The organism is Nocardia sp. CC227C (genome assembly GCF_030767025.1).
Taxonomy (GTDB): Bacteria; Actinomycetota; Actinomycetes; order Mycobacteriales; family Mycobacteriaceae; genus Nocardia.
This window is the reverse complement of sequence record NZ_JASITE010000011.1, coordinates 228,660-269,871: the sequence shown is the minus strand read 5'-3', so window position 1 is coordinate 269,871 and position 41,212 is coordinate 228,660. Positions and strand designations below refer to the sequence as shown.

The 41,212-nt window shown below is 68.2% G+C and carries 37 protein-coding genes and 2 tRNA genes (1 of these 39 running past the window's edge); 19 read left to right on the top strand and 20 right to left on the bottom strand.

Features of this window, described 5'->3' with window-relative positions; translation table 11 throughout:
* Nucleotides 1-79 precede the first annotated feature (79 nt).
* The 5 genes from QMO76_RS23250 to QMO76_RS23230 all read right to left on the bottom strand — a co-directional run bounded on the left by QMO76_RS23250 (nt 80) and on the right by QMO76_RS23230 (nt 3,574).
* Nucleotides 80-322: a hypothetical protein gene (locus tag QMO76_RS23250; RefSeq protein ID WP_306363434.1), complete on the bottom strand. Its 243-nt coding sequence runs from the start codon at nt 320-322 to the stop codon at nt 80-82.
* Between the two features lie 69 nt (nt 323-391).
* Entirely contained in the window at nt 392-1,576 is a 1,185-nt protein-coding gene (locus QMO76_RS23245; RefSeq protein ID WP_306363433.1) for a sulfate/molybdate ABC transporter ATP-binding protein, read from the bottom strand.
* Nucleotides 1,573-2,400 carry an ABC transporter permease gene (locus tag QMO76_RS23240; protein ID WP_306363432.1) on the bottom strand — a complete coding sequence of 276 codons (828 nt, stop codon included), beginning with the start codon at nt 2,398-2,400 and terminating at the stop codon, nt 1,573-1,575. The genes QMO76_RS23245 and QMO76_RS23240 overlap by 4 nt, the downstream gene beginning before the upstream one ends.
* An 8-nt stretch (nt 2,401-2,408) precedes the next feature.
* On the bottom strand, nt 2,409-3,146 hold the full coding sequence (modA, locus tag QMO76_RS23235) for a molybdate ABC transporter substrate-binding protein (protein ID WP_372342049.1): 738 nt from the start codon (nt 3,144-3,146) through the stop codon (nt 2,409-2,411).
* Between the two features lie 14 nt (nt 3,147-3,160).
* The gene (locus tag QMO76_RS23230; protein ID WP_306363431.1) at nt 3,161-3,574 is read right to left on the bottom strand and encodes a molybdopterin-binding protein; all 414 of its coding nucleotides are present in this window, start codon (nt 3,572-3,574) and stop codon (nt 3,161-3,163) included.
* Nucleotides 3,575-3,712: 138 nt separating this feature from the next.
* On the opposite strand from QMO76_RS23230, the gene QMO76_RS23225 reads away from it, so the two are divergent.
* Nucleotides 3,713-4,540: a hypothetical protein gene (locus QMO76_RS23225; RefSeq protein ID WP_306363430.1), complete on the top strand. Its 828-nt coding sequence runs from the start codon at nt 3,713-3,715 to the stop codon at nt 4,538-4,540.
* A gap of 10 nt (nt 4,541-4,550) precedes the next feature.
* Here QMO76_RS23225 and QMO76_RS23220 read toward each other — a convergent pair whose 3' ends face one another.
* Entirely contained in the window at nt 4,551-6,020 is a 1,470-nt protein-coding gene (locus QMO76_RS23220; RefSeq protein ID WP_306363429.1) for a CCA tRNA nucleotidyltransferase, read from the bottom strand.
* A 258-nt stretch (nt 6,021-6,278) separates the two neighbouring features.
* Here QMO76_RS23220 and QMO76_RS23215 point away from each other — a divergent pair, with 258 nt between their 5' ends.
* From QMO76_RS23215 to QMO76_RS23180, 8 genes are all read left to right on the top strand, one after another.
* A complete protein-coding gene (locus QMO76_RS23215; RefSeq protein ID WP_372342048.1) occupies nt 6,279-6,734 on the top strand; it encodes an NUDIX hydrolase in 456 nt (151 codons plus the stop codon).
* The gene (locus tag QMO76_RS23210) at nt 6,731-9,244 is read left to right on the top strand and encodes a DUF6049 family protein (RefSeq protein WP_306363427.1); all 2,514 of its coding nucleotides are present in this window, start codon (nt 6,731-6,733) and stop codon (nt 9,242-9,244) included. Before QMO76_RS23215 ends, QMO76_RS23210 begins: the two co-directional genes overlap by 4 nt.
* Before the next feature lie 332 nt (nt 9,245-9,576).
* Nucleotides 9,577-13,611, top strand: coding sequence for a murein biosynthesis integral membrane protein MurJ (murJ, locus tag QMO76_RS23205; RefSeq protein WP_306363426.1), 4,035 nt, complete (start codon nt 9,577-9,579; stop codon nt 13,609-13,611).
* A gap of 149 nt (nt 13,612-13,760) precedes the next feature.
* Complete coding sequence (sigM, locus tag QMO76_RS23200) at nt 13,761-14,393, top strand: RNA polymerase sigma factor SigM (protein ID WP_306363425.1); 633 nt, start codon at nt 13,761-13,763, stop codon at nt 14,391-14,393.
* Nucleotides 14,394-14,523: 130 nt separating this feature from the next.
* Nucleotides 14,524-15,393, top strand: a complete 870-nt coding sequence (locus QMO76_RS23195; RefSeq protein ID WP_306363424.1) for a hypothetical protein — start codon at nt 14,524-14,526, stop codon at nt 15,391-15,393.
* Nucleotides 15,394-15,517: 124 nt separating this feature from the next.
* A complete protein-coding gene (gene trxB, locus QMO76_RS23190) occupies nt 15,518-16,501 on the top strand; it encodes a thioredoxin-disulfide reductase (protein ID WP_306363423.1) in 984 nt (327 codons plus the stop codon).
* Between the two features lie 7 nt (nt 16,502-16,508).
* The gene (gene trxA / locus QMO76_RS23185) at nt 16,509-16,847 is read left to right on the top strand and encodes a thioredoxin (protein ID WP_029932470.1); all 339 of its coding nucleotides are present in this window, start codon (nt 16,509-16,511) and stop codon (nt 16,845-16,847) included.
* A gap of 220 nt (nt 16,848-17,067) precedes the next feature.
* On the top strand, nt 17,068-18,264 hold the full coding sequence (locus tag QMO76_RS23180; RefSeq protein WP_306363422.1) for an N-acetylmuramoyl-L-alanine amidase: 1,197 nt from the start codon (nt 17,068-17,070) through the stop codon (nt 18,262-18,264).
* A gap of 86 nt (nt 18,265-18,350) precedes the next feature.
* Here QMO76_RS23180 and QMO76_RS23175 read toward each other — a convergent pair whose 3' ends face one another.
* The 10 genes from QMO76_RS23175 to rpmH form a co-directional block, all read right to left on the bottom strand.
* On the bottom strand, nt 18,351-19,079 hold the full coding sequence (locus QMO76_RS23175) for a GNAT family N-acetyltransferase (RefSeq protein WP_306363421.1): 729 nt from the start codon (nt 19,077-19,079) through the stop codon (nt 18,351-18,353).
* Between the two features lie 228 nt (nt 19,080-19,307).
* Nucleotides 19,308-20,351: a ParB/RepB/Spo0J family partition protein gene (locus QMO76_RS23170; protein WP_306363420.1), complete on the bottom strand. Its 1,044-nt coding sequence runs from the start codon at nt 20,349-20,351 to the stop codon at nt 19,308-19,310.
* A 4-nt stretch (nt 20,352-20,355) separates the two neighbouring features.
* A complete protein-coding gene (locus tag QMO76_RS23165) occupies nt 20,356-21,375 on the bottom strand; it encodes a ParA family protein (RefSeq protein WP_306363419.1) in 1,020 nt (339 codons plus the stop codon).
* Between the two features lie 410 nt (nt 21,376-21,785).
* Nucleotides 21,786-22,220, bottom strand: a complete 435-nt coding sequence (locus QMO76_RS23160; protein ID WP_306363418.1) for a hypothetical protein — start codon at nt 22,218-22,220, stop codon at nt 21,786-21,788.
* A gap of 17 nt (nt 22,221-22,237) precedes the next feature.
* A complete protein-coding gene (gene rsmG, locus QMO76_RS23155; RefSeq protein WP_306363417.1) occupies nt 22,238-22,939 on the bottom strand; it encodes a 16S rRNA (guanine(527)-N(7))-methyltransferase RsmG in 702 nt (233 codons plus the stop codon).
* A gap of 119 nt (nt 22,940-23,058) precedes the next feature.
* Nucleotides 23,059-23,601: a protein jag gene (locus QMO76_RS23150; protein WP_306363416.1), complete on the bottom strand. Its 543-nt coding sequence runs from the start codon at nt 23,599-23,601 to the stop codon at nt 23,059-23,061.
* Between the two features lie 59 nt (nt 23,602-23,660).
* Complete coding sequence (gene yidC / locus QMO76_RS23145) at nt 23,661-24,746, bottom strand: membrane protein insertase YidC (RefSeq protein WP_306363451.1); 1,086 nt, start codon at nt 24,744-24,746, stop codon at nt 23,661-23,663.
* A 4-nt stretch (nt 24,747-24,750) separates the two neighbouring features.
* Nucleotides 24,751-25,086, bottom strand: a complete 336-nt coding sequence (gene yidD / locus QMO76_RS23140; RefSeq protein WP_306363415.1) for a membrane protein insertion efficiency factor YidD — start codon at nt 25,084-25,086, stop codon at nt 24,751-24,753.
* Nucleotides 25,083-25,469, bottom strand: coding sequence for a ribonuclease P protein component (rnpA, locus tag QMO76_RS23135; protein ID WP_306363414.1), 387 nt, complete (start codon nt 25,467-25,469; stop codon nt 25,083-25,085). The genes yidD and rnpA overlap by 4 nt, the downstream gene beginning before the upstream one ends.
* 95 nt (nt 25,470-25,564) lie before the next feature.
* Complete coding sequence (gene rpmH / locus QMO76_RS23130; protein WP_306363413.1) at nt 25,565-25,708, bottom strand: 50S ribosomal protein L34; 144 nt, start codon at nt 25,706-25,708, stop codon at nt 25,565-25,567.
* 532 nt (nt 25,709-26,240) lie between these two features.
* Here rpmH and dnaA point away from each other — a divergent pair.
* The 10 genes from dnaA (at nt 26,241) to QMO76_RS23080 (ending at nt 39,934) form a co-directional block, all read left to right on the top strand.
* On the top strand, nt 26,241-28,097 hold the full coding sequence (gene dnaA, locus QMO76_RS23125) for a chromosomal replication initiator protein DnaA (protein WP_306363412.1): 1,857 nt from the start codon (nt 26,241-26,243) through the stop codon (nt 28,095-28,097).
* A gap of 805 nt (nt 28,098-28,902) precedes the next feature.
* Nucleotides 28,903-30,072: a DNA polymerase III subunit beta gene (gene dnaN / locus QMO76_RS23120; protein ID WP_306363411.1), complete on the top strand. Its 1,170-nt coding sequence runs from the start codon at nt 28,903-28,905 to the stop codon at nt 30,070-30,072.
* Nucleotides 30,073-30,207: 135 nt separating this feature from the next.
* Nucleotides 30,208-31,401: a DNA replication/repair protein RecF gene (gene recF, locus QMO76_RS23115; protein ID WP_306363410.1), complete on the top strand. Its 1,194-nt coding sequence runs from the start codon at nt 30,208-30,210 to the stop codon at nt 31,399-31,401.
* Nucleotides 31,402-31,489: 88 nt separating this feature from the next.
* On the top strand, nt 31,490-32,068 hold the full coding sequence (locus QMO76_RS23110) for a DUF721 family protein (protein ID WP_306363409.1): 579 nt from the start codon (nt 31,490-31,492) through the stop codon (nt 32,066-32,068).
* 455 nt (nt 32,069-32,523) lie between these two features.
* Nucleotides 32,524-34,572: a DNA topoisomerase (ATP-hydrolyzing) subunit B gene (gyrB, locus tag QMO76_RS23105; protein ID WP_306363408.1), complete on the top strand. Its 2,049-nt coding sequence runs from the start codon at nt 32,524-32,526 to the stop codon at nt 34,570-34,572.
* Between the two features lie 81 nt (nt 34,573-34,653).
* Complete coding sequence (gene gyrA / locus QMO76_RS23100; RefSeq protein ID WP_306363407.1) at nt 34,654-38,448, top strand: intein-containing DNA gyrase subunit A; 3,795 nt, start codon at nt 34,654-34,656, stop codon at nt 38,446-38,448.
* A gap of 45 nt (nt 38,449-38,493) precedes the next feature.
* Nucleotides 38,494-39,486 (top strand): DUF3566 domain-containing protein, encoded by a 993-nt coding sequence (locus QMO76_RS23095; RefSeq protein WP_306363406.1) that lies wholly within the window; start codon nt 38,494-38,496, stop codon nt 39,484-39,486.
* 137 nt (nt 39,487-39,623) lie between these two features.
* Nucleotides 39,624-39,697: transfer RNA gene (locus QMO76_RS23090), tRNA-Ile, on the top strand.
* Between the two features lie 29 nt (nt 39,698-39,726).
* Nucleotides 39,727-39,834 carry a DLW-39 family protein gene (locus QMO76_RS23085; RefSeq protein WP_218007277.1) on the top strand — a complete coding sequence of 36 codons (108 nt, stop codon included), beginning with the start codon at nt 39,727-39,729 and terminating at the stop codon, nt 39,832-39,834.
* 27 nt (nt 39,835-39,861) lie between these two features.
* Nucleotides 39,862-39,934 (top strand) — tRNA-Ala (locus QMO76_RS23080).
* 147 nt (nt 39,935-40,081) lie between these two features.
* On the opposite strand, the gene QMO76_RS23075 is transcribed toward QMO76_RS23080, so the two are convergent.
* From QMO76_RS23075 to QMO76_RS23060, 4 genes are all read right to left on the bottom strand, one after another.
* Nucleotides 40,082-40,267 carry a hypothetical protein gene (locus tag QMO76_RS23075; protein WP_306363405.1) on the bottom strand — a complete coding sequence of 62 codons (186 nt, stop codon included), beginning with the start codon at nt 40,265-40,267 and terminating at the stop codon, nt 40,082-40,084.
* An 11-nt stretch (nt 40,268-40,278) separates the two neighbouring features.
* Complete coding sequence (locus QMO76_RS23070) at nt 40,279-40,737, bottom strand: hypothetical protein (RefSeq protein ID WP_306363404.1); 459 nt, start codon at nt 40,735-40,737, stop codon at nt 40,279-40,281.
* A 93-nt stretch (nt 40,738-40,830) separates the two neighbouring features.
* Nucleotides 40,831-41,175 (bottom strand): hypothetical protein, encoded by a 345-nt coding sequence (locus QMO76_RS23065; RefSeq protein ID WP_306363403.1) that lies wholly within the window; start codon nt 41,173-41,175, stop codon nt 40,831-40,833.
* Nucleotides 41,172-41,212: the 3' portion of a hypothetical protein gene (locus QMO76_RS23060; RefSeq protein WP_306363402.1), read on the bottom strand. The gene runs 166 nt beyond the window's last position; 41 of the gene's 207 nt are visible here — the last part of the coding sequence; its start codon lies beyond the right edge, outside the window — the gene reads right to left on this strand; it ends in the stop codon at nt 41,172-41,174. Before QMO76_RS23060 ends, QMO76_RS23065 begins: the two co-directional genes overlap by 4 nt.

Below are 41,212 nucleotides of genomic sequence, written 5' to 3'. Positions count from 1 at the left end.
ACGATGTCGATGGCGCGGCGCGGGTCGACGGTGGAGGCGTGGCGGCGCAGAGGACGGGTCCGAAGGCGCGCAATTTCGTTCATTCGGCGTCGACGACCGGTGCCGATCGCACCGGGGAGCACTTCGTCATCGTGCCGGGTTGCCGAAGCCCTTGGTCTGCAACTCGTAGGCCTCGCGCATCGGGTCGCCCTCGGGGGTACGAGTCGCCGCCGGGCAGGCCCAGCTGCATATTCGCGGCGGGCGCGGCCAGCAGGCCGAGCACCACCACACCGGCTGCCAGCGCCAGCACCGGAGCCTTGGCGATCAGGCGGGCGACCCGCATGCCAGCTCGCCGCACGGGCCACGCGGCCGACCGGCACCGCGCCGGGTCGGTGCGCGGGCACCGCGCGCCTCAACAGGAGTACACCTGTACCTCGGCGGCCTTGACGGAGAAGTAGACCTCCGCGTTCGGAGCCAGCCTCAGATCCGCCACCGCGCCGGATGTCAGGTCCGCTGTCAGCGCGACGGGACCGCTCGTGCCGACGCCGTTCGCCGCCGCGTCGCCGCGTTTCCGGCCGGTACGGTCGGCTCCGGTCAGCCCGGTACGGTCGGCTCCGGTCAGCTCGGCCCGGACCCGGATGATTCCGCCGCGATCGGTCAGCTCGGCGACCCGCACCGGAAACACATTGCGAGGACTGCCTTCCGGATGCTCCCGGTACACCGCCACCGCCGTGGGCGCGAAGACGGCGGCTGCCCGGCCGGTGGGCGACCACCCGGCGTCCGCGCACCCATGGACGAGCACCCCGTCCGCGTCGACCGCGTGCACCGGGTCGGCGGCGTCATCGGCCGCCGCGACCGCTCGGCCCACCACCAGGTTCACCCCGGCGATCCGGGCCGCGAAGGCGCTGCGCGGGCGGGCCAGCACCGCGGCGACCGGCCCGGACTCCACCACGCGGCCGGATTCGACCACCACCAGGCGGTCGGCCAGGGTGAGCGCGTCGATCATGTCGTGGGTGACCAGCACCGTGCCGGTCGGGGCGGGCGGGCTGTCGCGCAGCACCCGGCGCAGCAGGGCGCGCATGGCCGGGGCCACGGTCACGTCCAGGGCGGCCATGGGTTCGTCCAGCAGCAGCACCCGTGGTCGCACCGCCAGGGCGCGGGCCAGCGCCACCCGCTGGGCCTGTCCGCCCGACAGCGAATCCGGTGCGCGGTCGGCGAACTCCTCGGCGTCCACCGCCCGCAGCCACTCGCGCGCCACCCGTTCGGCCGCCCGGAGACGCAGGCCCCGGCTGCGCGGCCCGAACGCCACATTGGCCAGCACCGACAGATGCGGGAACAGCAGCGGCTCCTGCGCGAGCAGGCCGATATCGCGTCGGTGCGGGGGGACGGCGATGCCGCGCGCGGGGTCGGTGAGCACCCGGCCGTCGAGCGATACCGTGCCCCCGTCGGGAGTCAGCATTCCGGCGATCACATCCAGCAGGGTGGATTTCCCGGCGCCGTTCGGCCCGAGCACCGCCAGCACCTCGCCCGGAGCGACCTCCAATTCCACATCCAGCGCACGGGCGGCCACCCGCGCCGATACGTGCAGGCCGCTCATGCCGTGCGCCCGTTCGCCGCCGCGCCGACGCGCCGGTAGGCGATGAGCACGATGAGCACCGCGACCAGCACCAGCAGCAGCGACAGCGCCACGGCGGCGTCGGCGTCGGTCTCGCGTTGCAGGTAGATCTCCAACGGCAGGGTGCGGGTGCGGCCCTGGAGGCTGCCCGCGAAGGTGAGCGTGGCACCGAATTCCCCCAGGGCGCGGGCGAAGGCCAGCACCGAACCCGAGATCAGGGCCGGACGCAGCAGCGGCAGGGTCACCCGCCACCACACCACGGTGGGGCGCGCGCCGAGGGTGGCGGCAATGCGCTCGAAGCGGTCACCGGCCGTGCGCATGGCTCCCTCCAGGGTGATGACCAGGAAGGGGAGAGCGACGAAGGTCTGCGCCAGCACCACCGCCGTCGTGCTGAAGGCGATGCGGATGCCCGCCGCCTCGAGTTCCCGGCCGAGCAGACCGTTGCGCCCGAACAGGTACAGCAGTGCCAGGCCGCCGACCACCGGCGGGATCACCAGGGGCAGCAGCACCAGCGAGCGCAGCACGGGCAGCGCCCGCCAGTGGGCGCGGGCCAGCAGCACCGCCATCGGCACCCCGAGGGCGATGCACAGCAGCGTCGCGGCGGCGGCCGTTTTCACGCTCAGGGTCAAGGCGTCCCGCGAGGCCGGTGCGGTGATGAGCCCGAAGAAGTTCGCCCAGTCCACGGCCGTGGTCAGTGCCAGCAGCGGGCCGATGACCAGCGCGAAACCAATGACGGCGGGCAGCAGCAGCCACGCGGGCACGCCCGGGCCGGGGGAGACCGATCCGGGCAGACCATGCAGTCGCATCGAATGTTTCACGGGGAACCGAACCCGGCCGCCGCCAGCAGCTTCCGCCCCTCCGGCCCGGTGACAAGGTCGAGGAACTCCCGTGCGCCCTCGGGGTTCGGCGCATCCGCGATCACCGCGATCGGGTAGCTGTTGACCGCCGTCGCGGCCTCCGGGAAGGGCACCGTCACCACCCGGTCCCCGGCGGCGGTGGCGTCGGTGACGTACACCAGTCCGGCGTCGGCCTGCCCGGTGGTGACCTTGGCCAGCACATCGGTCACCGCGGACTCCTCGCTCACCGGGGCGATGTCGACGCCCGCGGCGGTGGTCACCGCCCGGGTCGCCGCACCGCACGGCACCTGGGGCGCGCAGACGACCAGACGCAGGCCGGGGCGGGCCAGGTCCGCCGGGGTCGCGATACCGGCCGGATTGCCGGGCGGGGTGACGATGGTGAGCGTATTGGTGGCGAAGGTGGTCGGCGTCTCGGTGATCCGGCCGCCGCGCACCGCCTTGTCCATGGTGGCCGGATCGGCGCTGGCGAAGACATCGGCGGGAGCACCCTGTTCGAGTTGCGCTGCGAGCGTGGACGATCCGGCGAAGGAGAATTCCACCCCGGTGCCGGGATGCGCGGATTCGTACCGCTCACCCAGTTCGGTGAAGACGTGCTGGAGGGAGGCCGCCGCGAAGACGGTCACGGTCGTGGTGTCGGACGCGGAATCGGAAGCGCCGCAGCCGGACAGCGCCGCGGCCCCGAGCACCGCCAGCACACCCGAGCGAAAACCTATGCGGCCCCGCCGGAATCGGCGTCGGTCTCCACCACCACGGTGGTCGCCTTCACGCTCGCCACCGCCACGCTGCCGGGGCGCAACCCCAACTCCCGCACCGATTCGCTGCTCATCAACGACACCACCGTGAACGGCCCGCATTGCATCTCCACCTGTGCCATCACCGTATCGGTCACCACCCTGGTGACGAGTCCGGGAAACCGATTGCGTGCCGAGGAGGCACTGCCCAGTCGTGCCCGCGGGGTGCGGGCGTGCTCGACGGCCAGGGCCGCCAGCTGCTCGCCGTCCACCACCAGGCGTCCCGACCCGTCCTTGTGGGCCGAGAGCGATCCGGCGTCGATCCAGCGGCGGACGGTGTCGTCACTGACACCGAGCAGCTGAGCGGCGTCGCGGATGCGGATATCGGACATGGGAGCACTCTATCTCCGCAAATGCGGTGACAACAAGAGAAATGATCCGCATCTGCGGATATCTGTCGGCCTATTGCGACGGTCGTCACAGCGTCCGACCCGATGCTGTCACCTCCTGCCGGTACGCTCGGGGCAATCATGGCCACGTATTTCGATCCGAAGGCCTGGTCACCTCTGCGGGCGGTGGACCTCGGCATGGACCTGGGACGACGCCTGTTCGACCAGAGCTGGCTGGATCAGTGGACCACCTTCACCACCGCATGGCTGGATCCGGTCGCCGACTTCGGCGCGGGCACCGTCACCGCGCTCATGCCCGATGTGCTCATGACCCTGCTGTCCGAGGGCATCCTCAGCCAGTTCGGCGGACAGGAAGTGAGCGCCACCGTGCTCGGCCACGACCTGCGCGCCACCCTGCACACCCTCAAGGTGCGGCGGCGCGGGGCGCATTTCCAATCGAAAACCGTGCTGACCGACCTGTATTGGAACGAGCAGCCGATCAAGGAACTCACCGTCATCGCGCACGGGGTGCGGCTCATTCCGGGGGTGCCCACCAAAATCCGCTCCGCCCAACTGGATCTGCGCGGCACCATCCACATCGAGGCGCTGGTGCGGTGGATCAACAGCTGGCAGCCGGACTGGCTGCTGCGGACCGCGCCGGACGGAATGATCCTGGCGCGGCATCGAAGACGAAGACTGCGAGCCCTGGCCACGGCGGAGATCAGGGACAACGTCCTCACCATCACACTGCACCGGGCCAACTGGTGGGGCATCCGGATGCCGCGGCGCGCGGTGCGGCTACAGCCGATCCCGCTGACCGATCTGCCCAATCACGCCCGCATCACCCGTGCCGAAAGAATCGGCGACGACGTGCTTTTCGAGGCCGATCTGCCCGGCCTCACCGGCTCCTTCGACCTGGCGCAGATCCGCGCCGCCATCGTGGCGGGCACCACCCTCATCGTCTTCTAGGCGCGACTCGCTATTCGGCCGGTTGCTGGCCCTTCCACCACTTCAGCAGTTCCGCCTCCGCTTCGTCGCGAGTGAGGGGGCCGCGGTCGAGGCGCAACTCCTTCAGGAACTTCCACGCCTTGCCCACCTCGGGACCGGGCTGGATGCCGAGCAGCTCCATGATGGCGTTGCCGTCCAGGTCCGGGCGCACCCGCGCCAGATCCTCCTGCTCCTGAATGCGGGCGATCCGCACTTCCAGATCGTCGTAGGTGGATTGCAGCATGGCCGCGCGGCGCTTGTTGCGGGTGGTGCAGTCGGCGCGCACCAGTTTGTGCAGACGCGGCAGCAGCTCACCGGCATCGGTGACATAGCGGCGCACCGCCGAATCGGTCCACTGGCCCTTGCCGTAGCCGTGGAAGCGCAGGTGCAGGTACACCAGCCGCGCCACGTCCTCGGTGAACTGCTTGGGATACTTCAAGGCGCGCATGCGCTTTCGCACCATCTTCGCGCCCACCACCTCGTGATGGTGGAAGCTCACCCCGCCGCCCGGCTCGTTCTTCTTGGTGGGCGGCTTGCCGATATCGTGCAGCAGCGCGGCCCAGCGCAGGATCAGGTCCGGGTCGCCGTCCTCCTGATCGATGGCCTGGCGCAGCACCGTCAGCGAATGCTGGTAGACGTCCTTGTGCTGGTGATGCTCGTCGATCTCCAGCTTCATGGCCGGCACCTCCGGCAGCACCCGCTCGGCCAGACCCGTCTCGCAGATGAGGTCGATGCCGTCGGTCGGGTACTCGCCGCCGATCAGCTTGTCGAGCTCGGTGCGCACCCGCTCGGCGGTGATGCGGTCGAGCTCCGGGGCCATGGCGACAATGGCCGCCCGCACCCGCGGGGCCGGGGTGAAGCCGAGCTGCGAGACGAAGCGCGCGGCGCGCAGCATGCGCAGCGGGTCGTCGTGGAACGAGTCCTCGGGCGCGGCGGGGGTGTCCAGCACACCCGCGAGCAGGGCCGACATCCCGTCGAGCGGATCGACGAACTCCAGCTCGCCCAGGGCTCCGATCCGCACGGCCATGGCGTTCACCGTGAAGTCACGGCGGACCAGATCGCCCTCCAGGGTGTCGCCGAAGGTGACCTCCGGATTGCGGGACACCCGGTCGTAGGTGTCGGCGCGGAAGGTGGTGATCTCCAGCTGCTGCCCGCCCTTGGCCGCGCTCACCGTGCCGAAGGCCAGGCCGCCGGTGTCCCACAGGTGGTCGGCCCAGCCGCGCATCAGCTCCTGCACCTGCTCGGGCCGGGCGTCGGTGGTGAAATCCAGATCCGTGCCCAGGCGGCCCAGCACCGCGTCGCGCACGCTGCCGCCCACCAGGTACAGGTGATGGCCGTGCGCGGCGAAGAGCTCGCCGAGCGGGGTCAGGACTTCGGAGAGCCGTCCCAGTGTGATCGCCGCCGCCGCGAGCAATCGGGTACGGCGTTCCTCGTTTGCTACGTCGGACTCAGGCGAAACCACGAAAACGCAGCTTAGTGGAGCGGCGCAAACCGGTTTCGCCAGATGCGGCGGCGGGCGCTCCAGCCGGAGCCGGGCCGGTCCGGCGACACCCCGGGTACGGGGTGCTTACAGCGGCGTTCCGGCAGCTCGACGCAGCGAGGCGGCACCTGAGTCCTTCCCGGCTAGACTGACGCAGTGTCTCCTCCGGCCGATCGCGCGAACAGTCGACGCCGCCAGCCCCGGCGCCGCGGTTCGACCGGTAATGCGGCGAAACCCCGCATGCGCACCGTCCGGGAGACCTCGGCGGGCGGACTCGTGGTCGACGGCCTCGACGGCCCCCGCGAGAAAGCCTCCGCCGCTCTCATCGGGCGCACCGATCGGCGCGGCCGCCTACTGTGGTCGCTACCGAAAGGACATATCGAAGAGGGGGAGACCGCCGAACAGACCGCGATCCGCGAGGTCGCGGAGGAGACCGGTATCCACGGCACGGTGGTCGCCGAACTGGGCAGCATCGACTACTGGTTCGTCACCGAGGGCCGCCGGGTACACAAGACGGTGCATCACTACCTCATGCGATCGATCGGCGGGGAACTGTCCGACGCCGACGTGGAGGTCACCAAGGTGGCCTGGGTTCCCTTGAGCGAACTCGATTCCCGGCTCGCGTACGCGGACGAACGCAGGCTGGCGGAGGTGGCGAACCGGCTGATCGATCGGATGGAGAACGGCAGACAATGACGCGTGCGGGGTCCCTGCGTCCGAACAGGCCGCTGCACCGCTGGATGCTGTCGCTCGTCACGGTGATTCTGGCCGTCGTGGCGACCGGCGTCGGCGCCGTGCCCGCCGGCGGCCAGCCCGACGGCAACGGCTACGGCAGCGGCACCGGCCCGAAATTCCTGAAGCTGTCCCTGGATTCGGTGACGCCCACGGTCATCACCACCACCAGCGACCCCTACTTCGTGGTCTCGGGCACCGTCACCAATATCGGTGACCGCGTGGTCGACGACATCAGCATCCGCGTCCAGCGGGCCCGGCCGGCGACGGCGGCCAGCGAACTGCGCACCGCACTACAGCTGGACCAGATCAACTACGACGTCACCGGGGCGTTCCAGGCGGTGTCCGAACGGCTCGGCCCGGGCGACCACAAGCAGTTCAGCTTCACAGTGGCCCTGCGCGGCGGCGGCGACATGCCCAGCGACGTCACCGACCTCCAGATCACCGAGCCTGGCGTCTACCCGCTGCTGCTGAACGTCAACGGCGAACCCGCCTACGGCAGTCAGGCCCGCCTCGACGACGCGCGCTTCCTGCTGCCCGTGCTCGGCGTCCCGGCCACCGCCGACACCTCGGTCGACGCGCCGCCGCCGGTTCCGGCCGCTCCCGCCGCGCCGCCGGTCGCCGCCACCATGCTGTGGCCGCTGGCCGACCGGCCCCGGCTGATGGCGGGCATCCCGGGCTCGGTGGACGGGCAGGCGCTGCTCACCGACGACGAGCTGGCCTCCTCCCTGAGCGCGGGCGGCCGTCTCGACCAGTTGCTCTCGGCCCTGGAATCGGCGCTGCGCAACGACGCCCGCTCCGGCGGCGGGCTGGCCTCGTCGCTCTGCCTGGCCGTCGACCCGGACCTGCTGGTCACCGTGTCGGCGATGGTCACCGACTACCGCGTGCTGGCCAGTCCCTCGGATCCGGACGGGCCCACCCGTGCGGGCACCGGTACCCAGGCCGCCAAGTCCTGGCTGGACCGGCTGCGCGCCGTCGCCCCCGGATTGTGCACGGTGGCACTGCCGTTCGGGCAGGTCGACGAGACCGTGCTGGCCGCCGTCAACGATCCGGCCCTCACGCATCGGGCGCTGGTCGCACCGGCCGACGTGGTCGACTCGCTGCTCTCGGTCACCTCGCTGCGCGGGGTGAATCTGCCGGACGCGGGCACCATCGACACCGGGGCGGCGAATCTGCTGGCCGCCCACGGCGTCACCACCGCGGTGCTCGCCGACAACGCGGTCGTCCCCACCGACGGCCGGTCCACCGCTACCGCCGACGACACCATCGAGGCACCCGCCCCCGCCGGTCATCCGGATATGGTGCGGCTGCCCGATATCCCGCTGAATCCGGGCGTGGGCGAGCCGCCGGTCGATCCCGGGCTGCGGGTGGCGACCTTCGACATCTGGTCGGCCACCGCACTGGCGGCCGTCGGCTCCCATCCGCCGACACCGTCGTTCACCCCGCAGTCGGTTCGCTACGACGTCAACGCCGACTCCCGTCCCGCGCGACTCCAGGACGCCCTCGGCGCCATCTCCTGGCCGGCGCTGAATCCACGCCCGGACCGGCCGGGAGCCGTGCTGTTCATGCCGCCGCAGCAGTGGGGCGCGAATCGGGACGAGGCCACCGCACTGCTCGAACAGCTGCAACTGCTGTTCCGCGAGAACCTCGCCGTACCGCGCCCCTTCACGGACCTGCTGGCCCAGCCCGCCGACCCGCAGCCCTACGAACTCGACTATCTGAGCCAGGCCGCCGACGAGTCGGTGCCGCGGCAGTTCGTCGATCCGGTGCGGGCCCAGGCACATCGCATTACCGAACTGATGAACGCGCTGGCGGAGGTACCGCAGCAGGAATTGAGCCCGCGCGCCTTCCTCACCCCGCTGCGTGACGACCTGCTCCGGACGCTGACCCTCTCGGATCGGCGCAGCGGCGGCCAGCCCGACACCGTCGCCCAGCGCCGCCTCCACCAGACCACCACCACCGTCGACGAACTGTTCGGATCGGTGACCGTGCTGCCACCGGGCGGCGTCTACACCCTCGCCTCCGAACAGAGTCCGCTGCTGCTGGTGGCGCGCAACGACCTGCCGGTCGCCATCCGGGTCGAATTCCGCATCGACGCACCCGCCGAGACGAAGATCACCGATGTCGGCGAGGAGGTATTGCCCGCCAAGGGCACCCGCTCCTTCCAGATCCCCACCGAGGTGAGCGACAGCCGAAACCTGGTGATACCCATCGCACTTACCACGCCGGACGGGGTGCCGCTCGGCAATGCCGTAACGGTATCGGTGCGTTCCAACGCTTATGGTCAGGCGTTGGCAATAATTACCGGGTGCGCGGGCGCGCTGCTGTTCCTGCTGGCCGGACGCCGCCTGTGGCACCGCTTCCGCGGGCAGGCCGATCCGGCCGATGAGGGATTCGATCCGGAGACCCGACGTCGGGTGAACCGGTTCCGGCGTGCCCGCAAGCGGGAGTTGCAACGACAGGAGGACCGATGAGCGAACACGGTGAACCGCGCTCATCGGGCCGCGAACCCGAGGGGCCGCCACCGCGACGCGCCCCCTCCGCACCCTGGGAGCGAGGCGTGGGACGACAACCCGGTGGACCCGGAATGCCGCCGGGCCGACCGCAACCGCGGCAGGGACAGCCGGGGCCGCCCTATCCGAGACAGGGGCCTTCGGGTCAGCCGCACCCGGGACAGGGCCAACCACAACCGGGCCAGCCACAACCGAGACAGGGACAACCGCACCCGCGACCCGCCGGTCCGCCGCCGGGTCAACCGTCCGGTCCGCCCTCGGGGTCGGAGTATCCGGCACCCGAACCGCCCATCATGCGGCGACCCGCCGGAATGCCGCCCCGGCCGCAGCCGCCCCAGCGCCCCGAAACCCAGCGCCGGGAACCCCAACGCTCGGAAACCCAGCGCCCGCGGCACGCCGCCCACGGGCAGGTGCCGCCGGAGGAGCGCTACCACTGGGGGCACGTCACCCCGCCGCCGCAGCGGCCGGTCCAGCCCCAGCGCTACCCGACGCCGCCCTCGGACCGCCAGCCGCTGCCGCGCACCACCGTGGTGAGGACGGCCGAGCAGGCCGAGAGTTCGAACGCCCGCCTGGTCAAGGAATCCGGGTCCATCGCGTTCGCCACCCTGATCAGCCGGATCACCGGATTCGGCAAACAGCTGCTGCTGCTCACCGTGCTCGGCCCGGCCATCGCCAGTGCCTACACCGTCGCGGCCACCATCCCGACCATGATCTCCGAACTGCTGGTCGGCGCGGTGCTCACCGCCATCGTGGTGCCGACCCTGGTGCGCGCGGAGAAAGAGGACCCCGACGGCGGCGCGGCCTTCGTGCGACGGCTGTACACCGCCGCGCTCACGGTGCTCGGCATCGGCACCCTGCTGGTGACGGCCGCCGCTCCGATTCTGGTCACGCACGTCTTCCTGTCCGATGACGGTGAGGTCAACGTCGCGCTCACCACCGCGCTGACCTTCCTGTTGCTGCCCGCCATCATCTTCTACGGCATGACGGCGCTGCTCACGGCCATTCTCAACACCCACCAGGTGTTCAAGCCCGGCGCCTGGGCGCCCGTGCTCAACAACGTGGTGGTGCTGGTCGTACTGGTGCTCTACGCCGTGACGCCGGGGGAGATCACCCTCGACCCGGTGCGCATGGGTGAGCCGAAACTGCTGCTGCTCGGCGTCGGCGTCACCGTCGGCGTGATCGTGCAGGCGATGAGCCTGCTGCCCGCCATCCGCCGCGAGGGCATCAGCCTGAAACCGCTGTGGGGCGTGGACGACCGGCTCAAGATGTTCGCGGGCATGGGCGCGGCCATCATTCTGTACGTCCTGATCAGCCAGGCCGGATGGGTCATCGCCACCCGCATCTCCTCGCATGTGGACGCCGCGGGTCCGGCCATCTACCAGAACGCCTGGCTGCTGCTGCAACTCCCGTACGGCGTGCTCGGCGTGACCGTGCTGACCGCGATCATGCCGCGGCTGTCCCGCAATGCCGCCGCCGACGACACCCCCGCCGTGGTGGACGATCTCGGCGCGGCCACCCGCCTCACCATGATCGCGCTGCTGCCGGTGGTCGTCTTCATGACCCTGGCCGGACCGCAGATCGGCCAGGCGCTCTACGGCTACGGCAACTTCGGCGGCGACGCGCGACGGCTCGGCGAGGCCGTGGCCTGGTCGGCGTTCACGCTGATTCCGTACGCGCTGGTCCTGATCCACCTGCGCGTGTTCTACGCCCGTGAGCAGGCGTGGACTCCCACCTGGATCATCCTCGGCATCACCACCGTGAAGGTCGTGTTCTCCGCGATCATGCCGATGCTGCTCGGCCCCGACCAGGTGGTGATCGGGCTGAGCCTGGCCAATGGTCTCGGCTTCGTGGCAGGCGCGGTGATCGGCGGCTTCCTGCTGCACCGCAGCCTCGGCGATCTGCGCATGACCAATGTCGGCCGCACCATCACGCGGGTGCTGTTGGCATCACTGGCCGGTGGTGCGGTGATGTGGATCGTGGACCAGGTGCTGGGCCTGCACCGGCTGACGGACTCCTTCGGCGGGCTGGGCTCGCTGGTGCGGGTCGGCATCACCGCCATCGTCATGTTCGCGGTGGCCTTCGGTCTCATGCGACTGGCCGGCATCCCGGAGATCGTCGCCATCACCGTCGCCATCTCGCGCCGCCTGGGCTTCTCGCCGCCCGCACCCGACCTGGATCTGGACGGTCCGGCCGACGGCGTCGACGCCACCATGGTGCTGCCCATGGCCGATCTGCGAGCCGCACCGTACTACTACCGGTACGACCCGTACCTGGACGCGCAGACCATGGTGCTGCCGGTCGTTCGACCCGAGGCGGTTGACAACACTGGAAAGGGTCAATTCCCGTACCCTGTGGCGGAGAGAAACGCAACCGCCGGATCCGGCGTTCGCGGCGAGACCGGTTCGGGTACTCGCGCAGTGTCGGGCGGCGACGCCCGCGCGGCGTCGGAGGCCGACGATCGCGCCGCTGGCGAACCGATCCAGGAGCGGACTTCGACATATTACGGCGAAGGAGGAACGAGGGTGAGCGACGACGCGGCGGGCGGCGCCCCGGCCGCCGAATCTGCGACGGCCCAAGGAGGCGGGCTCTCGACCGACGTTCCTCCGGGCGCACAGACCGGAGCAGCGCCGGAGAGAGCCGAGGCGGCGGACACCGCCGACGCCCCGGACCGGCAAGAGCGGCACGCGGATTCGGGCCAGGCGGATCACGAGGCACCGGCCGATCCCACGCAGACCGGCGTCATGCCCATGCCGCCGCTACGTGTGGAGGCACCGTCCAAGCGAGTTCAGCGCGGCCCCAAGCTGATGCCGGGCGCATCCGTGGCGGGCGGCCGCTACCGGCTGCTCGCGGGACACGGTGGCGCGCGCGGACTGCGGTTCTGGCAGGCCCTGGACGTGAAGCTGGACCGCGAGGTCGCGCTGACCTTCGTGGACGCCGACCAGAAGGACGCGGACAACTCCGGACACGATGGGCCGCAAGCCATTCTGTCGCGCACCCTGCGCCTGGGCCGGATCAACTCACCGGGTCTGGCGCGCGTGCTCGACGTGGTGCGCGGCTCCTCCGGCGGCATCGTGGTGGCGGAATGGACACCGGGCCGGTCGCTGCGCGAGATGGCCGAAACCCAGCCCTCGCCCATCGGCGCGGCCCGCGCCATCCGGGCACTGGCCGCGGCGGCCGAACTCGCCCACCGCGGCGGCGGCTCGCTGTCCATCGACCATCCGGACCGGATCCGCATCAGCGCCTCCGGTGACGCGGTGCTCGCCTTCCCCGGCACCCTCTCCGACTCCGACGCGCAGTCGGACGTGCGCGGGCTCGGCGCCATGCTCTACGCCCTCACCGTCGCGCGCTGGCCCATCCGGACCGGGGGTATGACGGGCAGCGCGGCCACCGTCGGCGGGCTCCGGCTTGCCGATTTCGGGCCGGACGGCACACCCGTGGAACCCCGCCAGATCCGCCCGGAGGTGCCGTTCGAGATCTCGGCGGTGGCGGTGCGCTCGCTGGAGTCGAACAAGGGCGTACGCACCGCCGCGACCGTGCAGCACGTGCTGGAGCAGGCGTCGGTGGTCGATCAGAAGACCGACTTCATTCCGGTGCTGCGGCTCGGACAGCGCGCCCCCAGTGCGCCCGACGAGACGCTCGCCGATCCGGAACTGCTCGCCGCCGAGAAGGAACGCTCGCAGCGGATGATGTGGATACTGGTCGGACTCGGCGTGCTCGCCGCGCTGGTGGTCGGCGTGGTGATCTGGTGGCTGCTGAGCATCTTCGCGCCGGGGGCCTCCGATCAGCCGCTCAACGAGCAGCGCAATATCGGCCTCACTACGGCCACCTCGGCACCGGCCGTTCCCGGCGGCCCCGCGCCGGAGCCCACCCCGACCGCGCCCACGGGCGGGGTGCCGATGCCCATCACGGGCGTCTCGGTGTACTCCCCGGAGGGCACGCCCGACGATATCGGCGGTGTGTCGGCGGTGCTGGACAATGATCCGACCACCTTCTGGCGCACCGACCAGTACTTCCAGCAGTTCCCGGCCCTGAAGAACGGGGTCGGGGTGCTGGCCACCATGGGCAGCCCGGGCAAGCTCACCAAGGTGGTGATCGACTCGCAGACCCCGGGGACGATGGTGGAGATCCGTAGCTCGCCGACCGCGGCGCCGACCCTCGATCAGACGCAGCTGATCGGGTCGGCGACGCTCGGCGAGGGGGTCACCGAGATTCCGGTGAGTTCCGAGCAGTCGACCCGCTACGTGCTGATCTGGATCACCGCCCTGGGTAACGAGGGGGGCCGGTACCAGTCCTCGCTCTCCGAAGTGCATTTCGAAGCCGCGCCCTAGCCGCGCCGGCCGCGCCCGCCAGCTCCGGGCCGCGAGCAAGTCACAGCGCCGTGACCACACCGGCCTTCCGCATCGCCCCGCACTCGCCCGATTCGCCCGAAAAAGCCCGCTAGCTGCGTCTTTCTTCGCCGGATCGTTGCTGCCGAATCGTGACGCTGGATATGATCAGCCGAACTCTTCGGCAGGGGTTTGTATTGTCGCAATCGAACGAACGCCACGAGGGCTTGTCCGACACGCCCGATCATGCGCTGCTCTCCGCACACGCCGGAGGGGACCGGTACGCATTCGCGGAACTGCTGCGCCGCCACCGGGATCACCTGTGGCAGACCGCCGTCCGCGCCTCCGCCACCCCGGAGGACGCCGCGGATTCGCTACAGGACGCACTGCTGTCCGCCCATCGCAAGGCCGCCTCCTTCCGCGGCGACGCCGAGGTGCGCAGTTGGCTGCATACCATCGTGTTGCACGCGTGTCTGGATCGGATTCGTCGCAACAAGCTGCGCCGCACGGTACCGTTACCCGACGAGACGCTGTACGAACCCCCTTATGCCCGAGATGATTTCGCGGCCCGGGAGGCGACGCTGATCGTGGACGCGGCCCTGTTCGGCCTGCCCGCTGATCAGCGCACCGCACTGGTAGCCGTTGAGCTGGAAGGGTATTCGGTCGCGGATGCCGCGAAACTGCTGGGCGTACCGGAGGGCACGATCAAGAGCCGGTGCGCCCGCGGTCGACGGCGACTCGAACAACAGTTGAAATCCCTGCGCGAGGACGGGAACCGAACCTAGCGCAACTGCGTCCTACATAGAAGCGAAGTGAATGTCGATGTTCTCGCGGATCCCGGTACCGGTCCGCGACTTCCCATGACAGGCCCGACCTGGAGGGGCAATGGACGAGCACGAGACAGCTGGAGGCGTGATGGCGACCGACACCGTGCCGCAACCTCCCTACTCGCCCGAACTGCTCGCCGACCTGCACGCCGGGAACATGCCCGACCAGCTGTCGCGGCGGCTCTGGCCGCAGGTGCGCCGCGACCCGAACGCCATGCGCTACCTGCGCTCCCTCGACCGGGTGAACGGCGACCTGCGCGCGCTGGGCCGTGACGAACGCGTCGTCCACCCCATGCCCGCCGAGGTCACCGCCCGCCTCGAGCGCGTGATCGACGACCTCGCGAACACCCCCGACCCGAGCGAACGAATGGCAACCGTGCACCGCCTCCATCCCGACCGCGCCACCCCCGCGGCCACCGCCCCCATGCCCGCCGTCCCCCCGTTCGACACCGGCGAACTCACCGCCACCGATCTCGACCCCATCTCCGACGACACCATCGAAACCGACGGCGACAGCGACGATTTCGACGACGCGCCGCGCGAACCCGCACCGTGGACGACCCGGCTGCGCTGGATCACCGCGGCGGCGGCCGCGGTCGCACTCCTCGCCGGAGCCTTCGTCGCCGCCGACGCCCTGCGTGGCAACGACACCGCGCCGAAGGCCGATCCCGCACCGCTGCGACTGACCGAGGACCTGTCCTCCACCACCGTGCTCAGCGCACTGGGCCGCTACGACGCCACCGGCCCGCTCGCCGCCCGGGAGACGCTCACCGGCTGCCTGGCGGCCGCGGGCCTGGACCGCGCCATCCTCGGCTCCCGCGATGTCGTCTTCGGCGGGCAGAACGCCGCCCTCGTCCTCCTCACCGGACCGGAGGCCCCCGCGATCACCGCCGTGGTGCTCGGGGCCGACTGCACGCCGGACGATCCCCGGGTGCTCGCCAATACCGATATCGGCTGATCCACCGCGACCCCGGCGAGCCGCTGAGACCTGCCCCACGCCGTCCTGCCCTAACCGCGGGAACAACAGCGTTTAGGCTGTTGTTGACCGACACGCTGAGTTTCACACTGCCTCGGAGGGCCCCTTGAGCACGCCTGTACGCGACCTGATCATCGTCGGTTCCGGACCAGCCGGCTACACCGCAGCTGTCTACGCGGCACGCGCGGAACTCGAACCCCTGCTGTTCGAGGGCACGCAGTTCGGCGGCGCGCTCATGACCACCACGGAGGTGGAGAACTTCCCCGGCTTCCGGGACGGCATCATGGGCCCGGACCTCATGGAGGAGATGCGCGAGCAGGCCAAGCGGTTCGGGGCCGACATCCGCACCGAGGACGTCGACGAGCTCGACCTCACCGGCCCGATCAAGAAGGTCGTGGTCGGCGGCGAGACCCACCAGGCCCACGCGGTCATCCTGGCCATGGGGTCGGCCGCCCGCTATCTGGGCGTCCCCGGTGAGCAGAAGCTGCTCGGCCGTGGCGTCAGCGCCTGCGCCACCTGCGACGGCTTCTTCTTCAAGGGCCAGGACATCGTGGTGGTCGGCGGCGGCGACTCCGCCATGGAGGAGGCCACCTTCCTCACCAAGTTCGCCGCCAGCGTCACCATCGTGCACCGCCGCGAGGAGTTCCGCGCCTCCCGCATCATGCTCGAGCGCGCCAAGGCCAACGAGAAGATCCGCTTCGTCCTCAACAGCGAGGTGGTGGAGGTCAACGGTGAGAACAGCGTCACCAGCCTGACGCTGCGCGACACCCGCACGGGGGAGACCTCGGAGTTCCCCGCCACCGGCCTGTTCGTCGCCATCGGCCACGACCCGCGCAGCGAGCTGGTGCGCGGCCAGGTGGAGCTGGACGGCGAGGGCTACGTCCAGGTGAAGGGGCAGAGCACCTACACCTCGCTGCCGGGCGTCTTCGCCGCGGGCGACCTGGTCGACCACACCTACCGGCAGGCCATCACCGCGGCCGGGACGGGCTGCCGCGCGGCCATGGACGCCGAGCGCTGGCTCGCCGAACAGGGCGACATCACCAGCAACACCCTCGATCACGCCGGGCAGCCGGTCGAAGTAACCCAGTAGGAGAATCATGTCCGACGCCAAGACCTCCGCGACGATCACCGTCACCGACCAGACCTTCGCGGATCAGGTGCTGATCAGCGACAAGCCGGTGCTGGTCGACTTCTGGGCGACGTGGTGCGGTCCGTGCAAGATGGTCGCCCCCGTGCTGGAGGAGATCGCCGCCACCCACGGCGACAAGATCACCATCGCCAAGCTGGACGCCGACGCCAATCCGGAGACCTCGAAGCACTACGGCATTCTGTCGTTGCCTACCATGGTGCTGTTCCAAGGGGGCAAGGAAACCAAGCGAATTGTCGGAGCGAAGGGCAAAGCGGCCCTTCTGCGCGAACTCGAAGGCGTCATCTGACGACGCTGGATAAGATCTGGCGCGAGTAGGAGCCCGCGGTGGACCGCGGGCTCCTACCTCCGGCCCCTGACGCTACCGCCGGGGTAGGATTCCTGCACTCGACAGATTGCCGAAATTCGGTCCGGGTCTGAGACAATCGACCGACGCTCCGGTCGTGCGGAAGGTGTGAACCAACGCATGAGTGGGTACCCGGGTTGGCGGAAGGAAAGGGCTCTCACGCATGCACCGACTTCGTCACGGCGATAGTGGACCAGCCGTAGCAGAGGTTCGGAGCACCCTCGCAAGTCTCGGATTCCTGCATGCTCACCCACATTCCGATCAGTCGGGACCGAATGGTGAGTACTGGAAGGATTCGGACGCTGTTTTCGATCATGATTTGGATTCCGCGGTCCGCGCCTTCCAGCAGTACCGTGGTCTGCTCGTGGACGGCGTCGTCGGCCCCGCGACCTATCGGGCGCTGAAAGAGGCGTCCTACCGACTGGGTGCGCGCACCCTCATCTACCAGCTGTCGGCTCCGCTGTACGGCGACGATGTCGCGACACTCCAGCGCCGACTGCAGGACCTGGGCTTCTACGTGCACCGCGTGGACGGGTATTTCGGCCCGCACACCCACGAGGCGCTCACCGCCTTCCAGCGTGAGATCGGTCTCGCGTCCGACGGCATCTGCGGCCCGGACACCCTGCGTTCACTGGATTTGCTGGGCGCTCGCGTGACCGGCGGCAACCCGCACCGCATCGCCGAGGAAGAGGTGGTGCACCGCGCCGGACCGCAGCTCACCGGCAAGCGCATCGTCATCGATCCCGGCCTCGGTGGACCGGACAAGGGTTTCGCCGTACCCACCGAATTCGGTGATGTGTACGAATCGGAGATCCTGTGGGACTTGGCCTCCCGGCTCGAGGGCCGGATGGCTGCCACCGGTATGGAGACCTTCCTGTCACGGCCGTGGGGAGCCAATCCCTCCGATGCGGACCGCGCGGAGACCTCCAACACCTTCGACGCCGACCTCATGATCTCGCTGCGCTGCGCCACCAACCCGAGCCCGTCGGCCAGCGGGGTGGCGAGCTTCCATTTCGGCAATTCGCACGGCTCCACCTCGATGATCGGCCAGGTGCTGGCCGGATTCATCCAGCGCGAGATCGTGGCGCGCACCTCGCTACAGGACTGTCGCACCCACGCCCGCACCTGGGACCTGCTGCGGCTGACCAAGATGCCCACGGTGCAGGTCGACATCGGCTATCTCACCAATGATTACGACGCCTCCGTGCTCACCAATCCACGCATGCGGGACGTGATCGCCGAAGCGATCCTGATCTCCGTGAAGCGCCTCTACCTGCTCGGGCAGGACGACCAGCCGACCGGCACCTATACCTTCGCGGAACTGCTGGCCGAGGAACTGGCCGCCGCCGACCGCATCTGAGTCGCGAAAGACGGTCACCGACGACATGAGCCCCCGGATGTCCCGGGGGCTCTTTCGTCATCCGGGAGCGCGCGTCCCGCGGGGGCTCAGAGTGTGAGCACCCGTCCCGGGACGGTCATGGATGCGGCCGCGAGCAACTGGTCCAGAGCGCGCTCCACGTCTTCCTTCCACAGGTGATCGCTGTCGAGCTCCAACCGTAGCCGCGGAAAGCGGTGATGGGAGGCAATGACTTTGAACCCCACGTCCTCCAGGAAGTCGGCCTCGATCATGCAGTTGTCCGGGGTGCAGGTATGCGACGACGACGCCGGAATACCGTGCGGGGGAGTGGAGATGCGCTCCATCAGCCGCATGGAGCCCAGCAGGCGATCCGGCATGGCCGTGCTCGGCGGCTCCCGGCGGATGCCGAACGCCTCGATCGCCCGCACACCGCGGCGCACCAGATCGGCCACCACGGCCTGGATCAGCTGCAGGGCAATGTCATTGTCCTGGAACGGCATTTCGGACCGCAGCGTGGTCAGCAAGACCGCGTCCGGGCTCACCGGCGAGGTGGGGAAGAGTCCGGCACGCGGCACCGCGCTCGGCGGCGAGTACAGCGCGCAGCCGACGGACTGGCCTTCCACCAGCGCCACCTGTCCGCACGAGCCCCATTCGAGCATGACGGTGGACAGCCAGGCTTCCTTCTCGAAGACCGGATCGCTGAAGTCGTGGCAGTCCGCCGCCACCGCCGGATCGATCTCCCAGAACACGCAGCGGCGCGCGTGTCCCGGCAGCTTGTCGAGTCCGTCGAGCGTCAGTGCGGTAACACTGCTGGACACCGCGCTCATCCACCTCTCCGCGAGGTCGGCGCGCAGCCACGAGCCACCACGAGACTCACCCGGTGAGTTACCACGACCCTGACGAGATCAGTTGTCACCTACCGAACCTTTCGTTTGGGCCATCCGGAGCGCGCACTATCAGTCCATTCTGGTCCAGGCTCGAGGCAGCGCGGCGAGCGCCCCGACGAACGAGACCGTCACTGTGACGTATCGGCTCCGGGCCCAGGGTTAGGGCTTTGTCTGCTCCATCAGGCTCACAATTCGCTCCAGATCGTCGATGGATCCGAACTCGACGACGATCTTGCCCTTCCGCTTGCCCAGCGCCACGGTGACTCGGGTGTCGAAGGATTCCGACAGTCGCTCGGCCACATCCTGTAGGCCCGGCATCTGGATAGGCTTGCGCTTCGGGGCCGGGGGAGTGGCGGCGGTATCCGGGTTCCGGTTGGCGAGGGTGACCGCCTCCTCGGTGGCCCGGACCGAGAGCCCTTCGGCGACGATCCGCGCCGCGAGTGCCTCCTGCGCTTCGGCTCCCGCCTCCAGTGACAGCAGAGCGCGGGCATGTCCGGCGGAGAGCACTCCGGCCGCGACCCGGCGCTGCACCGGGATGGGTAGCTTGAGTAGACGGATCATATTCGTCACCACCGGACGGGAGCGGCCCAGTCGCGCGGCCAGTTCCTCGTGGGTGACGCCGAACTCCTCCAGCAGCTGCTGATAGGCCGCGGCCTCTTCGAGCGGATTCAGCTGCACGCGATGGATGTTCTCCAACAGCGCATCGCGCAGCAACGAGCCGTCGGCGGTCTCGCGCACGATCGCCGGAATGGCGGTGAGTCCGGCCTCCTGGCCGGCCCGCCACCGCCGCTCGCCCATAATGAGCTGATAGCGGGGAGTCGGCGACTCCGCCAACTGGCGCACCACGATCGGCTGCATGAGGCCGAACTCCTTGATGGAGTGCACCAGTTCGGCCAGCGCCTCTTCCTCGAAGACGGTGCGCGGCTGCTTCGGATTGGGCTCGATCAGCTCCGGTGGGATCTCCCGGTACACCGCGCCCGCGTCCGTGCCCGTCTCCGTCTCCGCACCCGGCTCGGCCTCGGTCGCGCCGTCGGCCGGATCGGGCACCCGATGCAGATACGCCGTAGCGGGTTGCGGCCCAATGGGGTCCAGGCCGATGACGACATTGGCGGCGGCACTGCCGAGGCCCTGGGTCGCCGCGGGCCCGGTCGGGATCAGCGCGGCGAGACCGCGCCCCAGTCCACCTTTCTTCGCCTGACTCATCGGCCTATCGACCCCTTTCATCCGTGTGTGATTCACCCGCCGCGGCCGGGGTGGCCCGCGCAGCGATCTCGCGCCCGGCGTCGAGGTAGCTCATCGCTCCCCGTGAACCGGGATCGTAGTTGAGCACCGTCATGCCGTAGCCGGGCGCTTCGGACACCTTGACGCTGCGCGGGATGACCGACTTCAGCACCGCGTCGCCGAAGTGGCCGCGCACTTCCTCGGCCACCTGGTCGGCCAGCTTGGTGCGGCCGTCGTACATGGTGAGCACGACGGTGGAGACATGCAGGGCGGGGTTGAGGTGCGATTGGATCAGGCTGATATTGCGGAGCAGCTGCCCCACACCCTCCAAGGCGTAGTACTCGCACTGGATGGGGATCAGTACCTCCTTGGCGGCCACCATCGCATTGACGGTGAGCAGACCGAGCGAGGGCGGGCAGTCGATCATCACGTAATCGATGTCGTACCCGGCGAGGTTGGCATCCTGGATGGCGGTCTTCAAGCGACTCTCGCGCGCGACCATGGAGACGAGTTCGATCTCCGCGCCGGCGAGGTCGATGGTGGCCGGAATGCACAGCAGCCGCTCATTGTGCGGGCTCTGCTGAATCGCATCCCGGACCGACACCTCGCCGATGAGTAGCTCGTAGCTCGACGGCACGCCGGAGTGATGTTCGACGCCGAGTGCGGTGCTGGCGTTGCCCTGCGGATCGAGATCGATCACCAGCACCCGCATCCCCTGCAGGGCGAGGGCGGCGGCGAGATTGACCGCCGTGGTGGTCTTGCCGACACCGCCCTTCTGATTGGCGATGGTGATGACGCGCTGTTCCTTGGGGCGCGGAATGCTGGCCGCGCCCGGGTGCAGGATCTGACTGGCGCGGTGCGCTTCCGCCGCTATCGGGGTTTCGGCGGGGGAGATGTTCCCGAAGGCAGTGCGGCCGAACTCTTCAGAGCCGGTACCCCCACTCTCCAGCAATCCGGGGACCCGCGACGTTGTTTCCCGTGAAACATTCGCCGGACCGTTCGACATACAGGCTCCTAACCCCGAGAACTTCAAGACACGTGGTCGAGCTGAATTGCGCACCCATGCCACCGCGGCCGCGCTCGTGGGCGAGTGGACGGTGCCGCCACCTGCCTACGATCACGCGACACTGCGTGCTCACCGAGAGGGTGCGAGGTGCGAGATCGATACCCATTCCGAAGCCACTTCCGAGCCGGGTGCCGGGCATCGCGGGTCTGCGCTCGCTCGACGCTCCTAGCTTGCCAGCACCGACAACAATACGGAAGCTGAACGGCACTGATCACTGTTCGACACACCTTTCCGCCTCTCCGAGTCTTCAGCGCACGGCTGAAATCCGTTGATGGTCATGCACGCGTGCCGGCGATCAGGATGCGAACCAATTCTGGGCGTACCCGGCGAGTTACCCTCAGCTTGCGAAATCAGTTGTCGCCGGCCGCTTCGTTTGGCGATGTTTCCCGTGAAACGAGGTCGTGGGTGTAGACGGAGACAGCGAGCCGGGCGTCGACGGCGGCGAGCCGAGCGAGGGTCGCGGGGGACAGCACCGGCTGTCCGACGTGTCCGTCAATGGCGGCATCGAAGCCGAAGTCGAAGACTCGGTCCTCGGCCGCGTCCCACCGCGCCCGCGCCGCCGGGGGCAGTTGCTCGACCGCCGCGCAGCACGCCGCCGCGACCGCATCCGGATCGTCCATGGTGTCGAGGTATGCCTCGAACGACAGCATCCAGCGGTCCGGTTCGATCTCCCCGCAATAGAGGAGGGAGGCTCCTCGCCCGAGCGCTTCGAGCGCGGCACCCAGACTCGTCAGGTCCACGCTATCGCGAACCTCCACATCCACGTTCAGGAACCGAACCGACATCCGGCCGCCCTTCCGACTCAGCGCCCGCGCCGCTGCTGCCGACGCTCGGCGCGGGGGAGCCGCTCGGCGCTGATGACCACCGTCGGGGTGGACAGGACGCCCACGCCGCATTCCAGTACCCGCGCCCGTCCCGCCCCGGCGCGGGTCAACTCGTCACGATCGCGCTCCAGCTCCTCGGCCGCGCTGGCTCCCTTGAGGGCGAGCATCCGGCCGTGCTCGTGCACCAGCGGCATGGACCAGCCCGCCAGTTTCGCCAGCGGAGCGACCGCACGGGAGGTGACCACATCCGCACCCCCGGCTTCCTTCTTCACACCGGACTGCTCCGCCCGACCGCGCACCACGGTGACATTCAGCCCGGCCGACTCGATGAACTCGGCCAGGAACACCGTCCGGCGCAGCAGTGGCTCCACCAGAGTGATCCGGAGATCGGGCCGCGCGATGGCGAGCGGGATTCCGGGCAGCCCCGCGCCGCTGCCGACATCGACAACGGTCGAGCCCTGAGCGATGAGCTCACCCACCACCGCACAGTTGAGGATGTGTCGGTCCCACAGCCGCGGCACCTCGCGTGGACCGATAAGTCCGCGCTCCACCCCCGCGCTCGCGAGTGCCCGGCAGTACTCCTCGGCCAGCGCGAGTCGATCGCCGAAGACCACCGCCGCCTCAGCGGGCGGCGCGAGATCGGGAGCGGTCACATCGGCATCCGGTTCCACGTGAAACATCCTTCCGAAGAAGTGGAATCAAACAGCCCGCGGCGAAGCGGCGGGGCGGGGGACTAGAGATAAGCGTAGGGCCCCCGGTTCTCGGAACCGGGGGCCCTACGGGTTTCGCGGCGAACGTGTCAGCCCGGGAGGACGACCACGCGGCGATTCGGTTCCACGCCTTCACTCTCGCTGACGACTCCGTCGACGGCCGCCACGGCGTCGTGCACGATCTTGCGCTCGAACGGCGTCATGGGAGCGAGGGATTCGCGTTCGCCTGTCTCCGCCACCCGGCGGGCCGCCTCGGCGCCCAGCGCGCTCAACTCCGAGCGGCGCTTGGCCCGCCAGCCCGCCACATCGAGCATCAGGCGGCTGCGCACCCCCGTCGCCTGCTGCACCGCCAGGCGAGTCAGCTCCTGGAGGGCGTCGAGCACCTCACCGCGCCGACCGACGAGCTTGGTCAGATCCTTGCCGCCGTCGATGCTCACCACCGCGCGGTCACCCTCGACATCGAGATCGATATCGCCGTCGAAGTCGAGGACGTCCAGTAACTGCTCGAGGTAGTCGCCCGCGATCTCACCCTCTTCGATGAGAGCTTCCTCGGCATCGTTCACGACATCGGCCTCGGTGTCCGCGGCAGCAGCCGTCACAGTGGAATCCCCTCCGTCGGTCTCAACAGTCATTGTCGTTTCCTTAATCTGCAATTGTCCGGCGCAGCCTCACGCCGATGAAGGCTGGTGACTCAGCGCCGCTTCTTCTGATTGGCGCGGCCGCGGCTGCCGGACCGCTTCTTGCCGCCGCCGCTCGACTTGGCGGCGGGCTTGGCGGTCGGCTTGGCGCCGTTCTGCGCCGCGGGGGGAGTGGCGTCGGCGGAGTCGTCGGCCGCGACCGAATCGGAAACTGCGGCAGACTTCTTGCGGGTGTCGACCGGCTTGGCCCCCGGCTTCGGGGCATTCGCGGCCCGACGCTCGATGGCGGCGGCCTTCTTCGCCTCTTCTTCCTTCTCCATATGACCGAAGACGAGGTGCTGCTGCACGTAGGTCCAGATGTTGTTGGACACCCAGTAGACGAGGATGGCGACCGGCAGGAAGGGGCCGCCGACGAGCACACCGAGCGGGAAGACGTACAGCGCCAGCTTGTTCATCAGCGCGGCCTGCGGATTGGCGAGCGCTTCCGGACTCTGCCGGGCCACCGAGGCGCGGGCATTGAAGTGGGTGGCGACACCCGCGATGATCATCAGCGGAATCGAGACGGCCGCGATGGCGATCCGGGAGGGCTCCGGCCCGGAGGCGGTGAAGGCCGCCATCATGCTGTCCGGCATGGTGATCATCGCCGACAGCGGAGCGCCGAAGATACGCGCGCCGAGGAAGGACTGGACATCGACCGCGCTGAAGATGTAGTTCGCGGTGTTGGCGTTCTCCTCCACCGACATACCCAGCTGGCCGAAACCGTGGCCGGTTCGGTTGAACGACCGCAGCACATGGAACAGGCCGAGGAACACCGGCACCTGCAACAGCACCGGAAGGCAACCCATGAGCGGGTTGAAGCCGTGGTCCTTCTGTAGCTTCTGCATCTCGAGCGCCATCTTCTGGCGATCGTTCTTGTACTTGGCTTGCAGCGCCTTGATCTGCGGCTGCAACTCCTGCATCTGCTTGGTGGTGCGCACCTGCTTCACGAAGGGCTTGTACAGCACCAAGCGCAGCGTGAAGACGAGGAAGACCACGGCCAGCGTCCAGGACCATCCGCTGTCGTAGCCCAGCACGAAGCCGAAGGCACGGTGCCAGAACCACAGAATGGCCGACACCGGGTAGTAGATGAAGTCGAGCACGGCTCTATGCACTCCCGTCGTTCGTATCGCCGGTCACCGCGGGCGGTGACCCTTTACAAGTCGATGCCTCGTCCGGAGGGGACGTGCGGACGTCCTTCCGTTCCGGTACGGGGTCCCACCCACCAGGGTGCCAGGGCGCACATTTGGCCAGTCGCACGGCTGTCAGTCCGAGTCCCACGACGAGACCTCGGGTGCGCAGCGCTGTCACCGCGTACTCGCTACAGGTGGGGGTGAATCGGCACACCGGCATGCGAGTGGGGGAGATGTAGGTCCGATACAGCTCGATGAGGAAGATCAGGGCCCGAGCCGGGAATCGCGCGACCGCGCGCAGGGCGGTCATGATTCGCTGCCGGTGACGACACCGAGCTTGCGGAGGCCGGCACGCAGCTGCCGTCGCAATTCTTCGGACGGAGCGTCCGCGGCGCCGGGCAGGGCGCGCAACACCACATCCGCGCCCTCGGGCAGATCGGCGGCCACGCTTGCGCAGATATGACGCAGGCGGCGGGCCACCCGGTGGCGTACCACCGCGTTTCCCACCGCCTTGCTGACGATCAATCCGAATCGCGGCCCGCCCACCCGAATGCTCGGGTGGTCACGGTTCGCTTCCTGCCCGTCGGCTAGTAGTACGTGCACGACGAGATCCCGCCTCCCGATTCGTCGGCCTTGGCGCACCGTCCGGGCGAAGTCGGTACGCCGATGCAGCCGATAGGGCTCAGGCAGCACCTGAGCATCCGAGCGGGGAGGAGTGGGCGGGAGTCCGGAGGAACGATCCGTACGGCGAGCCGGTCATGCGACGCCGAATCCGGGTAGGACCGGAATCAGGCCGTGAGCCGCGCGCGGCCCTTGCCACGACGCGCGGAAACGATGGCGCGGCCCGCACGGGTCCGCATCCGGAGGCGGAACCCGTGGACCCGCGCCCGACGACGGTTGTTCGGCTGGAACGTCCGCTTGCCCTTGGCCACGGTCAACACTCCTCTAGGTGGTGGGCGCCTGGTGACGCCCGAAGCTTGTCGGTGAAACGTGTCGCGAGAGACTCGCGCGCAATACCCTGGCGGCACGGGCAGCAGACAGCCGCCTCCGCACCACAGGGTGACTGTACGAGGGTACTGAGCACCTGAATGAGAAGCAAACTCGGGGTGGGTGATCGGCACCCGACCGTCGGCACGCGGGCACGACCGACGGCTCTCGGCGGGGCGCTGGAGACGAGGGGAGGCGGAATGGTGTACGGTCCTTGGCACCGGCTTTCCCTGCGAGTCGCCCGACAGTTGCTGATCGGTTGCTAAAGAACCGCAGGTACACGTTCGATTCGGCGGCTCGCCCGCGACGACACGCGTATCCCCAGGTTGTCCACATCTGTGGATAATTGTGTGGAAAGACCCCTGGAGTGGCATATTCGTAGGGCCGACGCGTCCTCGCTGTGTCCGGAATGTGGGAGTTCCGAACAGTACCCGACCGTCTGCTCCATTCGACCTACTCCGGGGAGGACGACCGTAAGTGGACGCCGAGCAGAACGAGTTGACCGCCGTATGGCCCGAGGTCGTGGCCGAACTCACCACCGGTTCCTCCGATGGTGACATCCAGCCCGTCTCCAAGGCGCTCAAGGCCTGGTTGGGGCTCATTACGCCGATCACCTTCGCACAGGGATTCGCCCTGCTCTCGGTATCCGGTCCGCTCGCCCAGCAGGTGGTGGAACGCGATCTGCGCGAACCCATCCTGCGCTCGCTCGCCCGTCGGCTCGGCCCCCAGGTCGAGGGTCTCGGGGTGCGGATAGCCGCACCGCAGCACCCGCCCGCCGATCGCGCACCGAACCCCCGCCACGCCCGGATGACCTCCCGCCCGGAGCGCCCGCGCGAGCACCGACCGGCCCCGCCGCAGTACTCCCCGGCGCCCGAACCGCCGCCCGCCGAGCATCCGATGCCGCGCTACCAGAGCGCTCCGGACTATTCGGAATCCGCGCGCTACGGGGAGCCCTCGGACTATCAATCCCGAGATAACTATCCACCTGTGGATTACGGTCAGGGTCCGCTCGACCCGATGGCCGAAGAATTGCCGGACCCCATGCCGGAGCGCATGCCGGAGGCCATGCCCCAGTCGATGACGCCGCCCGCGGCTCCGGCGCCGCGCCGCCGGGAGAGCACGCACCGCACCCCGCCCATGCCACCCGGACAGGAATCGCTGTTCCCCACCGAGCCGGAGCCGGAGCCCGAATCCATGCCCGCGGCACGGCGCCCGGTGGACGACGAGGAGCCGGTGGTCAATGTCCGCAACTCCTGGCCCACCTACTTCAACAAGCCGCCCGAGCGCGACACCCCCTCCCCCTCCTCGGCCAGCCTGAACGCCAAGTACACCTTCGAGACCTTCGTCATCGGCGCGTCCAATCGCTTCGCGCACGCCGCCGCGGTGGCCATCGCGGAGGCTCCGGCACGCGCCTACAATCCGCTGTTCGTTTGGGGCGCTTCGGGTTTGGGCAAGACGCACCTGCTACACGCGGCCGGCCACTACGCCCAGCGGCTGTTCCCGGGCATGCGGGTGAAGTACGTGTCCACCGAGGAGTTCACGAACGACTTCATCAACTCGCTGCGTGACGACCGCAAGGTGGCCTTCAAACGGCGCTACCGGGAGACCGACATCCTGCTCGTCGACGACATCCAGTTCATCGAGGGCAAGGAAGGCATCCAGGAGGAGTTCTTCCACACCTTCAACACGCTGCACAACGCCAACAAGCAGATCGTGGTGTCCTCGGACCGGCCGCCCAAGCAGCTCGCCACGCTGGAGGAGCGGCTGCGCACCCGGTTCGAATGGGGCCTCATCACCGATGTGCAGCCGCCGGAGCTGGAGACCCGCATCGCCATCCTGCGCAAGAAGGCCCGGATGGACCGCCTGGATGTGCCGCACGACGTGCTCGAACTCATCGCCAGCCGGGTGGAGCGCAATATCCGCGAGTTGGAGGGCGCGCTCATTCGCGTCACCGCGTTCGCCTCGCTGAACGGGCAGCCGCTGGACCTGTCGCTGGCCGAGGTGGTGCTGCGCGACCTCATGCCCGATACCGCCACGCTGGAGATCACGGCGGCCACGATCATGGCCGTGACCGCGGAGTACTTCAATACCACCCTGGAGGAACTGACCGGTCCCGGCAAGGCGCGGCCGCTGGCGCAGGCCCGGCAGATCGCCATGTACCTGTGCCGCGAACTCACCGATCTATCCCTGCCCAAGATCGGTCAGGCGTTCGGCCGCGACCACACCACGGTCATGTACGCCGAGAAAAAAGTGCGCAAGGAGATGACCGAACGCCGCCGGGTGTACGACCAGGTGCAAGAACTCACAGCCCGGATCAAGCAACGCTCCCGCTGATCCACAGCTAACAGGCCCCCACGTCACTTGACGTGGGGGTCTGCTGTTTTCGGGGTTGTGGATTCCTCGAGGAGTCCTCGAGGAAAGCATGTGGATTCCTCGAGGAATCCCACTGTTGTCCACGGGTTTGCCCCCAGGGCTTTACTCACAGCGGTGCACAGGCGGTAGTGCACAGTTCCCACAGGCTGATTCATCCACGGGGGCTGACCTGCCAGGACACGAGTTGTGCCCTGTGGATTCCTCGAGGACTCCCTGTCAGGTCCTCGAGGAATCCTCGAGTTGTCCCCGGATTCGCTCAGATGTGGGCAGAGTGGGGTGGAATCGTGGAACAACTCGAGGACGACTCGAGGACGGATGTTGGACAACTTCGGGCGGTCCACAGACGCTCCCCGTTCATCCTCGAGACACCCCACGGACATCCCCATGCCGACACCCGCCCTCAGCTGCGGAAACGAGTGGAGTCCACAGAATCCACAGCCCCTATTACTACCTAGATTTCTCTTCTAGAGATCTCTTCTTTAAAACAGGCTGTGTGGAAACTCGGCTCGGGAGACCACGGCACGACCCTGCCTCCTCCCAACCGAACGACCGGCATGGAGAAGGAGGGGGTCTCGCAAGATCGACACCCGAAGACGCCGGAGGGTCGACGTTGGCGACGAGGCCTCGCACGGGTACGGTTTGGTGTCGGTCGTCTATGCCAGACTTCGAGGCGGCCGATTCACCAGCTGCCCTAGGCGTCGAGCCGACGCTGGACGAGCCGACACAGATCACGAACGATCGAGACTGGGAGAGGACAGACCGGGCGATGGACCTTGCAAGCATGAAGTTTCGGGTCGCTCGCGAGGATTTCGCCGAATCCGTTGCGTGGGTGGCTCGCAGCCTGCCCTCGCGGCCTCCGGTACCGGTTCTCGGCGGCGTACTCCTCGTGGCCGATGAGGACGGGCTGACGGTCTCCGGCTTCGACTACGAGGTCTCCGCGCAGATGCGGGTGGCCGCCGAGGTCGCCGGACCCGGACAGGTCCTGGTCTCCGGTCGCCTGCTGGCCGACATCACCAAGGCGCTGTCCAACAAGCCGGTGGACGTCTCGGTGGACGGCACCCGGGTGCTGATCCAGTGCGGCAGCGCCAAGTTCTCCCTGCCCACCATGCCGGTCGAGGACTATCCCCAGCTTCCCGAACTTCCTCCCCAGACCGGTGAACTCGCGGTCGACGTGTTCTCCGAGGCGGTGGGCCAGGTGGCCGTCGCCGCCGGGCGCGACGACACGCTGCCCATGCTCACCGGTATCCGGGTCGAGATCGAAGGCCCCAAGGTCGTGCTCGCGGCCACCGACCGCTTCCGCCTCGCCGTGCGCGAACTGGAGTGGAATCCGGGCCGCCCCGATGTGGAGACCGCCGTGCTGGTTCCGGCGCGCACCCTCTCCGAGGCCGGCAAGACCCTCGGTCCGTCCGACGCGCCCGTGCAGCTGGCGTTCGGCACCGGCACCGACGGCCTGCTCGGCATCGTGAACGGCGGCCGCCGCACCACCACCCGCCTGCTCGACGCCGAATTCCCCAAGTTCCGCCAACTGCTCCCCAAGGAGCACACCTCCATCGCGACCCTGTCGGTGAGCGCGCTGACCGAGGCCATCAAGCGTGTGGCGCTGGTGGCCGAGCGCGGTGCGCAGGTGCGGCTGGAGTTCAACGAGGAGGGCCTGCTGATCTCCGCGGGCGGTGACGACGCCGGTCGCGCCGAGGAGTGGCTGGTGGCCGACTTCCGCGGCGAGCCGCTGACCATCGCCTTCAATCCGGGCTATCTGGTGGACGGCCTGTCGGCACTGCGTTCGGATCGGGTGGCCTTCGGCTTCACCACCCCCAGCCGTCCGGCGGTGCTGCTGCCCGCCTCCGACGAAACACCGGAGCCCTCGGAGTCCGGTGCGTTCGCGGCGCTGACCGGCAACTACATCTACCTGTTGATGCCGGTCCGGCTCCCGGGCTGAGTCGCGAATCGAACGTTTGTGCACAGTGTTGACAAACCTGTGAAAAACTCGGCGAGAGCGGGGATTTCGTCGTACTTCGGTGAATATCCCCAGTTCGCTGCACATTTCCACAGGGCGACGGACACGGTGGGGTAGATGTACGTTCGGGCGCTGTCGCTGCTCGATTTTCGATCCTGGGAGCGGGCCGACCTCGAATTGCCGCCGGGGCGAACGGTCTTCCTCGGCTCCAACGGCAATGGCAAGACCAACCTGGTCGAGGCCATCGGGTACCTGTCCACGCTCGGCTCACACCGGGTGGCGGCCGACGCGCCCCTGATCCGGATCGGGGCGTCGCGGGCCCGGATCGGGGCCACGGTGGTGAACTCCGGCCGGGAGCTGCGGGTCGACGTGGAGCTCAATCAGGGCTCGGCCAATCGGGCGCAGATCAATCGCTCACCGGTACGCCGGACCCGGGAGATCCTGGGGATTCTCCAGACCGTGCTGTTCGCACCGGAGGATCTGTCGCTGGTGCGCGGCGATCCGGGGGAGCGCCGCCGCTTCCTGGACGAACTTGCCACCGCGCGGCTGCCGCGGTTGGCCGGGGTGCGGGCGGATTACGACAAGGTGCTGCGGCAGCGTTCGGCACTGTTGAAATCGGCTGGCCGCCATGCCCGTTCCCGCAGCGGTTCTGGTGCGGAGCTGAGCACCCTCGATGTGTGGGACAGGCATCTGGCCGCGCACGGCAGCGTGCTGCTCGCGCAGCGGCTGCGGCTGGTGCACGAACTCTATCCACACCTCGCACAGGCGTATTCGGGAATCGCTCCGGAATCCCGCCCCGCCGCGATCGGCTACCGCAGCGCCACGCTGCCGCCGGAATTCCTGGACCCCGCGCGAGCGCCACGTGACGATGACGCGCAGGTCCTGGAGTCCATCCTGTTGCGCGAGTTGTCCACAGCCCGTCCCAAGGAATTGGAGCGCGGGGTCTGCCTGGTAGGTCCGCACCGCGACGACCTCGATCTGATGCTGGGGTCCGCACCGGCCAAGGGGTTCGCCAGTCACGGCGAATCCTGGTCCTTCGCACTGGCTTTGCGACTCGGCGCGTTCGAACTGCTGCGCACCCAGGGCAGCGATCCGGTGCTCATCCTCGACGACGTCTTCGCCGAACTCGACCGCCGCCGTCGCGCCGCGCTGGCCGCCGTGGCCGCGACCGCCGAACAGGTACTGATCACCGCCGCGGTCCCCGAGGACGTGCCCGCCGAGTTGGACGCACATCCCCTGCGCGTGGAAACGACCGGCGCGGCCGACCATCGCACCTCCCGCATAGCGGGACAGCCGGTGCCGACCGAGTGATCCGCGTGTGGACCGCGCGGACACACCGCGCTGTCGGTGGCATGAGGCAGAATCGGTGATCACGTAACCGGAGTGGGGAAGGAGCCCGATGGCCGAGTCGCCGGAGCAGTCCGATGCCGGAGCGCCGGGTTCCCCCGGTCCGGAGGGTGAGTTGCGCGGAGTCGACCTGGCGCGCCGGGCGCTCGAGGAGGCGCGGGCCGCCGCCCGCGCGGCCGGGAAGTCGGTGGGGCAGGGTCGGGCATCGCCGCGCAAGGGGGGTGTGCGGGCGCTGCGCCGTCGCCGCAGCGGCTGGTCGGGCGCGCATCCCGACGACCGCGACCCGCAGGCGCTGTCGGCGCTCACGGGAGCGATCGCGCGCAGCCGCGGCTGGTCCGGCAAGGTCGCCGAGGGCATGGTCTTCGGCCGCTGGGAATCGGTGGTGGGGGAGGACATCGCGTCGCACGCGCATCCGGTATCGCTGGAGAACGGGGTGCTCAACATCCAGGCCGAGTCCACCGCCTGGGCCACCCAGCTCCGCATGTTGCAGTCGCAACTGCTCGCCAAGATCAACCGTGCGGTCGGCCAGGGCGTCGTCACCTCGCTGCGCATCAACGGCCCGGTGGCACCCAGTTGGCGCAAGGGTGACCGGCACATCAAGGGCCGCGGCCCGCGCGACACTTACGGCTGATCGCGCCCGCGAATCCGGGAATCGCTGGTCAGCGATGAGTTTCACGTGGAACGTCGGCCGAATTCGTCGGCGTGAGCGGCTAGGCTCGGGGATGTTCCGGCGCTGTGTGACGCCGGTATCCCTCCGGCTGGGCCAGCGAGTAGCTGGTGAACTTTGTCGCGTCTTCTGTGGCGACGTTCCAGTTGCCCGCTGAACGCTTTGGAACCCGACCCGCCTATCTCCTGACCCTTCGCCGATCGATTTCATGCATCTGTGGCGCACTCAGGGGTGTCATAGGTGCATTCTGTGTCGGGTCTGCCAGTAGGATGGTGGGGTAACTAGCGGCGATATCTCCGGCGCGTTCCGCAGAGCCCGCGCGTGGACCCGTAATTCTCGAGCAGACAGGATTCGGGGCCCCACGTGTGTCGTCTCGCGCTGTGTCGGGAGGATCAGCAAGTAAGGAGAGCTACCGAGCAGTGGCTGCCAACGACTCCAACGCAAGCGGCTCCACCCCGGGCAAAGCGGGAAACCAGGACTACGGTGCCTCCAACATCACGGTCCTGGAGGGCCTCGAAGCCGTCCGCAAGCGTCCCGGCATGTACATCGGTTCCACCGGTGAGCGCGGTCTGCACCACCTGATCTGGGAGGTCGTGGACAACTCCGTCGACGAGGCGATGGCCGGATACGCCTCCCGCGTCGACGTGACCCTGCTGGCCGACGGCGGCGTCCAGGTCGTCGACGACGGCCGCGGTATCCCGGTGGAGATGCACGCCCAGGGCATTCCGACCGTCGAGGTCGTCATGACCCAGCTGCACGCGGGCGGCAAATTCGACTCCGACGCCTACGCGGTGTCCGGCGGCCTGCACGGCGTCGGCATCTCGGTGGTGAACGCGCTGTCCACCCGCATGCACGTGGAGATCGACCGCGACGGTTTCCACTGGAGCCAGGAGTACAAGGACTCCAAGCCGGGCAAGCTCATCAAGGGCGAGCCCACCAAGCGCACCGGCACCACCCAGACGTTCTGGGCGGATCCGAACATCTTCGAGACCACCATCTACAACTTCGAGACGGTCGCGCGCCGCCTGCAGGAGATGGCGTTCCTGAACAAGGGCCTCACCATCACCCTGACCGACGAGCGGGTCTCCGAGAGCGAGATCACCGACGAGGTGGTGAGCGAGACCGCCGAGGCGCCCAAGCATCTCGACGAGAACGCGCCGCCCGCCGAGCCCAAGGTCAAGACCCGGACCTACCACTACCCGGGCGGTCTCGAGGACTACGTCAAGCACATCAACCGGACCAAGACGCCGATTCACAACTCGATCGTGTCGTTCACCGGCAAGGGCACCGGGCACGAGCTCGAGGTCGCCATGCAGTGGAACTCCGGCTACTCCGAGTCGGTGCACACCTTCGCCAACACCATCAACACCCATGAGGGCGGCACCCACGAGGAGGGCTTCCGCGCCGCGCTCACCACGGTGGTGAACAAGTACGCGAAGGACAAGAAGCTCCTCAAGGAGAAGGACGGCAACCTCACCGGCGACGACATCCGCGAGGGCCTGGCCGCCATCGTGAGCGTGAAGGTCGCCGACCCGCAGTTCGAGGGCCAGACCAAGACCAAGCTCGGCAATACCGAGGTCAAGTCGTTCGTGCAGCGCACCTGTAACGAGCATCTGACGCACTGGTTCGAGGCCAATCCGGCCGATGCCAAGACCATCGTGCAGAAGGCGGTGTCGTCGGCGCAGGCGCGCGTGGCCGCCCGCAAGGCGCGTGAGCTGGTGCGGCGCAAGAGCGCGACCGATCTGGGCGGTCTACCCGGCAAGCTGGCGGACTGCCGCTCCAAGGATCCGAGCAAGTCCGAGATCTACATCGTCGAGGGCGACTCCGCCGGCGGCTCGGCGAAATCCGGCCGCGACTCCATGTACCAGGCGATCCTGCCGCTGCGCGGCAAGATCATCAATGTCGAGAAGTCGCGCATCGACAAGGTGCTCAAGAACAACGAGGTGCAGTCGATCATCACGGCGTTCGGCACCGGTATCCACGACGAGTTCGACATCGGCAAGCTGCGCTACCACAAGATCGTGCTGATGGCCGACGCCGACGTGGACGGTCAGCACATCTCCACGCTGCTGCTGACCCTGCTGTTCCGGTTCATGCGACCGCTGGTCGAGCACGGGCACGTCTTCCTGGCGCAGCCGCCGCTGTACAAGCTCAAGTGGCAGCGCTCGGATCCGGAATTCGCCTACTCCGACCGCGAGCGTGACGGTCTGCTGGAGCGCGGCCTGGCCGCGGGCAAGAAGATCAACAAGGACGACGGCGTCCAGCGCTACAAGGGTCTCGGCGAGATGAACCCGAAGGAGCTGTGGGAGACCACCATGGACCCGAGCGTGCGGGTGCTGCGCCTGGTCACCCTGGATGACGCGGCGGCCGCCGACGAGCTGTTCTCGGTCCTCATGGGTGAGGACGTCGAGGCTCGGCGCAGCTTCATCACCCGCAACGCCAAGGATGTTCGCTTCCTGGACGTCTGAGTTCCCGGCTGAGGAAGCGCCCACCGTCGACCCGTCCATTCCCGAGGAACACCTCGAGAGACTTCCCACGGAGACCAATTCATGACTGAGACCTCCCTGCCCCCGTCGGGTGGCGACCGGATCGAACCGGTCGACATCCAGCAGGAGATGCAGAACTCCTACATCGATTACGCCATGAGCGTGATCGTGGGCCGTGCGCTGCCCGAGGTGCGCGACGGCCTCAAGCCGGTGCACCGCCGGATCATGTACGCGATGTACGACAACGGGTATCGGCCCGACCGCAGCTATGTGAAGTCGGCTCGCCCGGTCGCCGACACCATGGGCAACTATCACCCGCACGGTGACACGGCCATCTACGACACCCTGGTGCGGATGGCGCAGCCCTGGTCGCTGCGCTACCCGCTGGTCGACGGCCAGGGCAACTTCGGTTCGCGCGGCAACGACGGCGCGGCCGCCATGCGCTATTGCGTCAGCGGCGACGCCCTGGTGCGATTGCCACTCGGGCGCTCCGTCCGCATCGCCGACGTCGTGGCGGACGCCGCACCCAACTCGGACAACGAGATCGACCTCAAGGTCGTAGACCGGCACGGTGATCCGGTGCGTGCCGACGCCTTGTTCCACTCCGGTACGCACCGCACCCTGACGGTGACCACCGACGAGGGCTACGAGCTCACCGGCACCCTGAATCATCCGGTGTTGTGCCTGGTCGATGTGGCCGGTGTTCCCACTCTGCTGTGGAAGCTGATGTCGGAGATCCGTCCGGGTGACCGGGTTGCCATGCAGCGGGTTCCGGCGCAGGAGATCGGTGTCGCGGACTGGTCGGAGTCGGCGGTGGCCCTCCTGTACGGGGCATTTGTCAGCGAGGGGTACGTATCCGAGACTCGTGCGGGCTTCAACAATGTGGACCGCGAGTTCTTCGACATGGTGGTGGCCGCCTACGACACGGTCGTCGGCGGCTCTCGATATGTATCGCACCGAGTCATCGGATCGGGTTCGCTGCTGCATGACCTCGATATCCAGAACCTGACAGCCTTGCGCCGGTCGCCGCTGGCCACGCTGATCGGCCAGCGCAGCGCCGCCAAGCAGGTGCCCGAGTTCATCTGGCAGGGCACCACGGCGGTCAAACGTGTCTTCCTGGGCGCGCTGTTCGAGGGTGACGGATCGTGCTCGGCGCTGCCGCGCAACACCGTCCAGATCTCCTACTCCACCCGTAGCGAGCAGCTCGCCAAGGATGTGCAGCAGCTACTGCTCGAGTTCGGTGTGGTTTCCAAGCGATACCGCCATGCCATCGGCGAATACAAGGTGGCCATCACGAATCGGCGCGACGCCCGACTGTTCAGCGACCGGGTCGGATTCGGCGGTCGAAAGCAGGTCAAGCTGACGGCCATTCTGGACCGGATCGAGTCTCGGAGCCCCGCCTCGTCGGCCCGGTCGCTCAGTGGTGATCATGTCCCCGGTCTCGCCGCCTTCGTTCGTGCGCACGGTGCGGTGAGCACCGCTGATCAAGCATGGCTCGATCGGCACAATCTTGATCGGATCGAGCGCTGGGAACACCGAGCCGAGGAGATACTCGGCCGCATCGGAGATCCCGAGGTCCGCGCGATCGCACGGGACCTCACCGATGGCCGTTTCTACTACGCGCCGGTCGCCGAGGTCGCGGATGCCGGCGAACGGGACGTATTCAGCCTGCGCGTCGACACCGCCGACCATGCCTTCATCACCAATGGATTCGTCAGCCACAACACCGAGTGCCGTCTGACGCCGCTGGCCATGGAGCTGCTGCGCGAGATCGACCACGAGACGGTCGATTTCCTGCCGAACTACGACGGCAAGACGCAGGAGCCGGTGGTCCTCCCGGCCCGGGTGCCGGTGCTGCTCATGAACGGCAGCAACGGCATCGCGGTCGGTATGGCGACGAATATCCCGCCGCACAATCTGACCGAGCTGGCCGAGGCCATCTACTGGGCGCTGGACAATCACCTCGCCGACGAGGAGTCCACCCTCGCCGCGTGCATGGAGCGGGTGAAGGGGCCGGACTTCCCGACCTCGGGCCTGATCGTGGGCACCCAGGGCATTCACGACGCGTACACGACCGGCCGCGGTTCGATCAAGATGCGCGGCGTGGTGGAGATCGAGGAGGACAATCGCGGTCGCACCACGATCGTCATCACCGAGCTGCCCTACCAGGTCAACACCGACAACTTCATCAACTCGATCGCCGAGCAGGTGAAGGACGCCAAGATCGCGGGCGTCGCCGATATCCACGACGAGTCCTCCGACCGCGTGGGTATGCGCATCGTCATCACGGTCAAGCGTGACGCGGTCGCCAAGGTGGTGCTGAACAACCTCTACAAGCACACCCAGCTGCAGACCAGTTTCGGCGCGAACATGCTGTCCATCGTGGACGGCGTGCCGCGCACGCTGCGCCTGGACCAGATGATTCGCCTGTATGTGAATCACCAGTTGGACGTGATCGTCCGGCGTACCAAGTATCTGCTGCGCAAGGCCGAGGAACGCGCCCATATCCTGCGCGGCCTGGTCAAGGCGCTGGACCAGCTGGACGCCGTGATCGCCCTGATCCGTCGTTCGGCCGATACCGAGACCGCCCGCACCGGCCTGATGCAGCTGCTCGATATCGACGAGATCCAGGCGACGGCCATTCTCGATATGCAGCTGCGCCGCCTGTCCGCCCTGGAACGGCAGAAGATCCTCGACGAATTGGCCAAGATCGAGGCCGAGATCGCCGACCTGAAGGACATTCTGGCGAAGCCGGAGCGGCAGCGCGCCATCGTGCGCGACGAGCTGGCCGAAATCGTGGATAAGCACGGCGACGAGCGTCGTACCAAGATCATCTCCGCGGACGGCGACGTCGCCGACGAGGATCTGATCGCCCGCGAGGACGTGGTCGTCACCATCACCGAGACCGGCTACGCCAAGCGCACCAAGACCGACCTGTACCGCTCGCAGAAGCGCGGCGGCAAGGGCGTGCAGGGCGCGGGTCTCAAGCAGGACGACATCGTCAAGCACTTCTTCGTCACCAGCACGCACGACTGGCTGCTGTTCTTCACCAACAAGGGCCGGGTGTACCGGGTCAAGGCGTACGAGCTGCCCGAGGCCAACCGCACCGCGCGCGGCCAGCACGTGGCGAATCTGCTGGCCTTCCAGCCGGACGAGAAGATCGCCCAGGTCATCCAGATCAAGTCCTACGAGGACGCGCCCTACCTGGTGCTCGCCACCCGCAAGGGCCTGGTGAAGAAGTCCAGGCTGACCGATTTCGACTCCAACCGCAGTGGCGGCATCGTCGCCGTGAACCTGCGCGACGAGGACGAACTGGTCGGTGCCGCGCTGTGTGCCGCCGATGACGATCTGCTGCTGGTGTCCGCGCACGGCCAGTCGATCCGCTTCGCCGCCAATGACGAGGTGCTGCGTCCCATGGGCCGCGCCACCTCCGGTGTGCAGGGCATGCGCTTCAACACCGACGACGAACTGCTGTCGCTCAATGTGGTGCACGAGGGCGAACAGGGCTTCTTGCTCGTCGCGACCTCGGGCGGGTACTCCAAGCGCACGGCGCTGGACGAGTACACCGCGCAGGGTCGCGGTGGAAAGGGTGTATTGACCATCCAGTACGACCAGAAACGTGGCAGTCTGGTCGGAGCGCTCATCGTCGACGATGACGACGAGCTGTACGCCATCACCTCCGGCGGCGGTGTGATCCGGACGGCGGCCAACCAGGTGCGCAAGGCCGGACGCCAGACCAAGGGCGTGCGATTGATGAACCTGGGCGAGGGCGCTACGTTGCTCGCAATCGCGCGCAACGCCGATGAGCCCGACGCGGTTTCCGGTGAAGAAGATGCCAGTGGTTCGGCGAAGCAGTAGTTTTCTCGACAGCAGCGGCGGCACAACGGATCGAAGGATTCACCATTGACCACTCCGAATCAGCCGAATGACCAGCGGCAGCATGCCAACGGTGTGACCGAGCGAATCGCACCGTCCCCGATTCCGCCGCGCCCGATTCCGCGGCCGGGATCGCCGGAGGGACAGCCGCAAACGCCCGAAATGTCGGGTCAGTCCGGTGATTTCGCGCAGGATGGCACCGCCGGACGGCGGAGTGATCCGGCCGACGCCGCTCCGGAGCGGGCCGCGGAACCGGCGGCCTCCGGCGACGGGCAGACCACGTCCCGGTTCGAGGAGGGCGGTTGGTCCCAGCTACCGCAGCGGGAGCCGCAGTCCAACCTCTACCGTCCCGGCCAGGCTCCGGTGGCCGGACGACCGGCCTCCGCGCCCGGGGTCGGCCTGAACGCGGGTGCGTCCAATGCCCGCACCACGGCCGATCTGGCCGCCAAGGCGGCCCGCAAGGAAGCCGCCATGGTGAAGTCCGTCGGCATCGACGGGCCGACCCGCAGCATCGCGCGGCCGGAACTGGTCAAGGACATGCCGGATCTGTCGGATCTGCGGCATCCGCTGCCGCAGCATGTGGAGGCTCCGGCGGCCGTGGCCGGGGGACCGGTGTCGCCGTCGGCGCCGACGGCCGTGCAGCAGGCCGTCTCCAGCGGTGAACCGCTGCGGGCGACCGTGCAGCTGCGCCATATCGATCCGTGGTCCACGCTGAAGGTGTCGCTGGTGATCAGCGTCGCGCTGTTCTTCGTGTGGATGCTCGCGGTGGGTCTGCTGTACCTCGTGCTCGAGGGCATGGGCGTGTGGGAGCGGATGAATTCCACTTTCACCGACATCGTCTCCGACGGCGGCTCGTCCTCGGCGATCGTGGACGCGGGCACCGTCTTCGGCTACGCCGGTGTCATCGGCATGATCAATGTGGTGCTTTTCACCGCGCTGTCCACGGTCGGCGTGTTCGTCTACAACAACTGCACCGATCTGGTCGGCGGCATCCAGGTGACCCTGGCCGATCCGGACTAGCTCGCCCGCATCGGAGTACCTCTCCAAGCGGCCGGCGGCGGGCTCCTACAAGCCCACTACCGGCCGTTTTGGTTACTCGGGGAGTCGTACGGTAATCTCATGCCTCGGTTCGGGTGAGACACCCGGAACCGAGATGAGGGCCTATAGCTCAGGCGGTTAGAGCGCTTCGCTGATAACGAAGAGGTCGGAGGTTCAAGTCCTCCTAGGCCCACTCCCGAACATCTCTGTAGGGTGGGATTCATGAAATTTCTCCTCACGATCGGCCTCGTCGCCGCGGTGATTTTCGGAATCAGCAAACTGCGTCAGCGCAACGACGCGGACCTCTGGCACGAGGTAACCACCCGCTGAACAACTTTCGGGGATTCTTCCCCGTCCGGGGCCTTAGCTCAATTGGCAGAGCACTGCCTTTGCAAGGCAGGGGTTAGGGGTTCGATTCCCCTAGGCTCCACAGCTATCAGAGCAGGTCAGATAGGGTTTTAGCCCTTCTGGTCTGCTCGTGTCCACACTCCGTGTCCACACACGAACCGCCCCGGCCGGGGCGGTTCGTCGTTTGCGCGGCGCGTTTCGCCATCGGATCTATCGAACGATATGGGGGTTATCCGACCCGCGGCTCGTAATCGGCGTACCGGCGAGGCATGGGCACGGCGGCGGCGATCTCAGCCGCAGCCAACTCCAGTGCCGCCACGGCCGGGTGCCTGGCTCCGAGCTTCGCGGCCACCGCCTCGGCGATCGGCTGAATCCTGTCCCGCAACTCCTGGGATGTGCGCTCGTCCATCGACATCGGAATTCCTCTCATCGGCTCGGACACTGGGTTGTCGGCACTTCACGGGTCCGCGAGTAGTCGCTGAACACGAACGGCTGCCCCTGAATGCTGCCCGTGACGCTCATACTGACACGCCACGTCCCCGCGTAACAGGCTGCCTTGACCTCATACGAGCGGCGACCCGGCGGTCCGGGCGGGATCCCGGCGTCGCGGATGTGCGCCGCGTTCACCCACCGCTCACCCTGGCGGTATTCCAGCGCCAGGATCAGCGAGTGTTCTTCGGGCGGTACATCGCACTGGGCGAACCCGTTGCCGATGATCTCCGGCGGGTACACCGATGGCTGCCGGTGGGTGAACTCGAATCCGCACGACTTCGCGGCGGCCTCGGCGGGCGCGGTGCCGACGGTGGCGACGCCCGCGACAGCCAACGCGGCCGCAGTCGCGACGGGTAAGGCGCGCGGTAGACGGAAGAGAGGAGCAGTGCGCATGATGTCGTCCTATTGGTTCAGTTGTGGGCGTGGACAATTCGGCAGCACCTCGACCGGCGGTGCTCTGGCTGCTGCGACCATGAGGGCACCGGCCTATCGGCCCGAGATGCGGCCGCAGATGGGTCCGCCGGGACGCACCTCCTCGCGCTCGACGAGCACTTTCCAGAACAGTTCACGCTGATCCGGGAACAGGTCGAAGCACTTCCCGAGGTCGACACCGTTCTCGCTGAGCGGCATGGACATGGCGCGTCGGCCGCTACGCACCGCGAAAACCGTTGCGACGCCGCCGACGATCGCCCACAGGGCCGTCCCGCTCTCGTGTTCGCTGGTGTGCATCGTCGGCGTGCCCGTTCGGGCCGCCGCGCCGGGGCGAGGCTGCCGCGTAACGCCGTTGGCAATCGCCGAGCGCGCGGTCCCGCTCGTGGTTGGCGCGCTCACGCGGGCCACCCCGCGGGCACGAGCTTGCCGTCGCCGA

Bases quoted from the DNA above. Each gene is read 5' to 3' on its own strand.
- QMO76_RS23240 (WP_306363432.1), bottom strand. From the start codon at position 2,400: ATGCGACTGCATGGTCTGCCCGGATCGGTCTCCCCCGGCCCGGGCGTG.
- QMO76_RS23195 (WP_306363424.1), top strand. From the start codon at position 14,524: ATGGCGACCGACACCGTGCCGCAACCTCCCTACTCGCCCGAACTGCTC.
- dnaN (WP_306363411.1), top strand. From the start codon at position 28,903: ATGGACCTTGCAAGCATGAAGTTTCGGGTCGCTCGCGAGGATTTCGCC.
- QMO76_RS23070 (WP_306363404.1), bottom strand. From the start codon at position 40,737: ATGCGCACTGCTCCTCTCTTCCGTCTACCGCGCGCCTTACCCGTCGCG.
- QMO76_RS23210 (WP_306363427.1), top strand. From the start codon at position 6,731: ATGACGCGTGCGGGGTCCCTGCGTCCGAACAGGCCGCTGCACCGCTGG.
- recF (WP_306363410.1), top strand. From the start codon at position 30,208: ATGTACGTTCGGGCGCTGTCGCTGCTCGATTTTCGATCCTGGGAGCGG.
- QMO76_RS23160 (WP_306363418.1), bottom strand. From the start codon at position 22,220: ATGTCGGTTCGGTTCCTGAACGTGGATGTGGAGGTTCGCGATAGCGTG.
- QMO76_RS23075 (WP_306363405.1), bottom strand. From the start codon at position 40,267: ATGTCGATGGACGAGCGCACATCCCAGGAGTTGCGGGACAGGATTCAG.
- QMO76_RS23245 (WP_306363433.1), bottom strand. From the start codon at position 1,576: ATGAGCGGCCTGCACGTATCGGCGCGGGTGGCCGCCCGTGCGCTGGAT.
- yidD (WP_306363415.1), bottom strand. From the start codon at position 25,086: ATGACCGCCCTGCGCGCGGTCGCGCGATTCCCGGCTCGGGCCCTGATC.
- trxA (WP_029932470.1), top strand. From the start codon at position 16,509: ATGTCCGACGCCAAGACCTCCGCGACGATCACCGTCACCGACCAGACC.
- murJ (WP_306363426.1), top strand. From the start codon at position 9,577: ATGCGGCGACCCGCCGGAATGCCGCCCCGGCCGCAGCCGCCCCAGCGC.
- QMO76_RS23165 (WP_306363419.1), bottom strand. From the start codon at position 21,375: ATGTCGAACGGTCCGGCGAATGTTTCACGGGAAACAACGTCGCGGGTC.
- gyrA (WP_306363407.1), top strand. From the start codon at position 34,654: ATGACTGAGACCTCCCTGCCCCCGTCGGGTGGCGACCGGATCGAACCG.
- QMO76_RS23230 (WP_306363431.1), bottom strand. From the start codon at position 3,574: ATGTCCGATATCCGCATCCGCGACGCCGCTCAGCTGCTCGGTGTCAGT.
- QMO76_RS23150 (WP_306363416.1), bottom strand. From the start codon at position 23,601: ATGACTGTTGAGACCGACGGAGGGGATTCCACTGTGACGGCTGCTGCC.
- QMO76_RS23170 (WP_306363420.1), bottom strand. From the start codon at position 20,351: ATGAGTCAGGCGAAGAAAGGTGGACTGGGGCGCGGTCTCGCCGCGCTG.
- QMO76_RS23250 (WP_306363434.1), bottom strand. From the start codon at position 322: ATGCGGGTCGCCCGCCTGATCGCCAAGGCTCCGGTGCTGGCGCTGGCA.
- QMO76_RS23085 (WP_218007277.1), top strand. From the start codon at position 39,727: ATGAAATTTCTCCTCACGATCGGCCTCGTCGCCGCGGTGATTTTCGGA.
- QMO76_RS23225 (WP_306363430.1), top strand. From the start codon at position 3,713: ATGGCCACGTATTTCGATCCGAAGGCCTGGTCACCTCTGCGGGCGGTG.
- QMO76_RS23180 (WP_306363422.1), top strand. From the start codon at position 17,068: ATGCACCGACTTCGTCACGGCGATAGTGGACCAGCCGTAGCAGAGGTT.
- QMO76_RS23110 (WP_306363409.1), top strand. From the start codon at position 31,490: ATGGCCGAGTCGCCGGAGCAGTCCGATGCCGGAGCGCCGGGTTCCCCC.
- rsmG (WP_306363417.1), bottom strand. From the start codon at position 22,939: ATGTTTCACGTGGAACCGGATGCCGATGTGACCGCTCCCGATCTCGCG.
- QMO76_RS23215 (WP_372342048.1), top strand. From the start codon at position 6,279: ATGCGCACCGTCCGGGAGACCTCGGCGGGCGGACTCGTGGTCGACGGC.